General features: G+C 35.8%; 58 protein-coding genes and 6 tRNA genes (1 of these 64 running past the window's edge). 56 read left to right on the top strand and 8 right to left on the bottom strand.

Annotated elements, in window-relative coordinates:
* From grpE to HNR27_RS06935, 33 genes are all read left to right on the top strand, one after another.
* Nucleotides 1-512, top strand: the 3' portion of a protein-coding gene (gene grpE / locus HNR27_RS07095; RefSeq protein WP_429339496.1) for a nucleotide exchange factor GrpE. 43 nt of this gene lie to the left of the window's left edge; only the last 512 of its 555 coding nucleotides appear in the window; its start codon lies beyond the left edge, outside the window; the stop codon is at nucleotides 510-512.
* A 34-nt stretch (nucleotides 513-546) separates the two neighbouring features.
* Entirely contained in the window at nucleotides 547-2373 is a 1827-nt protein-coding gene (gene dnaK / locus HNR27_RS07090) for a molecular chaperone DnaK (protein WP_429339240.1), read from the top strand.
* A 415-nt stretch (nucleotides 2374-2788) separates the two neighbouring features.
* Nucleotides 2789-3916 (top strand): molecular chaperone DnaJ, encoded by a 1128-nt coding sequence (gene dnaJ / locus HNR27_RS07085; RefSeq protein WP_429339239.1) that lies wholly within the window; start codon nucleotides 2789-2791, stop codon nucleotides 3914-3916.
* A gap of 66 nt (nucleotides 3917-3982) precedes the next feature.
* Entirely contained in the window at nucleotides 3983-4921 is a 939-nt protein-coding gene (gene prmA, locus HNR27_RS07080; protein ID WP_429339238.1) for a 50S ribosomal protein L11 methyltransferase, read from the top strand.
* Between the two features lie 9 nt (nucleotides 4922-4930).
* Nucleotides 4931-5701 carry a 16S rRNA (uracil(1498)-N(3))-methyltransferase gene (locus HNR27_RS07075; protein WP_429339237.1) on the top strand — a complete coding sequence of 257 codons (771 nt, stop codon included), beginning with the start codon at nucleotides 4931-4933 and terminating at the stop codon, nucleotides 5699-5701.
* Entirely contained in the window at nucleotides 5689-7044 is a 1356-nt protein-coding gene (gene mtaB, locus HNR27_RS07070; protein WP_212921073.1) for a tRNA (N(6)-L-threonylcarbamoyladenosine(37)-C(2))-methylthiotransferase MtaB, read from the top strand. Before HNR27_RS07075 ends, mtaB begins: the two co-directional genes overlap by 13 nt.
* Nucleotides 7045-7371: 327 nt before the next feature.
* Nucleotides 7372-8043, top strand: a complete 672-nt coding sequence (gene deoC / locus HNR27_RS07065) for a deoxyribose-phosphate aldolase (protein ID WP_429339236.1) — start codon at nucleotides 7372-7374, stop codon at nucleotides 8041-8043.
* 122 nt (nucleotides 8044-8165) lie between these two features.
* On the top strand, nucleotides 8166-8342 hold the full coding sequence (gene rpsU, locus HNR27_RS07060) for a 30S ribosomal protein S21 (protein WP_042145999.1): 177 nt from the start codon (nucleotides 8166-8168) through the stop codon (nucleotides 8340-8342).
* 15 nt (nucleotides 8343-8357) lie between these two features.
* Nucleotides 8358-8804: a GatB/YqeY domain-containing protein gene (locus tag HNR27_RS07055; protein ID WP_212921071.1), complete on the top strand. Its 447-nt coding sequence runs from the start codon at nucleotides 8358-8360 to the stop codon at nucleotides 8802-8804.
* A gap of 212 nt (nucleotides 8805-9016) precedes the next feature.
* Nucleotides 9017-10348 carry an NfeD family protein gene (locus HNR27_RS07050; protein ID WP_429339235.1) on the top strand — a complete coding sequence of 444 codons (1332 nt, stop codon included), beginning with the start codon at nucleotides 9017-9019 and terminating at the stop codon, nucleotides 10346-10348.
* A gap of 51 nt (nucleotides 10349-10399) precedes the next feature.
* Nucleotides 10400-11398, top strand: a complete 999-nt coding sequence (floA, locus tag HNR27_RS07045) for a flotillin-like protein FloA (protein WP_212921069.1) — start codon at nucleotides 10400-10402, stop codon at nucleotides 11396-11398.
* Nucleotides 11399-11437: 39 nt separating this feature from the next.
* Nucleotides 11438-12037 (top strand): hypothetical protein, encoded by a 600-nt coding sequence (locus tag HNR27_RS07040; RefSeq protein WP_429339234.1) that lies wholly within the window; start codon nucleotides 11438-11440, stop codon nucleotides 12035-12037.
* 98 nt (nucleotides 12038-12135) lie between these two features.
* Nucleotides 12136-12417 (top strand): sporulation protein YqfC, encoded by a 282-nt coding sequence (gene yqfC, locus HNR27_RS07035; RefSeq protein WP_212921067.1) that lies wholly within the window; start codon nucleotides 12136-12138, stop codon nucleotides 12415-12417.
* A 72-nt stretch (nucleotides 12418-12489) separates the two neighbouring features.
* Nucleotides 12490-13716 (top strand): sporulation protein YqfD, encoded by a 1227-nt coding sequence (gene yqfD / locus HNR27_RS07030; protein WP_429339233.1) that lies wholly within the window; start codon nucleotides 12490-12492, stop codon nucleotides 13714-13716.
* A 2-nt stretch (nucleotides 13717-13718) separates the two neighbouring features.
* Entirely contained in the window at nucleotides 13719-14681 is a 963-nt protein-coding gene (locus tag HNR27_RS07025) for a PhoH family protein (protein ID WP_212921065.1), read from the top strand.
* A 75-nt stretch (nucleotides 14682-14756) separates the two neighbouring features.
* A complete protein-coding gene (locus tag HNR27_RS07020; protein WP_429339232.1) occupies nucleotides 14757-16889 on the top strand; it encodes an HD family phosphohydrolase in 2133 nt (710 codons plus the stop codon).
* The gene (gene ybeY, locus HNR27_RS07015; RefSeq protein ID WP_429339231.1) at nucleotides 16890-17354 is read left to right on the top strand and encodes an rRNA maturation RNase YbeY; all 465 of its coding nucleotides are present in this window, start codon (nucleotides 16890-16892) and stop codon (nucleotides 17352-17354) included.
* Nucleotides 17344-17697 carry a diacylglycerol kinase family protein gene (locus HNR27_RS07010; protein ID WP_212921062.1) on the top strand — a complete coding sequence of 118 codons (354 nt, stop codon included), beginning with the start codon at nucleotides 17344-17346 and terminating at the stop codon, nucleotides 17695-17697. The genes ybeY and HNR27_RS07010 overlap by 11 nt, the downstream gene beginning before the upstream one ends.
* A gap of 218 nt (nucleotides 17698-17915) precedes the next feature.
* Nucleotides 17916-18818 carry a GTPase Era gene (era, locus tag HNR27_RS07005; protein WP_212921061.1) on the top strand — a complete coding sequence of 301 codons (903 nt, stop codon included), beginning with the start codon at nucleotides 17916-17918 and terminating at the stop codon, nucleotides 18816-18818.
* Nucleotides 18819-18973: 155 nt separating this feature from the next.
* Nucleotides 18974-19126, top strand: a complete 153-nt coding sequence (locus HNR27_RS07000) for a YqzL family protein (RefSeq protein ID WP_212921060.1) — start codon at nucleotides 18974-18976, stop codon at nucleotides 19124-19126.
* A 25-nt stretch (nucleotides 19127-19151) separates the two neighbouring features.
* On the top strand, nucleotides 19152-19895 hold the full coding sequence (recO, locus tag HNR27_RS06995) for a DNA repair protein RecO (RefSeq protein ID WP_429339230.1): 744 nt from the start codon (nucleotides 19152-19154) through the stop codon (nucleotides 19893-19895).
* Between the two features lie 465 nt (nucleotides 19896-20360).
* Nucleotides 20361-21239 carry a glycine--tRNA ligase subunit alpha gene (gene glyQ / locus HNR27_RS06990; protein WP_212921058.1) on the top strand — a complete coding sequence of 293 codons (879 nt, stop codon included), beginning with the start codon at nucleotides 20361-20363 and terminating at the stop codon, nucleotides 21237-21239.
* Nucleotides 21239-23323, top strand: a complete 2085-nt coding sequence (gene glyS, locus HNR27_RS06985) for a glycine--tRNA ligase subunit beta (RefSeq protein WP_429339229.1) — start codon at nucleotides 21239-21241, stop codon at nucleotides 23321-23323. Before glyQ ends, glyS begins: the two co-directional genes overlap by 1 nt.
* A 274-nt stretch (nucleotides 23324-23597) precedes the next feature.
* Nucleotides 23598-24227, top strand: a complete 630-nt coding sequence (gene ccpN, locus HNR27_RS06980; RefSeq protein WP_212921056.1) for a transcriptional regulator CcpN — start codon at nucleotides 23598-23600, stop codon at nucleotides 24225-24227.
* Nucleotides 24228-24247: 20 nt separating this feature from the next.
* Nucleotides 24248-25048 (top strand): pyruvate, water dikinase regulatory protein, encoded by an 801-nt coding sequence (locus HNR27_RS06975; protein ID WP_244853557.1) that lies wholly within the window; start codon nucleotides 24248-24250, stop codon nucleotides 25046-25048.
* Nucleotides 25049-25605: 557 nt separating this feature from the next.
* A complete protein-coding gene (gene dnaG, locus HNR27_RS06970; protein ID WP_429339228.1) occupies nucleotides 25606-27414 on the top strand; it encodes a DNA primase in 1809 nt (602 codons plus the stop codon).
* A 28-nt stretch (nucleotides 27415-27442) separates the two neighbouring features.
* Nucleotides 27443-28564, top strand: coding sequence for an RNA polymerase sigma factor RpoD (gene rpoD, locus HNR27_RS06965; protein ID WP_212921053.1), 1122 nt, complete (start codon nucleotides 27443-27445; stop codon nucleotides 28562-28564).
* 80 nt (nucleotides 28565-28644) lie between these two features.
* Nucleotides 28645-29199: a hypothetical protein gene (locus HNR27_RS06960; RefSeq protein WP_429339227.1), complete on the top strand. Its 555-nt coding sequence runs from the start codon at nucleotides 28645-28647 to the stop codon at nucleotides 29197-29199.
* A gap of 72 nt (nucleotides 29200-29271) precedes the next feature.
* On the top strand, nucleotides 29272-29646 hold the full coding sequence (cccA, locus tag HNR27_RS06955; RefSeq protein ID WP_212921051.1) for a cytochrome c550: 375 nt from the start codon (nucleotides 29272-29274) through the stop codon (nucleotides 29644-29646).
* Between the two features lie 268 nt (nucleotides 29647-29914).
* Nucleotides 29915-30631, top strand: a complete 717-nt coding sequence (locus HNR27_RS06950; RefSeq protein WP_212921050.1) for a tRNA (adenine(22)-N(1))-methyltransferase — start codon at nucleotides 29915-29917, stop codon at nucleotides 30629-30631.
* Nucleotides 30609-31739, top strand: coding sequence for a Nif3-like dinuclear metal center hexameric protein (locus HNR27_RS06945; RefSeq protein ID WP_429339226.1), 1131 nt, complete (start codon nucleotides 30609-30611; stop codon nucleotides 31737-31739). The genes HNR27_RS06950 and HNR27_RS06945 overlap by 23 nt, the downstream gene beginning before the upstream one ends.
* 42 nt (nucleotides 31740-31781) lie before the next feature.
* The gene (locus tag HNR27_RS06940) at nucleotides 31782-33095 is read left to right on the top strand and encodes a DEAD/DEAH box helicase (protein WP_429339225.1); all 1314 of its coding nucleotides are present in this window, start codon (nucleotides 31782-31784) and stop codon (nucleotides 33093-33095) included.
* 17 nt (nucleotides 33096-33112) lie between these two features.
* Entirely contained in the window at nucleotides 33113-34006 is an 894-nt protein-coding gene (locus HNR27_RS06935) for a deoxyribonuclease IV (RefSeq protein WP_429339224.1), read from the top strand.
* A 410-nt stretch (nucleotides 34007-34416) separates the two neighbouring features.
* On the opposite strand, the gene HNR27_RS06930 is transcribed toward HNR27_RS06935, so the two are convergent.
* Entirely contained in the window at nucleotides 34417-34710 is a 294-nt protein-coding gene (locus tag HNR27_RS06930; protein WP_212921046.1) for a DUF2624 domain-containing protein, read from the bottom strand.
* 171 nt (nucleotides 34711-34881) lie between these two features.
* Between HNR27_RS06930 and HNR27_RS06925 the strand changes: the two genes are divergently transcribed.
* Nucleotides 34882-35241, top strand: coding sequence for a hypothetical protein (locus HNR27_RS06925; RefSeq protein WP_212921045.1), 360 nt, complete (start codon nucleotides 34882-34884; stop codon nucleotides 35239-35241).
* 48 nt (nucleotides 35242-35289) lie between these two features.
* Here HNR27_RS06925 and HNR27_RS06920 read toward each other — a convergent pair whose 3' ends face one another.
* Nucleotides 35290-35607, bottom strand: coding sequence for a hypothetical protein (locus HNR27_RS06920; RefSeq protein ID WP_429339223.1), 318 nt, complete (start codon nucleotides 35605-35607; stop codon nucleotides 35290-35292).
* Nucleotides 35608-35687: 80 nt separating this feature from the next.
* Here HNR27_RS06920 and HNR27_RS06915 point away from each other — a divergent pair, with 80 nt between their 5' ends.
* From HNR27_RS06915 to HNR27_RS06900, 4 genes are all read left to right on the top strand, one after another.
* Entirely contained in the window at nucleotides 35688-36323 is a 636-nt protein-coding gene (locus HNR27_RS06915) for an NfeD family protein (RefSeq protein WP_429339222.1), read from the top strand.
* A 186-nt stretch (nucleotides 36324-36509) separates the two neighbouring features.
* Nucleotides 36510-38138: a Na/Pi cotransporter family protein gene (locus tag HNR27_RS06910; RefSeq protein ID WP_429339221.1), complete on the top strand. Its 1629-nt coding sequence runs from the start codon at nucleotides 36510-36512 to the stop codon at nucleotides 38136-38138.
* 125 nt (nucleotides 38139-38263) lie between these two features.
* Nucleotides 38264-38719, top strand: a complete 456-nt coding sequence (locus HNR27_RS06905; RefSeq protein ID WP_429339220.1) for an 8-oxo-dGTP diphosphatase — start codon at nucleotides 38264-38266, stop codon at nucleotides 38717-38719.
* 65 nt (nucleotides 38720-38784) lie between these two features.
* A complete protein-coding gene (locus tag HNR27_RS06900; protein WP_429339219.1) occupies nucleotides 38785-39732 on the top strand; it encodes a phosphotransferase enzyme family protein in 948 nt (315 codons plus the stop codon).
* A gap of 208 nt (nucleotides 39733-39940) precedes the next feature.
* On the opposite strand, the gene HNR27_RS06895 is transcribed toward HNR27_RS06900, so the two are convergent.
* The gene (locus tag HNR27_RS06895) at nucleotides 39941-40819 is read right to left on the bottom strand and encodes a DMT family transporter (RefSeq protein WP_429339218.1); all 879 of its coding nucleotides are present in this window, start codon (nucleotides 40817-40819) and stop codon (nucleotides 39941-39943) included.
* Nucleotides 40820-41033: 214 nt separating this feature from the next.
* Here HNR27_RS06895 and ant(6) point away from each other — a divergent pair, with 214 nt between their 5' ends.
* From ant(6) to HNR27_RS06825, 14 genes are all read left to right on the top strand, one after another.
* Nucleotides 41034-41897 (top strand): aminoglycoside 6-adenylyltransferase, encoded by an 864-nt coding sequence (gene ant(6), locus HNR27_RS06890; protein ID WP_429339217.1) that lies wholly within the window; start codon nucleotides 41034-41036, stop codon nucleotides 41895-41897.
* A 10-nt stretch (nucleotides 41898-41907) separates the two neighbouring features.
* Nucleotides 41908-42426, top strand: a complete 519-nt coding sequence (locus HNR27_RS06885) for a GNAT family N-acetyltransferase (protein ID WP_429339216.1) — start codon at nucleotides 41908-41910, stop codon at nucleotides 42424-42426.
* A gap of 370 nt (nucleotides 42427-42796) precedes the next feature.
* Entirely contained in the window at nucleotides 42797-43345 is a 549-nt protein-coding gene (locus HNR27_RS06880; protein ID WP_429339215.1) for a hypothetical protein, read from the top strand.
* A 106-nt stretch (nucleotides 43346-43451) separates the two neighbouring features.
* Nucleotides 43452-43721 carry a hypothetical protein gene (locus tag HNR27_RS06875; RefSeq protein WP_429339214.1) on the top strand — a complete coding sequence of 90 codons (270 nt, stop codon included), beginning with the start codon at nucleotides 43452-43454 and terminating at the stop codon, nucleotides 43719-43721.
* 75 nt (nucleotides 43722-43796) lie between these two features.
* On the top strand, nucleotides 43797-43931 hold the full coding sequence (locus HNR27_RS06870) for a hypothetical protein (RefSeq protein WP_429339213.1): 135 nt from the start codon (nucleotides 43797-43799) through the stop codon (nucleotides 43929-43931).
* A 336-nt stretch (nucleotides 43932-44267) separates the two neighbouring features.
* Nucleotides 44268-44342 (top strand) — tRNA-Asn (locus HNR27_RS06865).
* A gap of 10 nt (nucleotides 44343-44352) precedes the next feature.
* Nucleotides 44353-44429, top strand: a tRNA-Met gene (locus HNR27_RS06860).
* A 26-nt stretch (nucleotides 44430-44455) separates the two neighbouring features.
* Nucleotides 44456-44531, top strand: a tRNA-His gene (locus HNR27_RS06855).
* A 6-nt stretch (nucleotides 44532-44537) separates the two neighbouring features.
* Nucleotides 44538-44614: transfer RNA gene (locus tag HNR27_RS06850), tRNA-Ile, on the top strand.
* Nucleotides 44615-44623: 9 nt separating this feature from the next.
* Nucleotides 44624-44716, top strand: a tRNA-Ser gene (locus tag HNR27_RS06845).
* A 27-nt stretch (nucleotides 44717-44743) separates the two neighbouring features.
* A tRNA-Phe gene (locus tag HNR27_RS06840) sits at nucleotides 44744-44819 on the top strand.
* A 936-nt stretch (nucleotides 44820-45755) separates the two neighbouring features.
* Nucleotides 45756-46367 (top strand): superoxide dismutase, encoded by a 612-nt coding sequence (locus HNR27_RS06835; protein ID WP_429339212.1) that lies wholly within the window; start codon nucleotides 45756-45758, stop codon nucleotides 46365-46367.
* A 125-nt stretch (nucleotides 46368-46492) separates the two neighbouring features.
* Nucleotides 46493-47767, top strand: coding sequence for an MFS transporter (locus tag HNR27_RS06830; protein WP_212921033.1), 1275 nt, complete (start codon nucleotides 46493-46495; stop codon nucleotides 47765-47767).
* Nucleotides 47768-47831: 64 nt separating this feature from the next.
* On the top strand, nucleotides 47832-49994 hold the full coding sequence (locus HNR27_RS06825; protein ID WP_429339211.1) for a peptidoglycan D,D-transpeptidase FtsI family protein: 2163 nt from the start codon (nucleotides 47832-47834) through the stop codon (nucleotides 49992-49994).
* Nucleotides 49995-50133: 139 nt separating this feature from the next.
* On the opposite strand, the gene pssA is transcribed toward HNR27_RS06825, so the two are convergent.
* Nucleotides 50134-50667, bottom strand: coding sequence for a CDP-diacylglycerol--serine O-phosphatidyltransferase (gene pssA / locus HNR27_RS06820; RefSeq protein WP_429339210.1), 534 nt, complete (start codon nucleotides 50665-50667; stop codon nucleotides 50134-50136).
* An 88-nt stretch (nucleotides 50668-50755) separates the two neighbouring features.
* On the opposite strand from pssA, the gene HNR27_RS06815 reads away from it, so the two are divergent.
* Entirely contained in the window at nucleotides 50756-51535 is a 780-nt protein-coding gene (locus HNR27_RS06815) for a phosphatidylserine decarboxylase (protein WP_212921030.1), read from the top strand.
* A gap of 3 nt (nucleotides 51536-51538) precedes the next feature.
* Here HNR27_RS06815 and HNR27_RS06810 read toward each other — a convergent pair whose 3' ends face one another.
* On the bottom strand, nucleotides 51539-52141 hold the full coding sequence (locus HNR27_RS06810; RefSeq protein WP_212921029.1) for a DedA family protein: 603 nt from the start codon (nucleotides 52139-52141) through the stop codon (nucleotides 51539-51541).
* A 249-nt stretch (nucleotides 52142-52390) separates the two neighbouring features.
* On the opposite strand from HNR27_RS06810, the gene phoU reads away from it, so the two are divergent.
* Nucleotides 52391-53050: a phosphate signaling complex protein PhoU gene (phoU, locus tag HNR27_RS06805; protein ID WP_212921028.1), complete on the top strand. Its 660-nt coding sequence runs from the start codon at nucleotides 52391-52393 to the stop codon at nucleotides 53048-53050.
* Between the two features lie 67 nt (nucleotides 53051-53117).
* On the opposite strand, the gene HNR27_RS06800 is transcribed toward phoU, so the two are convergent.
* From HNR27_RS06800 to HNR27_RS06790, 3 genes are all read right to left on the bottom strand, one after another.
* Entirely contained in the window at nucleotides 53118-53702 is a 585-nt protein-coding gene (locus tag HNR27_RS06800) for a hypothetical protein (RefSeq protein ID WP_429339209.1), read from the bottom strand.
* A 23-nt stretch (nucleotides 53703-53725) separates the two neighbouring features.
* Complete coding sequence (locus HNR27_RS06795) at nucleotides 53726-53953, bottom strand: hypothetical protein (protein ID WP_212921026.1); 228 nt, start codon at nucleotides 53951-53953, stop codon at nucleotides 53726-53728.
* 415 nt (nucleotides 53954-54368) lie between these two features.
* A complete protein-coding gene (locus HNR27_RS06790) occupies nucleotides 54369-55343 on the bottom strand; it encodes a M20/M25/M40 family metallo-hydrolase (protein ID WP_212921025.1) in 975 nt (324 codons plus the stop codon).
* Nucleotides 55344-55861: 518 nt separating this feature from the next.
* On the opposite strand from HNR27_RS06790, the gene HNR27_RS06785 reads away from it, so the two are divergent.
* Together HNR27_RS06785 and HNR27_RS06780 are read left to right on the top strand one after the other, a co-directional pair.
* Nucleotides 55862-56965, top strand: a complete 1104-nt coding sequence (locus HNR27_RS06785; RefSeq protein WP_429339208.1) for a type I restriction endonuclease — start codon at nucleotides 55862-55864, stop codon at nucleotides 56963-56965.
* Nucleotides 56966-57423: 458 nt separating this feature from the next.
* Nucleotides 57424-57671: ATP-binding cassette domain-containing protein (locus HNR27_RS06780; protein WP_429339207.1), on the top strand; the 248-nt coding region annotated here is incomplete at its 3' end.

Raw genomic sequence — 57671 nt, 5'->3', positions numbered from 1 at the left:
AGGAAGCAACAGATACATCCGATGCTCCTGTAGAAGAATCTCCAGAAGAAGAGATGAATGATCTCGTTCAAGAGATAGAAAATTTGAAGCAGGAAAAGGAAGAATTGTATCAACGATTTCTAAGAACACAAGCAGAATTTGATAATTTTAAGAAACGCTCACAAAAAGAAAAGGAAGCAGATCGGAAATACAAGGCACAGGATCTTGTGACTGAATTATTACCTGCTATTGATAACTTTGAGCGAGCGTTACAGGTTGAAGTAACTGACGAAAATAAAAATCTACTAGATGGGATTTCGATGGTATACAGACAATTGGTAGATGCTCTAAAATCACAGGGCGTAGAAATCATTGAAGCGGTTGGAAAGGAATTTGATCCAAATATTCATCAAGCAGTCATGCAGGTGGAGGATGATAATTTTGAATCCAATATCGTAGTAGAGGATTTACAAAAAGGCTATCTCATAAAAGATCGCGTAATCCGACCAGCAATGGTCAAGGTTAATAAATAAACGCTTTTTGTATGTATCAAGGAGGAAATAGACTATGGGTAAAATTATCGGAATTGACTTAGGAACTACAAACTCATGTGTTGCAGTGATGGAAGGTGGGGAAGCAGTAGTCATCCCTAACCCGGAAGGAAACCGAACTACTCCATCAGCTGTAGCATTTAAAAATGGTGAACGTCAAGTAGGGGAAGTTGCAAAGCGTCAAGCAATAACAAACCCTAATACGATACTTTCCATTAAACGTCATATGGGAACTGATTATAAGGAAAGAGTGGAAGATAAAGACTATACACCACAAGAACTCTCAGCTATTATTCTTCAATACTTAAAATCATATGCAGAAGATTATATTGGAGAAAAAGTAGATAAAGCTGTTATTACTGTTCCAGCATATTTCAACGATGCTCAGCGTCAAGCAACTAAAGATGCAGGTAGAATTGCTGGCCTTGAGGTAGAACGTATAATCAATGAACCAACAGCTGCAGCATTAGCATACGGTATTGAAAAAGCAGATCAAGACCAAACAATTTTAGTATATGACCTCGGTGGTGGTACGTTTGACGTATCAATCCTTGATATTGGTGAAGGTACATTTGAAGTTATTGCTACTGCTGGTGACAATAAGCTTGGTGGCGATGATTTTGATGATGTAATCATGAATTACTTAGTACAAGAGTTCAAAAAAGAAAATGGTATTGATCTTTCTAAGGATAAAATGGCAATGCAACGTCTAAAAGATGCTGCTGAGAAAGCAAAGAAAGACTTATCAGGGGTATCTCAAACACAAATTTCTCTTCCATTTATTACTGCTGGAGAAGCAGGACCTTTACATTTGGAAATGAGTTTATCTCGTGCGAAATTTGAAGAGCTATCAGCAGAATTAGTAGAACGTACTATGATTCCTACTCGTAAAGCATTACGTGATGCTGATTTAACTGCTAACGATATCGACAAAGTACTACTTGTTGGTGGTTCAACTCGAATTCCAGCAGTTCAAGAAGCAATTAAACGTGAGATTGGAAAAGAACCATCAAAAGGAGTTAACCCTGATGAAGTTGTAGCATTAGGTGCTGCCATCCAAGGTGGAGTTCTCCAAGGGGATGTTAAAGATGTTGTATTACTAGACGTTACACCACTTTCATTAGGTATTGAAACAATGGGCGGTGTATTTACAAAACTAATTGAACGTAATACAACTATACCAACAAGTCATTCACAAATCTTCTCAACGGCAGCTGATAACCAAACAGCTGTAGACATTCATGTGCTTCAAGGGGAACGCGAAATGGCTGCGGATAATAAAACGCTTGGTCGTTTCCAATTAACAGATATTCCGCCAGCACCAAGGGGAATTCCGCAAATCGAAGTTAGCTTTGATATTGATGCGAATGGTATTGTAAATGTTCGTGCAAAAGATATGGGAACAAATAAAGAACAATCTATTACTATTAAGTCATCCTCAGGTTTATCTGATGAAGAAGTAGACCGTATGGTTCGAGAAGCAGAGGAAAATGCTGAAGCAGATAAGAAGCGTCGAGAAGAAGTTGATTTACGTAATGAATCTGATCAATTGATTTTCACGACCGAAAAAACATTGAAAGACCTTGCTGATAAAGTTTCTGAAGATGAAAAGAAGAAGGCTGAAGCTGCAAAAGACGAATTGAAGAAAGCACTAGAATCCAATGATATTGAGCAGATTAGAGTGAAAAAAGAAGCATTATCTGAGCAAGTTCAACAATTGTCTGTGAAGCTTTATGAGCAAATGGCACAACAAAATCAAGCAGCAGAAGATCAACCAAATCAAAAGGCTTCTGATGACGTAGTAGATGCGGACTATCAAGAAGTAGACGATGATAATAAATAATTTTATATGAAAAGTGAAAAAGTCAAAGTCAGGACCTTCTTGGCTTTGGCTTTTTTTCTCGAGAATATTTTATAGTTTGTTAAATAGTTGATGAGTGGTCTCTAGCGATTTGAATATATGTGAACTCATGCGGGAATATTGATAGATAATTTTTGGCGATATTTGTAGTCTCAAACGTGGAAACCCCGTTGAGTGTAATCCAGCGATGCTAAGTGCCACTCGAAAATAGAATTATAATGAGACTATCCTGCTTGTGACTAAGTGTTTAGAGGACAGGAGAACAAATAGTTAACGGGAAACGAGATAGAGCCTCAGGGCATAACCTATAGCAACAAAAGCTTGACCATTTGCCATCATAATATTATTAATGTTATGATTACCTTTATGTGAAAGTGATTCGGGAGAGTGATTTATAGTGGCAAAACGTGACTATTATGAAGTTTTAGGCCTGGAAAAAAGTGCCTCAAAAGAAGAAATTAAAAAAGCTTACCGTAAGCTTGCAAGACAATATCACCCAGATGTAAATAAAGAGGCGGATGCTGCAGATAAATTTAAAGAAGTGAAAGAAGCATACGAAACCCTGTCAAATGATCAAAAACGTGCTCAATATGATCAATTCGGTCATGCGGGCATGAATGGTGGCCAAGGCTTTGGTGGATTTGGTGGTTCTGCAGATTTTGGAGGATTCGGTGATATATTTGACATGTTCTTTGGTGGTGGCGGACGTAGAAGAGACCCGAATGCACCACAGCAAGGAGCAGACTTACAATATACAATGATTTTAGATTTTGAAGAAGCAATTTTTGGAAAGGAAACCGATATTTCCGTACCAAAAGAAGAGAAATGTGATACTTGTCATGGCTCAGGTGCTAAACCGGGAACCAAAGCGGAAACCTGTTCCCATTGTCATGGTTCTGGTCAACTAAACACCGAGCAGAATACGCCTTTTGGGCGAGTAGTCAATCGTCGAGTATGTCATTATTGCAATGGAACTGGTAAGATTATTCCTGAAAAATGTGCAACATGTGGCGGGAAAGGAACTGTCAAAAAGAATAAAAAAATCCATATTAATATTCCTGCTGGTATTGATGATGGTCAACAAATCCGCATAGCAGGCAAGGGTGAGCCAGGTAAAAACGGTGGACCTGCCGGTGACTTGTACGTGGTTATCCAAGTTAGAAACCATGATTTCTTTACTCGCGAAGGTGACAACATTTTCTGTGAGCTTCCATTAACCTTTGCTCAAGCTGCGCTAGGAGATGAAGTAGAAGTTCCGACAGTACATGGTAAAGTAAAACTTAAGATTCCTGCTGGTACACAAACAGGAAAGACTTTTCGTTTAAAAGGAAAAGGTGCTCCTAATGTAAGAGGCTATGGCCAAGGTGATCAACATATTAAAGTTAGAATTGTTACGCCAACAAACCTAACTGAACGACAAAAGGATATTTTAAGAGAATTTAATGAAATTGCCGGAAATGAAGCAACAGAAGAACAAGAGGATTCACTATTTAAACGTTTCAAAAAGGCTTTTAAAGGGGAATAAGGGTGTTACTTATAACACCCCCCATACATAAAAATATGAAAATTATAAGAAATGAGCGTGATTCATTTGAAGTGGTCAGAAATCTGTATACACACAACGAATGAAGCAATAGAACCTATTTCTAATATTCTGCATGAATCGGGTGCAAATGGTGTTGTAATCGAAAACCCATTAGATTTAAGTATGGAAAGAGAATCGGTATTTGGAGAAATTTTTGAACTAAGTATTGAAGATTATCCGCCAGAAGGGGTTTATGTGAAAGCATATTTGCCATCTAATAGTTTTTTACATGAAACTGTTGAGGAAATTAAGCAAGAAATAACTAATTTAAGCAGTTTTGGTATTGACCTTGGTTCCAATTCCGTTACTATTAATGAGGTAGATGAAGAAAACTGGGCAACGGCATGGAAAAAATACTATAAGCCTGCAAAAATAACAGATAAGATTACTATTACGCCAAGCTGGGAAGAATATACACCGAAATCTAGTGAGGAAGTTATTATTGAATTAGATCCTGGAATGGCATTTGGAACAGGAACTCATCCTACTACGATTCTGAGCATACAAGCATTAGAAAAATACATTCGAAAAAATGATCTAGTGATTGATGTTGGGTGTGGTTCTGGGGTTCTAAGTATAGCTGCAGCACTTCTAGGAGCGAATGAAGTATATGCCTATGATTTAGACGAGGTAGCTGTAAATAGTACTGAATTAAATACTAAGCTGAATAAGGTTGATCAAGTTGTTCATACGAAGCAAAACAACTTATTAAATGGTGTAAATAGACAAGCGAATGTAATTGTTTCCAATATATTAGCTGAAATAATCGTTAAATTTACAAAAGATGCCAAAGAAAATTTAGTACCTGGTGGTTATTTTATTACCTCTGGAATCATTCAAGCAAAAAAGCAAATGGTCATCGATGATTTAGAAAACCAAGGATTTAACATAGTGGAAATAAATGAGCTGGAAGACTGGGTGTCAATTATTGCCCAAAAAAAGTAGGTGCTACATATGCAAAGGTATTTTATTCCGAACGCAAACTGGCAAAATAATACAATAAGCATAGAGGGCGATGATGCCCATCATATTATACGAGTTATGCGGATGCAAGCTGGGGATAAGATAATTTGTAATAAGCTTGATGCAAGTGCTGCAATTTGCGAAATAACAGAGTTAAATACGGACCGTGTGACTGCAGAGGTTTTGGAATGGCTAGAGTCTATTACGGAATTGCCAGTTAATGTGACAATTGCTCAAGGGTTGCCAAAAGGTGATAAGATAGAGCTAGTCCTGCAGAAGGGAACAGAACTAGGAGCATATGCATTTATTCCTTTTCAGGCTGAGCGATCTGTAGTAAAATGGGATGCTAGAAAAACCGATAAGAAATTAATTCGCTTTTCAAAAATTGTAAAAGAAGCTAGTGAACAAAGCCATCGCAATCGAATTCCAGAAATAAAACAAGCCATGAATTTATCACAGCTAATCCAAGAGGGTCAACGATACGATATAAAATTGTTTGCATATGAAGAAGAGGCAAAAACGAATGAATTTCATTCATTTAGCTCGGTTATCAATCAGGTGAAAAATGATGATCATATTCTGATTTGTATCGGTCCTGAGGGTGGATTTTCACAGGAGGAAGTTACATCACTCAAGCAACATGACTTTATCCCTGTTCGGCTAGGACCAAGAATCCTACGAACGGAAACAGCAGCATTATATGCACTATCAAGTATATCCTATCATTTAGAAGAATTGGGGGGCACATCATGCCAACAGTAGCTTTTCATACATTAGGTTGTAAAGTAAATCATTATGAAACAGAAGGAATCTGGCGGATGTTTATGGAACAAGGCTATGAACGCGTAGACTTTGATCATGATTCTGATGTCTATGTTATAAATACATGTACCGTTACAAACTCTGGTGATAAAAAAAGCAGACAGGTTATCCGTCGAGCTATACGTAATAACCCAGAGGCTATTGTCTGTGTAACAGGATGTTATGCACAGACCTCACCAGGTGAAATTCTAGAAATCCCAGGTGTTGATGTTGTGGTTGGAACACAAGACCGTAAGAATATGATTCAGTACATTGAAGAGCACAAGAAAACAAGAGAACCAATTAATGGTGTTTCCAACATCATGAAAAACCGCGTATTTGAAGAAATGGATGTTCCGGAATTTTCCGATAGAACCCGTGCTTCCTTAAAGATACAAGAAGGCTGCAATAACTTCTGTACTTTCTGTATTATTCCTTGGTCTAGAGGCCTTCTTCGTTCTAGGGATCCAGAGAGTGTATTAACACAAGCACAGAAATTAGTTGATGCTGGATACAAAGAAATTGTTCTTACTGGAATTCATACTGCTGGATATGGTGAGGACTTAAATGATTATAATTTTGCTATGCTTCTACGTGACTTAGAATCAAAGGTAGATGGACTTGAGCGTATTCGAATTTCTTCGATTGAGGCAAGTCAAATTACAGATGAAGTAATTGAGGTATTGGATCAATCTGAAAAAATCGTCCGTCATCTGCATATTCCATTACAATCTGGTTCTGATTCTGTTCTAGCTCGTATGAGAAGAAAGTACTCTACAAGCTTCTACTATCAAAAGGTTGAAAAAATCCGTAAAGCACTACCAGATTTAGCAATTACATCTGATGTAATTGTTGGCTTCCCAGGTGAAACAGAGGAAGAGTTTATGGAAACATACAACTTTATTAAAAAAGTTGGCTATTCAGAGCTTCACGTTTTCCCATTCTCTAGAAGAACTGGAACTCCAGCAGCAAGGATGGAAGATCAAGTAGATGAAGATGTTAAGAATGAACGTGTGCAACGACTAATCGATTTAAACGATGAGTTAGCAAGACAGTATGCAGCACGATATGAAAATGAAGTACTTGAAGTGATTCCAGAAGAACGTGTACTAGATAAAGATAACCCAAATATGTTAGTTGGTTATACAGACAACTACTTGAAGGTTCAGTTTGAAGGTACACACGATATGATCGGTAAAATCGTACGTGTTAAGCTAACAAAGACTGGTTATCCATATAATGAAGGAACATTTGTTAGAATTATGGATTATGCAACTCATGGAAGAATGAAGGCAAATGCATAACTAGATAACTAGCATATGGCAAAGGGATGAGATATGTCCCTTTGCTTTTTTGTTTTAAGAAAACGAAGATCTGTTAATTTATATTAAAGCACTGTTTCCTAATTGAAGCTTGTGTGTGCAGAAAATAACAAAACCATACTAGCTTTCTTGGAGTATGCCCGAAGAAAAACTATGCACTTTAATCAAGCATCATTATCTTACTGCTCGGAACTTCTGTGCTGCTATGAGTAATTAGACAAAAATTTCATAGTCCTAAATTAGCATTTTCTACTTGAAAATGCTATGATACGAAAAGAGGTACGTACATCTTACGAAAGGAAGTAAAAAATGATTAAAGACATAGCGAAATATATTGATCACACTTTATTAAAACCTGACGCTACTAAGGAAAGCATTTTGGAGATTGTTAATGAGGCAAAGCAATATGAATTTGCTTCTGTTTGTGTCAATCCCCACTGGGTTTCATTATGCTACAGTGAATTAAAGGATACTCCTGTTAAGGTGTGTACGGTGATTGGTTTTCCATTAGGAGCAACATCAACAGCGACCAAAGTTTTTGAAACAAAACAGGCAATTGTTGACGGGGCAACAGAGGTAGATATGGTTATTAACATTGGCGAATTAAAGTCCGATAATGATGAGTTTGTTAAGCAGGACATACAGGCAGTGGTTGATGCAGCAAAAGGACAAGCATTAACAAAGGTGATTATAGAAACCTCACTTTTAACTGAGGATGAAAAAGTAAGGGCATGTAAATTAGCGAAAGAAGCAGGTGCTGATTTTGTAAAGACTTCCACTGGATTTTCGGGTGGTGGAGCAACAGTGGAGGATATTGCTTTAATGCGCAAAACCGTTGGACCTGAAATGGGAGTTAAAGCTTCGGGAGGCGTAAGAGGCGTTGAGTCAGCTGAGGCAATGATAAACGCTGGTGCAACACGTATTGGTGCTAGCTCTGGTATTGCAATTGTAAACGGCAGTCAAGGTTCATCGGACTATTGAAATAAAAAAGAAAAAAATAATCAGTTGACCGATGATAGTTGAATATATTATAATTACAAAAGGCATATGGCACTCATATGCCTTTATAATCTGTTTTTTGCTTCGGAGGGAGGGAAATTAGCATGTCAAATACAACTCGCGTTCGTAAAAACGAGTCTCTTGAAGATGCTCTTCGTCGCTTTAAACGTAGTGTAGCTAAAAGTGGAACACTACAAGAATATCGTAAGCGTGAACACTATGAAAAACCTAGCGTTCGTCGTAAAAAGAAATCTGAAGCTGCTAGAAAGCGTAAATTCTAAAGTAGGTGCTAGAAGATGTCATTATTATCACGGTTAAACAACGATATGAAGCAAGCAATGAAGAATAAAGACAAAGAAAGACTTAGTGTTATTCGCATGGTAAAAGCTTCAATACAGAACGAATCGATAAAACTTGGTAAAAGTGAATTATCCGAAGACGAAGATTTGACAATTTTATCAAGAGAGTTAAAACAAAGAAAAGATTCCCTCCAAGAATTTAAATCAGCTGGACGCGATGATCTTGTTGAAAAACTTGAAATGGAAATCAAAATTATTCAAGAATATATGCCAGAACAGCTTTCTGATGAGGAGCTTAAGGCAATTGTTTTAGAGACGATTCAAGAAACTGGTGCATCTTCAAAAAAAGAAATGGGTAAAGTAATGAGTCAAGTTATGCCAAAGGTAAAAGGTAAAGCAGACGGCTCAAAAATTAATAAATTAGTTCAAGAGCTATTGAATTAAATTATTCCCGACCAACCCTTGCGATTTCGCAAGGGTTTTTTAGTTTATCCGTGCAAAAAAAATTTATTCTTCTCTTTGGACTTGTCGCTTAATTCCCTATCTTGCTAGCGTATTCTATGATACTATTTATTTATAGAGTTTATTAATGAAAATTTATGAAACCTAAAACCAATATTAATCGTATAAATAACAGAATAAAGGGGGTGTATATATTGCCGAGGAAACGTTTGACAATTTATTTTCTGTTCTTCATGGTAGTTCTGTCTTTATTACTGAATCAAGGAAATATTTTCGTCCATGCAGATACGGAAGGTGGAGGGAAATTAGTTTATGTTATACCAATTGAACATAATGTCGAACGTGGTTTAGAGGCCTTCTTAGCTCGTACAACGAAAGAAGCAATAGAAGACGGAGCAGACCATATTATTTTTGAAATTAATACACCGGGCGGTAGTGTAGAAGCTGCTGATAATATTGGAACCCTAATCGCTGATTTAGAAGTACCAACTACTTCATTTGTTATTAGTCAGGCATTATCTGCCGGATCGTATATTGCTTTACATACGGATACTATTTATATGACGCCAAGGGCAACCATGGGTGCTAGCGGGATTATTAATAGTGATGGCACTGCAGCTGATAAGAAGGCTCAATCAGCATGGCTAAAAGCGATGACGAGTGCTGCAGAAGCTGGCGGCAGGGACCCACTTTATGCACGAGCTATGGCTGATTCCAGTATCGATCTACCAGATCTAAATGCACCTAAGGGTGAATTTCTAACCTTAACCCCGAAAGAGGCAGTTCAGGTTGGCTATGCAGAGGGAATCGTTGATGATCGAACCGAACTTCTTTATGAACTTGGACTTTCTAATGCAAGGGTTGTAGAGAATAAAGTTTCGTTTGCAGAAGGACTTGCTAGATTTATCACGAATCCAATTGTTGTTCCTATTCTTTTATCCCTAGCTAGCTTAGGTTTAATTGTGGAACTTTACTCACCAGGATTTGGTGTCCCGGGAACGATTGGCCTTATATCATTAGTATTATTTTTCTACGGGCATGTTGTAGCTGGCTTAGCTGGTATGGAAGCTATCATTTTACTACTAATAGGTGTTGCAATGATTATTGCAGAGTTCTTTGTTCCAGGTGGTATATTGGGCATTCTCGGTGTAGGTGCGATCATCGGATCGTTATTTATGTCAGGGGCCAATATATCAGAAATGGTAATGAGTGTTGCTATCGCCTTTTTAGTAGCAATTATTGCTACTGTAATATTATTTAGAAGAATAGGCCTAGATAAAGGTGTTTTCCGTCACGTTATTTTACGAGAAAGGACTACCACCGAATTAGGCTATGTTTCGAACCAAAATCGTTTAGACCTTATCGGAATGGAAGGAATTAGTGCTACAGCATTAAGACCTTCGGGAGTAGCCGTTATTGGTGAAGAAAGAGTCGATGTTGTTTCAGACGGGAGTTTCATTCCAATTAATCGACCAATAAAGGTCGTTAAGGTTGAAGGGGTTCGAGTAGTTGTAAGAGAATTATAAGGTTATTTATTAACCTATAAGAATAAAAACATTATTAGGAGGACAAATATTATGGATCAAGCAACAGCATCATTGATTATGCCGGTAATTCTAATAGCAGTTATTTTAATTGCCGTTGCAATCTTATTTACTTTTATTCCAGTAACTTTGTGGATTAGTGCATTAGCTGCAGGCGTACGCGTTGGCATCTTACAATTAGTAGGTATGCGTTTACGTCGTGTTGTACCAAGCAGAGTTATTAATCCATTAATCAAAGCACATAAAGCAGGTCTAGATGTGAAAACAAATCAATTAGAAAGCCACTACTTGGCTGGAGGTAATGTGGACCGGGTAGTAAATGCCTTAATCGCTGCCCACCGTGCTAATATTGAACTATCCTTTGAACGTGCTGCAGCAATTGACCTTGCTGGTCGTGATGTATTAGAAGCAGTGCAAATGAGTGTAAACCCAGAAGTGATTGAAACACCATTTATTGCTGGTATTGCGATGGATGGTATTGAAGTTAAAGCAAAAGCTAGAATTACCGTAAGAGCTAATATTGACCGACTTGTTGGGGGTGCTGGTGAAGAAACCATCATCGCTCGTGTTGGGGAAGGTGTTGTAAGTACAATTGGTAGTTCTGAAACACATGCAAAAGTATTAGAAAATCCAGATATGATTTCACACACTGTACTAGCTAAAGGATTAGATGCAGGTACTGCTTTCGAAATTCTGTCGATTGATATTGCAGACGTAGATATCGGTAAAAACATTGGTGCTATTTTACAAACAGACCAAGCGGAGGCAGATAAAAAGATTGCCCAAGCTAAAGCCGAAGAGCGTCGTGCTATGGCAGTAGCTCAAGAACAAGAAATGGTTGCGCGTGTACAAGAAATGCGTGCTAAGGTTGTTGAGGCAGAAGCAGATGTACCACTTGCACTTGCTGAAGCTTTACGTTCCGGTAAGTTAGGTGTCATGGACTACTTAAATTATGAAAATATAAATGCAGATACAGACATGCGTGATTCTATCGGAAGACTTTCAAAAGAAAACAATGAAGATAATAAGTAAAAATAATCTGGTCTACCATACCTTGAAGGGGGGAAACACATGGAAGATTTAATTGAATTTTTAATGGGTAATATTGTTGTTGTTGCTATTATTGTGATGGGAATTATCAGAGTATTAACAGGTGCAAATAAAAGCCAACAAAACAAACAGCAACCAACAAGACAACAGAATCCAACACAACCAGCAAGACAAGCACCAGTGCCTTCCCCTTCAGAAGGTCAACATAAGCCAAAACAAACGGTTTATCAATCCTCTGGTGAGAAAGTTTATGTTGAAAAAGAACAGATAGAAGAGGAACCGAGATCCACCGTATATACGACTTCTACAACTAATATTTACATGGAAGAGCAAAACCAAATGGAACAATTAAAAAATCGCATGAATATTAGTGATGATGTCTCACTTGCTGAAATTAATCAAATGGATATTTCATTAGGAACTGAAATACAGGATGAGATTAAGCATAGTGCATCTTCATCAGGTAATAAAAATAAAATGCAATTTAAAAAAGATGTAAGATCAGGGCTTAATCGAGAAGGCTTAATTAATGGAATCATTATGTCAGAGGTTCTAGGATCACCACGTGCTCGAAAACCTTATCGCAGTGTGGTTTCAGAAAGAAAGAAGCAGTCATCCTAAACTAAAAAACCCAAAAGCATATCATAATGCTTTTGGGTTTTTTGGTTCTTATCTTATGTTATTTTTCATAAATATGTATGTGAGGGGGGGCTCTTTTTGTGAGTAAACTACAACAACGATTACGACCCTGGCTAGTTAAGTATCTTTCCTTGCCTTCCGATGTTGTCATGGAATTACCTAGAATGACGATAATTGGCCAGTTACATGTATATATTGAAAACCATAAAGGCCTTTCTGTCTTTACAGATAATGAATTACGATTAAAGACTACAAAGGGATATATTCAAATAAAAGGCTCATCATTTGTGCTAAAAATGATGCTCCCTGAAGAAATTTTATTAGAGGGTAAAATTACGGAGGTTAAATTCATTCCCGCGTAGAATGAAATGACCTCCTACAAGTCATCATGATAAATCATAAATCCTGATCATATTACTAACCAGGAGGATGAGATGAAGCAAATACAAGGGTCATTTATTAGGGGATTTGTAACAATTGTTGTATCCGGACACATGCCAGAAATGTTCTTTCAGGAATGTGTTCGTAGGGGCATAACTGTTTGGAATATTAAGAGAGAAAACAAAAAAACCTGTAGTGGAAACGTAAAATTATCCGATTTACGCGAGGTCAAACGAATTAGACGTGAATTTCAGTATAAAATTTCGTTTCGTGAACGAAAAGGTTTTCCGTTTTTATTTTCTCGTTTTTTTAGAAGAAAAGAATTTGTACTCTCGTTTATTGCTAGTATATTTTTCATTTTATTCATGTCGAATATTATTTGGAAGGTTGAAATTACTGGCGAGCTTCCAAAGGAAATTGAAGAAAAGATATCCAAACAACTAAATAAATATGGTGTTCACCCTGGAGCATGGATTTTTACATTAGATCCTCCTGGAAAGATTCAGCAAAAGTTGACCGAGGATATACCAGAGTTATTATGGGTTGGTGTTCATCAGAAAGGGACAACATATCATTTAGAGGGCGTAGAAAAGATTGTCGTAAAAGAGGACAAGGTAGAGGGTCCGAGGAATATTGTGGCAGCTAAGAAAGGTGTTATTAAACGAATGTACGTCTCTAAAGGTCTACCAATAGTTTCTATTAATGATTATGTGGAGCCTGGTAAGGTATTAGTTTCAGGAATATTGAATGAAGTAGATAATAGTGCAGGAAACGAAGATGGGAAGGATAAAAAGAAGCCTGTTAAAGTTGCAGCCGAGGGTGAAATTATTGCTAGTACGTGGTATGAGGTCGATGTTACCATTCCTCTTAAGAAAAATTATGAACTTCTTACAGGAAAAAAAGAAAAGAAGTATTTTTTGGGATTCAATAATTTTACTTTTCCAGTTTGGGGCTTTGGTAAACCTGAATTTGAAGCAATACATTATGATTCTAATCAAACACCGATTAAGTTCTTAAAATGGGAACTACCTATATTCATTAAAGAGACAACCTTAAGCGAAAAACAATACCACGAAATTGTACGGACACATGAGGAAGCTGTGGAAGCAGGTATCAAACAAGCCAAGGAGGAGCTACAGCTTCAATTGGGACCAGAGGCGAAGATAGTATCGGAAAAAATTTTGCATGAATCGGTAGAGAATGGTAAAGTAAAACTATACTTATATATGACAGTTGAAGAAAATATTGCTAAAGCACAACCCATCACTCAAGGAGATTGATTATGCCAGAAAATTTAAACGCTATTGATATTGAACTAACTAATCCAGAAGAAGCGCTTGAGCTTTTTGGAAACAATGACAGATACTTAAAACATATGGAGGATAAACTAAATGTCTCAATCGTGACACGTGGAGAGAAAGTTAGTGTCTCTGGAACGGATGTTGATATAGCGGTCGTACAGGATGTACTGTTAACACTTCTCCAGGTTGTCAGAAAAGGAATTACCATTTCAGAACGAGATATTGTCTATGCAATTGAGCTAGCTAAGGATGGTAAAATAAATCAATTTGAAACCTTATTCGAAGATGTAATCACGAAGAATGTTAAAGGAAAATCCATTCGAGTAAAAACGCTTGGCCAAAAAAGCTATGTTGCAGCTATTAAAGCAAATGATTTAGTCTTCGGTATAGGGCCAGCAGGTACTGGTAAGACTTATTTAGCTGTTGTCATGGCAGTTCAAGCACTTAAGAATGGTTATGTAAAGCGAATTATATTAACAAGACCAGCTGTAGAAGCTGGTGAAAGTTTAGGTTTTTTACCAGGGGATTTAAAGGAAAAGGTTGATCCATATTTAAGACCGTTATACGATGCGTTAAATGATATTTTGGGTGCTGAGCATACTCTACGGTTAATGGAAAGAGAGACAATTGAAATCGCACCACTTGCCTATATGCGTGGTAGAACATTAGATGACGCGTTTGTTATATTAGATGAAGCACAAAATACGACACCTGAACAAATGAAGATGTTCTTAACGCGCTTGGGATTTGGATCTAAAATGGTTATCACAGGGGATCTTACACAAATCGATTTACCTAAAGGAATTAAGTCGGGTTTACAAGTAGTGGATAAATTACTTGCAAATATTAAAGGTATTTCCTTTATACATCTTACCCAAACAGATGTTGTGAGACACCCATTAGTTCAAAAAATAATTGATGCATATGAAAAGCAGCAATCATGAGATAACATAAGACCCAAGGGGAGGGTCTTATTTCTTTATTTTTACAATCAGAACAACATGGTGGAGGGGTGAAAAATGAATATGTTTAAAAACTTATTTGATTCTTTACTTAATGTTCGAACAAAGTGGATACGAATATTCATACCTGTGTTAGGTTTAGCTGTATATTTCTTTTTTCTAACCTTTAATAATGTCCATACTGAAACATATGATATTGAGCCACTAACAAATGCACGAGAGACAATACGGTCTCCAATTACGATAGAGAATAAACAAGAAACTTTAAGAAAGACAAGAGAAGCGTCTGAATCCGTAGAAGATCGATTTGATATTTCTGAGGATGTTGCGGAAGAACAAATTGGATATGTGGAAGAGATTTTTACAGCAATTAACAAACTGGAAACTGAGACGCAAGAGCTAGCGAAGTCTTCTGATGGACCAGTAAAGTTATCAAACCAGGAAAAGGTTTTACGACTAAAGGAACTATTATCTAATTCTATCACTGAAAAGGTTGATGACAGTGTATTCTTGCGTTTAATCGATGTTCCTGCAGTCGAACGTAAACGAGGAATGGATATTTTTATCTCGTACTTAAAGGATGAATACCATATTGGCGTTCGCACAAAAAATAAAACTAGTGCCATTGAAAATGTAAAAGAAAATATCAAGTATTCACCACTAGATAATAATATGATTGATGCACTGACAGAATTAAGCGAATTTGCTATTGTTGAAAACTCGTTTTATGATCAAGAGAAAACTGCAGAGGCACGCAATCAAGCGGTCAGTAATGTTGAACCAGTCATGATTAATGCTGGAGAAGTAATCGTTAGAGAAGGAGAAGCGATTACAAATGAAGTGTATGAGAAACTTCAGCTTGTCGGCTTATTAAATGAGGACCGAAATGTATTTCCGGTAATAGGACTTGGATTATTTATACTACTAATTTGCTCGATTATTGGTTTTGAAATGAATCGGATCGATAATCAAAAAAGACTGGATAAAGGCAAGATCGCTTCCATTATTTTAATAAGTTTTTTTGTTGTTTCTATCATGAAGGTTATCAGTATTTTTACAACGCAGGCTAACCAGCTTTTCTTTATTGTTCCAATAGCGACTGGTGTCCTATTAGTAAAACAATTAATTACGGATCGTTTGGCGATTGTCTTGTCCATATTATATGCATTATTAGGTGGAATTATCTTTAATGGTCAAATACCAGGTTCTTTAAATATCGAAGCAGTCATTTATTTCTTATTCTCTCAATTTGGTGCGAACATCTTCTTAATGAATGTAAAGGATCGTCTCGCTATAGTTCGTTCTGGAATAGGCATGACTATTGTTAATATTATTGCTATATTACTATTTGTATTCTTGTCCTTTGAAAAATATTCATTGGGTGATGTAATTATATTGGGTGGCTTTGGTATTGCTTCTGCATTTTTATCAGCAGTATTAACGATAGGCTTACTACCATTCTTTGAGACTGGGCTTGGTATATTATCTGATATTAAATTACTGCAGCTCTCGAGTCCGAATCAACCATTACTAAAGAAAATTCTTACGGAAGCACCAGGAACGTATCATCATTCTATCATGGTTGCAAATTTGAGTGAAACAGCCTGTGATGCAATTGGTGCAAATGGGTTATTGGCGCGTGTGGCAGCGTATTATCACGACATTGGAAAAACAGTAAGACCCCATTATTTTATTGAAAACCAATTGTCTATTAAAAACCCACATGATGTCATCTCACCGATACAAAGTGCAGAAATCATTATTAGGCATCCCTATGATGGTGCTGAACTATTAAAGAAAAACCGCATGCCAAAGGAAATCATTGATGTTGCCATGCAGCATCATGGTACAACATTACTCAAGTATTTTTATTATAAAGAGAAAGAAAATAATAAGGATGCCCGTGAAGAAGATTTTCGTTATCCAGGTCCAAAACCACAAACGAAGGAAACTGCGATAATTTCAATTTGTGACTCGGTCGAAGCGGCTGTCCGTTCGTTGAAGGAACCAACGGAAGAGAAAATAGAAGAAATAGTTTCTAGTATAGTTAATGATCGATTAATGGATGGTCAGCTGGATGATTGTCCACTTACATTTAAAGAAATTAAAATTATCCATCAAACGATTTGTGAAACATTAAAAGGAATCTTTCACTCAAGAATTCAGTATCCAACAAAGGAGGCAAATTAAGTGCAAATAGATTTTCAAGATAATACGAATACTGTTACAGAAAATCATCTTGAACTAGTTCAAGGCATATTAAAGCTAGCAGCAAAGAAAGAAAATATATCTGATGATGCTGAGGTCTCTGTTACTTTTGTTACGAATGAAGAAATTAAGGAAATTAATCGAGACTATCGAAATTTAGATAAACCAACAGATGTTATCTCATTTGCCCTTGAAGAATCCGTGGAAGGGGAAATGGCAATTATCGGTGAAGATCTTCCAGTAGTCTTAGGAGATATTATCATATCTGTAGAACGAGCAGAGGAACAAGCAAAGGATTATAATCATTCATTTGAAAGAGAATTAGGCTTTTTAGCAGTTCATGGATTTTTACATTTGCTAGGGTATGACCACATGACAAAAGAGGATGAGAAAATCATGTTTGGTAAGCAAGAAGAGATTTTAGGGGAGTACAATCTTGGCAGATAAAAAGAAATCCATTGGATTTACTTATGCATTTAGCGGTTTAAAGGAAGTTTTTAAATCAGAACGTAATTTTCGATTCCATATTATTTCAGCCATTCTAGTTATTATTGCTGGATTCTTATTAGGATTTGGTCTCATAGAATGGATGATAGCGATAACTGTCATTGGATTGGTAATGACCGCAGAAATTTTGAACACAGCAATAGAGGAAATTATTAACTATCTCAGGCCAGAGATACATCCAGCAGCAAAAAAAATTAAAGATTTGGCAGCTGCTGGAGTATTTATCGCTGCTGTAACTGCATTTGTTGTAGGTTTATTATTATTTTTGCCGAAATTATTTTAATCACCGCAAAAGCGGTGTTTTTTTATGTTTTTTTGCATATAATAGAGTGCTTTATCGATTGTCGAATAAAAATTGTTAAGCATGCTCATTTTTTATCGAAGCATTAAATCTTTTCAAAGGTTTTGTCGATAGCATGAAACCTGAAAGATTTTATAGTATAATAGACCAAACAAAGAACGATTCTATATTAAAAAAGCTATACTTCTTGGAGGAACTACATGGAAACAAATTACAAATCAGGTTTCATCGCTATAATTGGAAGACCAAATGTTGGTAAATCAACCTTTATGAACAAAGTCATTGGACAAAAAATTGCTATAATGAGTGACAAGCCACAAACAACAAGAAACAAAATACAAGGTGTCTTAACTCAATCTGATGCACAATTCGTATTTATTGATACGCCGGGAATACATAAGCCAAAACACCGTCTTGGTGATTTTATGGTAAAAATAGCTGAGAATACTTTAAATGAAGTTGACGCAGTACTCTTCATGATCAATGCAGAAGAAGGTTATGGTAGAGGTGATCAATTTATTATTGACCGACTTCAACGTGTCAACAGTCCAGTCTTCTTAGTAGTCAATAAGATAGACCTTGTACATCCAGATAAACTACTACCGTTAATAGAGCTATATCGTGAAAAGTATGATTTTGAAGAAATTATTCCAATATCTGCCCTTGAGGGGAATAATATAAATCGACTTTTGGACGTTTTAAAAGGGTATCTGCCAGAAGGACCACAATTCTATCCGGCAGACCAAGTAACTGACCATCCGGAAAGATTTATTATTAGTGAACTAATTCGGGAAAAAGTATTGCATCTTACAAGAGAAGAGATTCCGCATTCCATAGCGGTAGTTATTGAAAATATTGAAAAAAGAGAATCCAACGCTATTTTCATTCAGGCTGTCATTGTGACGGAACGAAAATCGCAAAAAGGAATATTGATAGGTAAACAAGGTAGTATGCTAAAAAATGTTGGTAAAAACGCCCGAAAGGATATTGAAGCACTACTGGGATCAAAGGTTTATTTAGAGCTTTGGGTTAAGGTTCAGAAGGACTGGCGAAATAAACAAAGCCAGCTATATGAATATGGGTTCCGTGATGACGAATATTAAAGTTGGAAAAAATTATAACTAATGATTCATGACTGTATGGAAAGGCTAAACATACTGGATCATTGAAAGATGTCCAGAAATACATGCAAGTAAACTTTGTTCTAACTTCAAAAAGATACTTCAAAAGAGAAGTACAAAGAAAGGTGTGTTTTCTTGTGATCGACTTTGTATGGAAATTATTTAGTCAAACAGGAAATATTGAGACCTATTTACTTATGAAAGAGTTAGAAAATGATTATAATGAGCTACCAGACGAGGGAAGCTCTGCTGCAAATCTGGATAATTTACCGGTGGACACTAACTTATAGCATGCAATAAAGAAGGGGAATCTGTATGCTAGAAAAAATTGATGGATTAATTATAAAAACGAGAGAATATGGTGAAACACATAAGATAGTCACGATATTTAGTAAAAGACTTGGTAAATTCTCGGCAATTGCTAGGGGAGCAAAAAAACCAAAGAGTAGAATGGCTGCTGTTACGCAGCCGTTCATTTATGGTCAATTTTTTGTCTATGTCAGTAAAGATTTAAGCAATATCCAACAAGGAGAGATTATAAACTCTTTTCGTGCAATAAGGGAAGATATTGTGAAGACTGCCTATGCGGCTTATTTGATGGAATTGACTGACAAGCTTCTAGATGACAAGACACCAAACGGGGAGATTTTTGACCAATTAATGCAAACCTTTGAGTGGATTAGTGAAGAAGCTGATGTTGAGATTCCCATAATGATGTATGAAATAAAGCTATATCGTGCAGGTGGATTTGCTCCTATAGTTGATCGATGTACGAATTGTGGTAGTAAGAATGGTCCATTCTCTTTTTCGTTTGTGGAAGGTGGGATTTTATGCCCGAACTGCACAGCTGTAGATTCAGATGCTGTTCCATTGCCACAACCTGTTGTAAAGCTTCTCTATATTTTTTCTACATATGGACTCGAGCGTGTTGGCACAATTTCAGTTAAAAAAGAAAATCGTGACCTAATCCGAAAAATATTGGACACGTATTATGACCGTTACGGCGGATATTTTTTGAAATCTAGAAAATTCCTGAATCAGTTGGATAAGCTACAATAGCTTAGCATAAATATTGACAATATAGGCCTTAGTAAAGTAATATGATATATATTTCATATACGATGTGACGAAAGAGAAGAGTACGTACTGATTATCTTTTTTAAGCGAGTCCAGGAGGGTGAAAGCTGGATAATAGAGCAGTAGGGAAGGCACTCTGGAGCATCACCAACATACAAGTGGCTTTATTTTTGTAATAGAGCAAATAGGGTGGAACCGCGGAAATGTAACCCGTCCCTATGTCTATGAATTGATTTGTAGACATAGGGACGGGTTTTTTAACTTTCTGAAAAATTTCCACCAATAAAAAGGTCTTATGATTGTTTAGTTATTTGGATAAGTGGACACTTACTTATCGAGTTAGAGATCATGTTCTCAAGGTAACATCTTCCCAAATATCGCTCATTCATGGATAAAAGGGTGCATAGTTCTCAATTAAAGTAAAAATAAAATGGAGGGAAATAAAGTATGAATATACAAAACATGATTTTAACCTTACAAAAGTATTGGTCTGAACAAAACTGTATTTTAATGCAAGCTTACGATGTCGAAAAGGGTGCAGGAACAATGTCCCCTATGACATTACTAAGAAGTCTTGGTCCAGAACCGTGGCGAGTCGCTTATGTAGAGCCATCGAGAAGACCTGCAGATGGTAGATACGGAGAGAATCCAAACAGGCTATATCAACACCATCAGTTCCAGGTTGTCATTAAGCCCTCTCCTGATAATATTCAAGAGCTTTACTTAGAGTCTCTCAAGGCCTTGGGAATTAATCCTTTAGAACATGATATTCGTTTTGTTGAGGATAACTGGGAAAACCCAACACTAGGAGCTGCAGGACTAGGCTGGGAAGTATGGTTAGACGGTATGGAGATTACGCAATTCACCTACTTCCAACAAATCGGAGGACTTGAAGCAAATCCAGTAGCTGTCGAATTAACATATGGGATTGAACGACTAGCCTCTTATATTCAAGACAAAGAAAATGTTTTTGAATTAGAGTGGACAGATGGATTTACGGTGCATGATATTTTTAAACAACCAGAATATGAGCATTCCAAGTATACATTTGAAGAATCTAATGTGGAAATGTTATTTGAATTATTTGCCAAGTATGAAACCGAGGCTAAAAAAACGATGGATAAAGGATTAATTTTCCCGGCATATGATTATGTCTTGAAATGTTCACACACCTTTAATCTTTTAGATGCAAGGGGAGTAATCTCTGTAACAGAAAGAACAGGCTATATTGCAAGAATCCGTAATTTAGCAAGAAGTATTGCTAAATCCTATGTGGCTGAAAGAGAAAAACTAGGCTTTCCAATGCTAAAAAAGGAGGCTAAATAATGGCTAAGAATGTACTTTTTGAAATAGGATTAGAAGAGTTACCGGCACGATTTATTGATGATGCAGAACTTCAATTGGCAGAGAAAACAAAAAATTGGTTAGAAGAACTCCGTATTAATTATGCTTCGATTGAAACATTCTCTTCACCTAGAAGACTAACCGTTTTAATCCACGATATTGCTGAAAATCAAGCAACGATTGAAGAGGAAGCAAAAGGTCCGGCGATTAAAATTGCTCAGGACGAGAATGGCAATTGGACAAAGGCTGCTATTGGTTTTACAAAAGGTCAAGGAAAAACAGTTGATGACATATATACAAAGGAAATCAAAGGAGTTACGTATATCTTTGTCAATAAAGTAATCGAGGGTAAGCCTACAGAATCACTTCTACCTGGATTTGACGAAATTATTACATCGATTCAATTTACAAAAAATATGCGTTGGGGAGAGCAGACATTACGCTATGCAAGACCTATTCGCTGGATCGTAGCACTTTATGGTAATCAAGTTATTCCTTTTGAGATTGCAGGAGTAACAACTGGAAATATTTCTTATGGACATCGTTTTTTGGGAAGCGAACTGACAATAGAAAATCCGTTAGATTATAAAGCACAATTACGGAAAAGTTACGTGATTGTCGACCATCAGGAACGCGAAAAGATGATTATTGATGGTATTAAATTAATTGAGGAAAAGAATGGCTATCAAGTTCCAATCGATCCAGAATTATTGGATGAGGTCCGTAATTTAGTAGAATATCCAACCGCTTTCTTAGGGGCATACGAAGAGGAGTTCTTAGCCCTTCCTGAAGAAGTGCTGATTACATCGATGAAGGAGCATCAACGATATTTTCCAGTAAAATCAGGAGATGGGAAGCTGCTTCCTTACTTTGTAGCGGTTAGAAATGGTGATGCCCATGCGATTGAAACCGTAAGAAAAGGAAATGAGAAAGTATTACGGGCAAGGCTATCAGATGCGCAATTCTTCTTTGAAGAGGATCAAAAGAATTCAATTGAATTTTATATTAATAAATTATCGAATGTGGTTTTCCAAGAAAAACTAGGTACGATACGTGATAAAGTAAACCGAGTGGTTCGTTTATCGAAAGAAATTGCGGAAAAATTAGCAACTGATTCCAATACTACGGTATTGGTGGCTCGAGCTGCTGAATTGAGCAAATTCGATTTAATGACGAATATGGTTAATGAATTTACTGAATTACAGGGTGTTATGGGCGAAAAATATGCAAGAATTTTTGGCGAGGATGAAGCAGTTGCTGTTGCAATTAGAGAACATTATATGCCAACTAGTGCTAATGGAGAGATTCCTGGAACGTTGGTAGGTTCCATCGTAAGTGTAGCTGATAAGCTAGATACGATTGTAGGCTGTATTGGAGTTGGTTTACGACCTACTGGTTCTCAAGATCCATATGGACTACGGAGACAAGCAATAGGTGTTCTACGAATATTAACGGAAAGAAAATGGGATATTTCCGTTGCTGATTTATTTGGAATTGCGATTGAACTATATAGAAATTTAAATCTTGAACACTTTAACACAGAGACTGTAGTTGATGATTTACGTGGCTTTATCCAGCAGCGAGTTGCTTTTGTTCTTAAGGAAAGCGGTATAGAGCAAGATATCATACAGGCTGTAACTAGCGGTGAAATAGGTGTTATTGCAACTATTTTGAAAAAGGCAAGTATTTTATCTGCAAAACGTAATGAGGAATCCTTCAAACCTGTTCAAGAAGCACTAGGAAGAGTTCTAAACTTAGCTGAAAAAACGGAGGAGATAGAGGTTCAGCCTCAGTATTTTGAAACGGATTCTGAAAAGGAATTATTTGCTGTTTATGAAAAAGTTGCATCTAATTATAGGATGCTTATTGAAAAAGGGGATCTTGAAGGTGCATTTCATGAATTAGAAACATTAACAGATCCTATTCATGAATTCTTTGATCATAATATGGTCATGGCAGATGATGAAAAATTAAAGAATAATCGTTTAGCATTACTGAACCGAATAGCTCTGGTACTAAACAGCTTTGCAGATTTGAATGCTATTGAGTGGAAGCAGCATTTTTAATTCAATTGAAAGAATTGATGGGTCATTAATGGCTATAAGGTTATCAGTTATTTTCAACAATCTTTTGAAATGTTGCTATACTAATTTCCATTTCCTGTGTAAATAGGCTATAATTTTGGTTAATAGTATGTCTATTTTTAATAGATGTCTAGCTTTGGGCGGTAGTGAATAATGATAGAGTCTCGAATAGGGCAAATCCTACTCAAGAATTACTCATCTTTCTATTCGACTAGTAGGTGCCTGATGCTTTTCTAAATTGTTGGGTGGTGAAATCGTGGAGTTATCCAATCGACAAGAAAAAATAATAGAAATTGTAAAAAATAATGGACCTATTACAGGTGAGCATATTGCAGATAAATTAAACCTGACAAGGGCAACATTAAGACCAGATCTTGCTATCCTTACAATGGCGGGTTTTTTGGATGCTAGACCACGTGTAGGCTATTTTTACACCGGAAAAACAGGCTCTGAATTGTTAACAGAGAAGATCAAAAAGTTCAAAGTATACGAATATCAATCCGTGCCAATTGTAGTAAATGAAAGTGCATCCGTGTATGATGCTATTTCTACGATGTTCTTAGAGGATGTTGGCACACTCTTTATTGTAGATAAAAACTCATGCTTAACAGGAGTAGTGTCACGTAAGGATTTGCTACGGGCAGCAATTGGAAAACAGGATTTAAACACTGTTCCCGTTCATATTATTATGACAAGAATGCCGAATATTACAGTATGCAGAAAGGAAGACCTTCTTATTGATGTTGCCAACAAGTTGATTTCGAAACAAATAGATGGTCTTCCAGTTGTTAAAGATACTGCACAAGGCTTAGAAGTAGTTGGTAGGGTTACAAAAACCACCATTACCAAAGTTTTTGTAGAACTAATTTCAGATAATCATATCTAACCTTAGGGGGATGGATGCCTGTGAATCGTAAAAAATCAGTTTTTATTTTATCGGATTCAGTTGGCGAAACAGCCGAATTGGTCATTAAAGCGGGATTAAGTCAATTCAGTAATGATTATGAAATTCTACGTATACCATACGTGGAAGACATCAAGACAATTGATGAAACCTTAAATCTAGCAAAAGAAGAAAATGGTATTATTGGCTTTACACTAGTTGATCCAAGTTTTCGAGATTATTTACAAAAAAAAGCAACTAGTTTACATATCGAAGCAATCGATATTATGGGGCCGATGTTACAAGCGATGGAAAGGGCTTTTGGAAAAAAGCCAAGAATGGAGCCGGGCTTGGTCCATAAATTAGATGAGGATTATTTTAAGAAAGTAGAAGCAATTGAGTTTGCTGTTAAGTATGATGATGGTCGTGATCCAAGAGGGATTGGTAGAGCTGATATTATACTTATTGGCGTATCAAGAACGTCAAAAACGCCACTATCACAGTTTTTGGCACATAAACGCTATAAGGTTGCGAACATTCCGATTGTCCCTGAAGTAGAGCCACCTGAAGAATTATTTTTAGTAGACCCGAAGAAATGTATCGGTCTGAAAATCGAGCCTGAAAAGTTAAACGATATTCGGAAAGAGCGACTAAAAGCATTAGGTCTTGGGGATCAAGCTTCCTATGCTAATATAGAAAGAATTCAAGAAGAGTTGGATTACTTTCATAAAGTAATGGAAAGAATCGGCTGCAGAGTAATTGATGTTTCTAATAAGGCAGTAGAGGAAACAGCGAACCAAATATTACGATTAATAAATGAATAAAAATACGTTAGGAGCATGACTCGTTGAACGCGCCACTATCTACTTAACAGGTTGCAGAAGTTCAGAGGAGAATGCTCCTATCTTTGTGGGTTTCTTCGTTAGAATAAGCTTTTGGCTACACCAAAGAAAGAAATCGCAAAAAAAAAAATCATAAAGGTATAGTATTTTTTTATAAAATGTATTATAATAATTTTTTGTGTAAAAATAGATGATATTGTATAGAATAGTACAGTATGTGTGAAGTATAGATATTCAGAAAAATAAAACATTCATTTTTAAGAAGGAATCTGAAATTTTTTGTAGAATAGTATTAATAGACTAATTTTATATGTTTAATTTATACATAAATAGTCTAGTTATAAGGTATAAGGATTTTTGATTATACAAGACTTAATTTATGATTACTTCTTATCCTTCTAATAATGTTTTACATGCATAGAAGGAATTTTTTTCGACCAATATAAAAAACTTGTCGAAATTTGAAGGATTTTATGCATAGCTTATCGAAATTACAGTAATACAGTAATCTTTATTACTTTATAAGCATGGTGGTAAATATGGCAAATCAAATACCGGAGGAATTAATTGAACAGGTTCGCACATCAAATGATATCGTTGATGTTATTGGCGAATACGTACAGTTAAAGAAACAAGGTAGAAATTATTTTGGACTATGCCCGTTCCACGGGGAAAAGACGGCCTCTTTTTCCGTAACACAGGAAAAACAGATTTTTCATTGCTTTGGATGTGGAAAAGGTGGAAATGTAGTAACATTTCTGATGGAGATGGAGAACTTCTCCTTTTTTGAAGCTATTAAGTATTTAGCAGAAAGAGCTAATATCGATTTGCCAGTTGATGCGACGAGTAGAGAATCTCCGATTTCAAGTGAAAACCAACAAATACTTTCTGCACATGAGTGGTTAACAAAACTATTTCATCATTTGATCCGATTTACAAAGGATGGTAAAGCTGGCTATCAATATCTCCAAGAGAGGGGTATTACTGATGAAACGATTGATACGTTTCAACTTGGCTTTGCTCCGAATACAAAGAATTTTACTGCAACCTTTTTAGAGAAAAAAGGCTTTCATCAGCAGATGCTTGTAAAATTTGGCCTTTTAAGTAGAAGTAGTGAAGATGGATCAATATCTGACCGATTTAGGGGAAGGGTTATCTTCCCAATTCGCAACCACTTAGGAAAAACAATCGCATTTGGGGCTAGGGCACTTCAAGGCGGTGAACCAAAATACTTAAATAGCCCAGAAACAGAGCTATTCCAAAAGGGGAAAATCCTTTACAACTTTGACCTAGCGAAGAAACATATTCGAAAATCGAATGAAGTTGTATTATTTGAAGGATATTTTGATGTCATCTCTGCTTATCAATCAGGAGTTCAAAATGCTGTAGCAACAATGGGAACAGCATTAACAGAAATACAGGCAAAATTGCTTAAGCGCTATGTAGATACTGTCATCATATGTTATGACGGTGATAAAGCTGGAATCGAAGCAACTTATCGAGCGGCACAGCTACTGGAACAAGTCGGTTGCCTAGTGAAAATTGCTAGTATCAAGGATGGACTAGATCCAGATAGCTTTATTAAGGAATATGGTGGGGATGCATTTAAACGAGAAGTTCTTGAGGCTAGTCAAACCTTTATGAGCTTCTATATGCAATATAAGAAGAAGGACTTTAATTTAAGTCTTGAAGGCGACCGAATTCAATATGTAACTGAAATCTTACAGGAATTAGCCAAAATTGAAAGCCCGGTTGAGCGAGAATTTTATATTAAGGAACTAAGTAATGAATATAATATTACAGTTGAATCATTACAGCATGAAATAAACCAGTATCGGCAAAAAACGGGTATCCAAAAGGATAAGCGGGAAAAAGACAGATATACTAATAATGTACAAAAGTCAAGTAAATTACTTCCAGCATTCCATAATGCGGAGAGAAAGCTATTATCCTATATGCTTCAAAACCAGTCTATTGCAGAAAGGGTACAAGAAGAAATAGGTGCCTCCTTCAATATTGACGAGCATAAGATTATCGCAACCTATTTATATGCTTTTTATGAAGAAGGTAATACCGAGGATGTTAGCATATTTATTGAGCGTTTAGTTGACGAGAAAATTAGAAAATTAGTTATTGAATTGGCGCTAGATGATGCCCAATCAGATATCAGTGATAAAGCAGTCAGTGACTACATCCGAATTATTCAAAATGAAAGTAGTACTGGGGTAAATTTAAAACAGCTTAAAGCCGAGCAGAGATTAGCCGAACAACAGAAAGACCCAATAAAGGCAGCTCAAATTGCTCTAAAAATTATAGAGTTACAAAGACAAGTTAAACACTTAAATTGATTGAAGTAGTTAGGAAGGAGGGGGACTCATGGCTGACAACAAACCTTCACAAACAAAAGAAAATGAGCCAGAGTTAACATTAGAAAAAGCTAAAGAACAGCTGATTGAAATTGGAAAAAAACGAGGTGTTCTTGCTTACGAAGAGATTGCGGATCGCTTATCTAATTTTGAAATTGAACCGGATCAAATGGATGAATTTTATGAACATTTAGGTGATCAAGGTATAGATGTGATAGGTGAATCAGATGATGACCCTAAAATGAAGGAAATTGAAAGTGAAGAGGAATTTGATGTTAATGACTTAAGTGTACCTTTAGGCATTAAGATTAATGACCCTGTAAGGATGTACTTAAAGGAAATTGGTAGGGTAGATCTGTTATCTGCTTCTGAAGAGATTGAACTAGCTACACGCATTGAGCAAGGTGACGAAGAGGCTAAAAAGAGACTTGCAGAAGCAAACCTTCGCTTAGTAGTTAGTATTGCCAAGCGCTATGTTGGTAGGGGAATGCTATTCCTTGATCTTATCCAAGAAGGAAACATGGGACTAATTAAAGCGGTTGAAAAGTTTGACTATCGTAAAGGTTTTAAATTTAGTACGTATGCAACCTGGTGGATTCGTCAAGCGATTACAAGAGCGATTGCAGATCAGGCAAGAACAATCCGTATTCCTGTTCATATGGTTGAAACCATTAATAAACTTATTCGCGTGCAAAGACAATTGCTTCAGGATTTAGGTCGGGAACCAACACCAGAAGAAATTGGTGAAGAAATGGATTTAACACCAGATAAGGTTCGCGAAATATTAAAGATTGCACAGGAGCCAGTCTCGTTGGAAACTCCTATTGGTGAAGAAGATGATTCCCATTTAGGTGACTTCATTGAAGACCAGGAAGCTATTTCTCCCTCCGATCATGCAGCATATGAGTTATTAAAAGAACAGCTAGAAGACGTTCTAGATACCTTAACCGATCGAGAAGAAAATGTGCTTCGACTACGCTTCGGTCTAGATGACGGGCGTACAAGAACATTGGAAGAAGTAGGTAAAGTATTTGGCGTTACTCGTGAGAGAATCCGTCAAATTGAGGCGAAAGCACTTCGAAAGCTAAGACACCCTAGTCGTAGTAAACGGTTAAAAGACTTTTTAGATTAATAATTGGTTGGTCATTGGCCGAGAGAGGAGGGCAATGACTTTCCTTCTTTTATCTTTTTATCTGCAGTGGGGTGATAAGAATGGCAGATGAACGGATAGCTACCATCGTGAAAGAAATTAAATACTGGAAGGAACATAAATTACTTCCGGAAGTACAATGTGATTTTTTACTGGCCCTATATACACAAGGGGAGGAAGAATCTACACTGCTTAAAAAGAAATCAAAAGGAATGCTTTTACTGTATCTCCAGATAATTTTACTTGTTATGATGGTACCGTTTTCATTTCTTGTAGTTTATTTTACTCAATATAATTTTATTTTGCAACTGAGTATTTTACTTCTTTCTATTGGGTATGCAATTTGGGTATATAGCCATAATTATAAGAAGAAAAGTCAATTAATGCATATCGCACTAATTTTACTCTTAGTTCAACTATTTATTGCGACTGTCTTAATTGCTAACTTATTAAAGTTTAATCAATATATAATTATTGCAATTACGATACTGAATTTTGTTGGGTGGTTTTTCTTAGGTCAAAAATTGCGTAACAAATATTTGATATATACTGGCATTTTGGCTATGGTTATCACTTTGTTCGTAAACTTTTCACATCTTTTTTCTTTTAACTATTAAGATTTTAATATAGAATAGATATAGCTATGAGGAATACTAAGTATTCCGGGGATACATAAGGAGGAAATACTGATGAAACGAAACCCAGTAATCCCATACGCAATAATTGCTATTATTGGGATACTAGCTGTAATTATTATCTCAGCAGTAGGTATTGGCCAAAGGGATCAGATTGCGTCAGGTGGTGAAGAACAAGAACAAACCGATGGAGCACCTATGGAAGATCCAGAAGAAATCCTTAATGCTGCAAGCTGCTTGGCTTGTCATGGACAGGATCTCTCTGGTGCGGCAGGTCCAGCACTTAATAAAATTGGGGCAGAGTTATCCTTAGATGAAATTCAAGATATAATCACCAATGGAACTGATGGTGGTATGCCTGCACAAAAGGGAAAACTATCTGATGATGAGATTTCCATTATTGCGAAGTATTTAAGTGAGAAAAAATAAATAGCTAAAAAGTAAGCTTTCTGTCCACAATCAGAAAGCTTTTCTTTTATTGAATCGCATTGTTTAACGGGGATTTTATCCTTGTTATTAAAAAGTCGATACGTAAAGTAATGGTAAGCTGTCTGTAATCGTCCGATTTTTTCTGGCCTATAGGCTGTAGGTCAAAAAGGCATGTATCAGGACGTCTCGAATTTAGCCATTGTTCTTTCTTCAGTGGGGAAACCATAACCCTATTGATTGAAGTTTTACTTAATTGCGGAGGTTAGTTATGACGGAAGATGTTAAACTGTCAGAGCGTTTAATAACGGTAGCTTCTTTCTTGCCAATAGGAGCTAATTTTGCTGATATAGGCTCAGATCATGCATATTTACCGTGCTATGTATGTATGAATGATGAAACAGCACGGGCAATAGCAGGAGATGTAAGGGTAGGTCCATTATCTAGTGCAAGGGAAACGGTTTCTAAGTACAATTTGACTCATGTCGTTGATGTACGTCTTGGAGATGGTCTTCAAGTATTAAAGGAAAATGAAGTCGAGCAAGTTGTCATTGCTGGTATGGGTGGTTCCCTTATTCGAACAATTTTAGAACAAGGTCAGGATAAACTGGGTAGGGTTGAACTTATAATCGCTCAACCTAATGTGGATGAAAAAAATGTACGTAAATGGTATATGGAAAACGATTATCAGATACAAGATGAAGTCATACTAGAGGAGAATGGACATATTTACGAAATCATAGTTGGTAAGAAATCAACTAATTTAAAACCGTTAACAGATAGAGAAATCTTTTTTGGACCTATATTATTAAAGGAAAGATTACCTCTATTTTATAAAAAGTGGCAGATTGAGAAGGACAAATTATCTCGAGTGCTTAAACAAATGGGCCAAGCAAAAACAAAGGATCATACTAAAATGGCCAAATTTAAGATACAATTGGAATGGATAGAGGAGGTGCTAGAGGATGCAAAAAACAATCACCAATAAGGATATTTTTAAGCTTATTGAGAGCTGGGCACCTAAAAACTATGCCTATGACTGGGACAACATTGGATTACAGGTCGGTTCTTATAACAAGCCAGTGAAGAAAATAATGATTACATTGGATGTGTTAGAGCCAGTTGTGGACGAAGCGATTGCCAACGGGGTTGATTTAATCATTGCCCACCACCCTCTATTATTTAAACCATTAAAGCTATTAAATATTGATCACTGGCGTGGAAGAATTATTAAAAAGCTCATTCAACATGATATTAGTGTTTATGCAGCACACACCAATTTGGATGTTGCAGAGGGTGGTGTTAATGATATGTTGTCTGATTTATTGGGGTTAGTGGATAAAGAGATCCTAACCGATGTAAATCAAGAATCACTATTTAAAATTGCTGTTTTTACACCCGAAACCCATGTAGAGAATGTAGTAGATGCTATTAGTAAAGAAGGAGCAGGGCATATTGGGAAATATAGTCATTGTACCTTTCAATCAAATGGCACCGGAACCTTCATGCCTCTTGAAGGGACAACCCCATTCATTGGTCAGCAAAATCAACTAGAGAGAGTCAAGGAAACGAAGATTGAAACCATTGTTCCAGAATCAATCCTTCATCAAGTCATCGAATCTATGATTGCTGCTCATCCATATGAAGAAGTAGCATATGATGTTTATCCGTTACAAAATCCTGGTAAAAAATACGGAATAGGAAGAGTTGGGTCTTTACCGGAAGCATTAACTTTACGAGATTTTGCTGAAAAGGTGAAAGGTGCCTATAACATGAGTCATGTACGAGTTATAGGTGAATTAACCAAGAAGGTTAAAAGAGTTGCAGTTCTCGGTGGAAGTGGAGAAAAATATCTCTATCCAGCTGTGCAAAAGAAAGCCGATGTATATATTACAGGTGATATGACCTTTCACCAGGCACAAGAAGCTCTGGAAATGGGGCTAGCGGTAATTGATGCAGGACATTACATCGAGCATGTCATGAAGGCTGGTACCAAAACCTATTTAGATAGAAAGCTTAGGGAAATGGGTTCGATATCCCAAGAAATAGAGATTAGACTTTCCGAAGTTAATACGGATCCATTTCAGTATCAATAAGACTACAAAGGTTCTTACGGCAAGTATTAAAGGAGAAATTTCATGAATAATTCATTTGGAAATATGATGTTACATCCGCTTATGTTAGATGTGATTAAGAAATTAGAATTTCAAAAACCAACGGAAATACAACAAAAAGTTATCCCTTCTGTTTTGAAGGGGAAAAGTGTAATTGGACAATCACAAACAGGCTCAGGGAAGACTCATGCATTCTTGCTCCCGTTGTTTAACCAATTAGATGAAAATTTGCATGAGGTTCAATATGTTATTACCGCACCAACTCGTGAGTTAGCTACCCAGCTATACAATGAAGTAAAGAAAATCATAAAGCTTGCAGATAAAGAACAGGTATGGAAGGCAAAGCTATTAGTTGGTGGAACAGACAAACAAAAAATGATGGAAAAATTAAAGGAACCGCCACATTTCATTGTTGGTACACCTGGACGGATACTAGATTTAGTGAAAAATGAAGCGTTGTCCATTTTTTCATCAAAAGCCTTTGTTATTGATGAGGCAGATTTAATGTTAGACCTCGGCTTTATTGATGATGTAGATCAATTACTTGTTCGATGTAAGCCAGAAATTCAGTTAATGGTATTTTCTGCAACTATTCCCCAGCGTTTAGAGCATTTCTTTAAGAAGTATCTTGAAAATCCATTACATGTGAAGATTGCTAATGAGCTTTCTCCTGAATCGATGGAGCATCGGCTTATTGCAGTTAAACATAGAGATGAGGCATCGATTATCTACGAGATATCACAAGCCATTAATCCATATTTAGCTATTATCTTTACCAATGGAAAAGAAAATGCAAATTCATTACATGCTGATTTATTAGAGAAAGGATTAAATGTTGGGCTGATTCATGGTGGTCTTACCCCACGAGAAAGAAAGCGGGCATTAAAGGAAATTCAGGACTTACGTTATCAATATATTGTTGCAACTGATTTGGCATCTAGGGGAATTGATATCAAAGGTGTTAGTCATGTGATAAATGCACAGCTTCCTAAGGAAGAAGAGTTTTATATCCACCGAGTTGGTAGAACGGCAAGAGCGGGTATGGAAGGTACTGCAGTAAGCTTATATCGCGAAGAGGACATTAAACTCATAGAAAAATTGGAGCAAAAAGGCTTACAATTTGTTTTTTATGATGTAGGTAATGGTGAATGGAAGGATGCAAAAGCATGGAACGAACGAAACCTTCGTCCAAAGACAACAACAACCATTGAAAAAGAAGCATGGAAACAGGTTAAAAAGCCAAAGCAAGTCAAACCAGGATATAAGAAAAAAATGAAAAAGCAGCAGGAAGCAATTAAGAGAAAGTTAACCAAACAGAGTAGACAGAAAAAAAAGTAATAGGAGAGGTGTAAGGAATGCTTAAAATAGGATCACATGTATCGATGAGTGGGAAGGAAATGCTATTAGCGGCAAGTAAAGAGGCAGTTTCGTATGGTGCCAATACATTTATGATTTATACTGGTGCGCCACAAAATACTAGAAGAAAACCAATCGAAGAACTGAATATTGATGCAGGACTAAAACATATGGCGGATAATGGTATTGTGGATATTGTTGTTCATGCGCCATATATTATCAATATTGGCAACTCTGTAAAATCTGAAACCTTTGAGTTAGGTGTGAATTTCTTAAAGATGGAAATTGAACGAACTGAAGCTATCGGTGCAAAGCAAATTGTACTTCATCCAGGAGCCCATGTTGGTGCTGGTGCAGAAGACGGTATTAAAAAAATTATTCAAGGTCTGAATGAAGTGTTAGAAAAGAATCAACAGGTTCAAATTGCACTGGAAACCATGGCTGGAAAAGGTTCAGAGGTTGGTAGGAAATTTGAAGAAATAGCTCAAATTATTGATGGTGTTACACATAATGATAAGTTATCCGTTTGTTTCGATACATGTCATGTTCATGATGCTGGATATGACATTGTAAATGACTTTGATGGTGTGCTAAATGAATTTGATAAAATCATTGGTGTCGATCGGATTAAGGTTGTTCACGTAAATGATAGTAAGAACAGTTGCGGTGCACAGAAGGACAGACATGAAAATATTGGCTTCGGACATATCGGATTTGATGCATTACATTATATCATCAACCATCCGCAATTAGCAGAATTACCAAAGATACTGGAGACTCCTTATGTAGGTGAAGATAAGAAAAATAAAAAGCCTCCATATAAATTTGAAATTGATATGCTTCGAAATGGTACCTTTGATGCAAATTTAAAAGAACTAATTGAAAATCAATGATTTATATAGGCTGAGACATAATGAAAGTAATCAACTCAAAAAATGAATAGATTTGCTGTTCAGCATAGAAATTCATGTGTTACTTCTAGATAGAGGAAAGACTTTTACTGGGTTCGAGGTAAGGCTTCCGATATTTTTCTCGTCCTTCAGGTGGAAAGGTATCGGTGAGCCTCAAAAGTTCAAAAGGAGGTCGTAATGTTAGGGGCAATACCTCCTATGACCTCCTTGACTTTTCTTCATGACCGACATTCTGTCGATCTGTGGCCTACCAGCCGCTTGGGGGTCAGGCACGTAATCCTTTTTTGAGTAGTGGTTACGTCTTTACTAGAAGTGAAAGTGACAATATTTCTTGAAGCTAGTTTTTTACCGAAGCAGATTATTCGATTAATTGTGGATAAAATCTTTTTGTCTCAGCCTCTTTCATTAAATAGGTCCTCAACGCCATACGATTTAATTAGTTCGTGAAATAGCTGATTAGCCTTTTTAGCTGTTTGTGGATCCGTTATCCGACTTAAATCATTTAGCATTTTATCTCTTTCTTTCTTATCAAAAGGATCAATTCGATTCCCCTGAACATATTTGGAAATTTCCTTCGCTTGTTCAGAGCTTAGGTTAAATCCATATTCCTTTGCATACTTCAAAATATCCTCTGAAGTAATTTGTCTCATTTTTGTTAAAATAATTTGTTTAATAAAAAATGACATGCTAACAACTCCTTCCACTCCACTTTATGCAATTATATAAAAGAACTCAACTTGTTTATAAGAATAACCTGCAAACTACCCTAACTTTTCATATGGAAAAAAGTAGCATTATATAATCCGTCATTCTCCACAAACTATAGATGCACCTCACCAAAAAGAAGGAGGTCAATCATGGACGATAAAAATCGTACAAAAGATGTAGAGAATGCTCCATTACGAGGGGAAGACAGGTATAGGGATGGATATTATTCCAGAAGAGATGAGGAAACAGCAGCTGAGTTAACTGCTGATGATTATCGCAGAAGTGTAGCAGTCGATGATGACACGGAACAAGCTAGTTCTGCTATGGGATGGATTGCCTTAGCGTTATCTATTGCTTCATTCTTCTGGGCACCAATCCTTTTAGGTGGAGCAGGTATTATTGTTGGGTTTATTGCGAGAAACCGAAATGCCAACACGCTAGGTAACATCGCTATTGCAGCAGGTGCTATATCCATTTTGATAACACTGTTCATATTACCCTTTGTTTAGATAGGGAGACTGGTCTTAATAGCCAGTCTCTTTCTTTTTGGATTCAAGCTAGTATTTAGGGAAGAAGTAAAAATGGTTTATTATTAATCGCTCTGGATCACTATTTGGATTTAGAGAGGAAAAATCATTCAGGACTTTTTCGATATCTAAATCAGAACTTTCCGGATTTAGTCGTTCGACAACAGTAAGTACTGTATCGCCAGGTCCTAATTTCACCTTTACAGCCTCAAATGACACCACATTTAATTTTTCTGTTGGAGCTGGAACAAGCTTATTTTTAGAGGAGAGATCCGTCCCGTAATATATGTCTTTATATATACTGACCATAAATAGTATAATGAGAATGGTAATAATTAATTTTTTCATGTATTATTCCTCCAATAATGAAACTATTTTGAACGATTAATCGTATAAAGAGACAGAACATGTTGAAAGGGAGAAAGGGAATGGATATATTTTCTCAAGATTGGATTGCTTTAGTCATAACAGGATTAGCTACATTATTTTTAGTTGGGGAAGTATTAGTGAATATGCGGGGTATCTTTGCCATTTTAGGTATTGGTTTTATTACCGTTTATTTTTCAGTATATTTGGAAACGAACTCCCTTATTCTTATGCTTGTCATTTATTTTGTCGGAATCCTATTAATTATTATTGATGGAAAAGTATTGAATGATGGTACACTAGCAACAATTGGAACAGTGAGTATGCTCGCAGCAGTTGCACTGCCTGCACCAAATTTTGCTGCAGGGCTGTATGCAGTATTAGGTGTTTTACTTGGTGCTGGGGGATCGCTACTATTCTTAAAGGTTTTTAAGCGTCGTGAAATGTGGAATAAAATTACACTGAAGGATCAGTTAACGAGTGAAGCAGGATACAACTCAATGAATGAGGAATATAAAGAATTATTAAATCAAACTGCAATTACCTTAAACGATATGCGACCAGTTGGTACAATTCGCGTTGGCATGAAAGATTATAGTGCGGTATCGAATGGCCAATGGATTGAAAAAGGTACTGAAGTAAAAATTACTCAGGTTGATGGTACTAAAATATTGGTGGAGCCAAAAAATAATTCTTAGACAATTTGTCTACGAATTATTTTTTTGTCTACATTTGTTAAATAAAGTGTAAATTTGCAGAATATTCTTATGTAAATTTTATGTAAAGATTTTTCATAATTACTTTACAATTAACTTTGTATTTACAATAATAATGAGGATGTCCTATTTATTATAACTTGATACTTATTAAAGGAGCGGCTGTCATTGGGGATAGATATTCAAAATTTAATTTTTGAATTTATCGGTGGATTAGGTATTTTCCTCCTCGGAATAAAATTTATGGGGGATGGACTGCAAAAATCTGCGGGAGACCGATTACGGGATATATTAGATAAATTTACCAGTAATCCATTTCTTGGGGTTTTAGCCGGAATGATTGTTACCATGTTAATCCAAAGTAGTTCAGGAACAACTGTACTAACGGTCGGGCTTGTAAATGCGGGTTTTATGACATTAAGACAAGCAATCGGAGTTATCATGGGTGCAAATATCGGAACAACGATTACTGCATTTATCATTGGTATTGATATTGGAGAGTATGCACTACCAATCATTGCTGTTGGAGCTTTATTAATCTTCTTCTTTAATAATCAGAAGATTACTGCTATTGGTCAAACTGTATTTGGATTCGGAGCGCTATTCTTTGGACTTGAACTAATGAGTAGTGGGATGAAACCTTTGCGAACATTGGAAGCATTCCAGGATTTAACACTTAGTATGAGTGAGCATTCCCTACTAGGAGTTGTAGTCGGAACACTATTCACACTTATAGTACAGAGCTCTAGTGCAACCATCGGTATTCTTCAAGGGTTATATGCAGAAGGTGCGATGGATTTAGATGCAGCATTACCAGTTCTGTTCGGTGATAATATTGGAACAACGATAACAGCTGTTTTAGCCGCATTAGGAGCATCTGTAGCTGCAAGAAGAGCTGCTGGTGTACACGTCATTTTTAATATCGTAGGGACTGCTATTTTCTTAACCTTACTTGTACCATTTACACACTATATTGAATTTTTACAAGGGGCACTGTCACTCGATGAAAAAATGACAATAGCATTTGCTCATGGAAGCTTTAATGTGTTTAATACAATTATACAGTTTCCGTTCATAGGCGGTTTGGCTTGGATTGTCACGAAGATTATCCCTGGACAAGACACGATGATTGAATATAAGCCACAGCATTTAGATCCAATCTTTATTCAGCAATCATCGGCACTTGCATTGGATCAGGCGAAAGCAGAGATTGTTCGTATGGGGGAATACGCCCATCAAGGACTGGAGGAAACAAATAATTATTTAACAACAAACCAAGCAAAGCACTCAGACATGGCTATGCAAATAGAAGGTGCACTGAATAGCTTGGATCGTAGTATAACCGATTATTTAATTGATATTTCGGGTGGCTCATTATCGGAATTCGAGAGTGAAAAGCACACGATATTAATGGATATGGTACGTGATATTGAAAGAATCGGTGATCATTTTGAAAATATTATTGAACTAATTGATTATAAAATTTCGAATAAGGTAGTTATGACTGATCAAGCACAGGAAGACTTAAATAATATGTTTGACCTGACGATGTCAACTGTAAAACAGGCCATTCGTGCTTTAGATAAAGAGGACAGAGAAGAAGCACTTGCTGTAATGCAGAAGGAAGATAAGATTGACAAAATGGAAAGAACCTATCGAAAAAAACATATAATTCGTATGAATGAAGGAATATGTAGTGTATCTGCAGGAATTGTTTTCGTCGATATTATCTCCAATCTAGAACGCATCGGTGACCATGCAGTAAATATTGCACAGGGTGTTTTAGGGGAACATTAAGATGATCACACAGCGAAATTGCTGTGTGATTTTTTATCGTTTTTCATAAATATTTTCATTTAAGCTATCAGAATCTTATGTTAAGGTGAAATAGTACTAAATAGTTTACAATAAGGAAGGTTTTTATGAGCAGAAGTGAAAAAGTGATCATAACAAATATGTGTATGGTCTACGATGATAAGGGTAATGTACTTGTCCAAAATCGTTTAAATCCAAATTGGCCAGGTATTACATTTCCTGGTGGACATGTAAATGATAAGGAATCTTTCTCCGAATCAGTTATTCGAGAGGTGTATGAAGAAACTGGGCTAACCATTGAATCCCCAATACTCTGTGGCATTAAACAATTTCAAACTGCTGAAAATGAACGATATATTGTTTTACTTTATAAAACAAAATTATTTAAAGGTAATTTAAAATCCTCAAGAGAGGGTGAAGTATTTTGGACAAGCAGGGAAAAACTATTTGATTACAAAGTTGCGAATGATTTTGAAAAAATGCTTCAAGTATTCGAAGATGATGAACTGTGTGAGCTGTATTATTACAATAAGGATGAGACTTTACATTCAAAGCTACTCTAGTTGTTTGTCTCCTCGGTTTATATCAACGGCAAACGTTTAGGGATGAAGGATGAAAGAGGAGAAGAATGATAATGGAAAAACAAATACTCGCTTCACTTAATGAATTATACCCTTTACATTTTATTAAGATTGAACCAGTAACAAATGAGATGTTTCAGTGCATTGCAAGAGATGGATATTACTACTTCAGAATGACGAATTACAAAAGCTATGATGAACAATTAGAAGAAGTTAATTATACAAGCTTTTTATCTAAAGAGGGGTTATGTGTATCACCACCAATAGCATCGATAAATGAAAAGGTTGTTGAAACGATAACAGTGAACAACAAAGAGTTTATGGCCGTTTTATATCAATCAGCTCCAGGAATACATCTGCCAAGAAATAGGTGGAATTCCAGTGTACTGAAAGAATTAGGGAGACAAATAGGTAGGTTGCATAAATTTTCTCAGAAATTTGAAGAATTACATCCACTGAAATACATTAACAATTGGTATGATAATGAAGAATATGCTTTTCTAAAATATATACCGGAAGAGGAAGTTGCTATAAGAGATATAGCAGAGCAAACATTGTCAGCAATCAAAAACTTGCCGAAGAATCATTCGAATTATGGATTACTACACGGTGATTTATGCAGAGAAAATATTCTAGTTGATGAAAATGCAAATTTGACAATGATTGATTTCCAAGATTGTGAAAGGCATTTTTATATCTTTGATTTAGCAGTTCCCATATATAGTGCCATAGAATATTCATTCGTTGGTGGAGGTAACATTGTTGAATATGGGGAAACTATTACAAAAGCAATCCTTGATGGTTATCAAGAAGAAAATTCTCTAACCCCAGAAATGATCGATAAGCTTCCACTTTTTATCCGTTTAAAAGAAGTATTTGAATATAGCTTAATGCATATGTACTGGGATAAAGAGAAGCTATCGGAGAACCAAATAAGAATAATGAATCATTTTAGGATGAGACTTGAACAAAACCATACTCTTCTTACCATTTAACAGTTGATACTAAGAAATTTATCAGGAGACATTATAGAAATTGGATTCGATAATAAAAATCTATTGCTTAAATGTATTGAGGAATTCCGAACCTTTTCTTTTGAAGGCAATAGGGGACGTTATTGAAATAAGTAATATTAAATTTCATATTTGTAAAAAAAGCGATAGTCTACTACATTTCGATGAAGTAGACTATCGCTGATTCTTTTTATGTATTTCTTAAGGGATCCTTTCTTAGAAAATTTGGTTTTAGTTCTGCGATTAGAATAGCTGCCATAATTAGTATTGCACCTGTTACCATTCGACCGGTTAAGATTTCATGTAAAAAGATTACCGATAGAATCATACCGAAAAATGATTCCAGTGATAGGATGATAGCGCCCTTTGTGGCGGTAGTATATCGAAAAGCTATATTTTGACAAACATATGCAATGGTCGTGGAAAACACTGCGAGGTATAGAATTGCATATATGGCTTCTTTTTCAAACGTAGTTGGGACATCACCTTGAATAAGGAGGACAACCATGCCAATAATAGAAGCGGTAATGAATTGCACAATCGTTAGCGAAAGTGCATCTTCTTTTTTAACAAAATGATTCGTATAAAAGATATCAAATGCAAAAGCTACCGCACAAGCAAGTGAAAGTGCATCCCCTAAATTAATTGTCATTGATCCTTGAAGGGATAGAAAGCCTATTCCTATAATTGCAATTATCGATCCAAAAATTTCATAGCGATCCACTTTTCGTTTATATATCATATAAGCAATAATTGGAACAATAACTACATTTACTGCAGTTAAAAAGGCATTCTTAGATGGTGTCGTATATTCCAGTCCAACCGTTTGCAAGGCAAAACCGACATATAGGATGGAGCCTAATATTGCTCCTTTCCAGATTACAGACTTTGTAAAAGTTATAATTTTCTTGCCGAATAAAAGTACTAGTATAATGCTCGCTATTACGAAGCGTCCAGCCATGACTTGATAAGCGGTTAAATATTCAAGAGCTATTGCTGTAATAACAAAACCACTTCCCCAAACAATAGCAGTAATAAGGAGCATTCCGTCCCCAATATATTGTTTCATTTCTTCTCTCCTAGAGTTGATGTTAGTTTTTCTCTATTATCATCCGTTTGAAAATATAGATATTCTGATTATAGCGTAAGACGATTAGTTTTGTTTATACTTTTATTTTTTACCATTGAACCTTACTCGTACCTAAATATAGGTGGGAGATACACTTGTAGAGCTGGAATGATTATGTCAGAATATTATGTAGGTAGAATTGGGGGTATTTAAATTGCGTAACGAAAATGAAGTACTCAATCTCTTTAATTTAATTGTAGAAAAAGATGATTTAATCAGATTATCTGTATTGGAAGGCTCTAGAACAAATGAAAATATCCCTAAGGATGACTTTCAAGACTATGATTTAACCTTTTTTGTAACAGATATGGAATTTTATAAGAGGGATGATGATTGGTTAAATAAATTCGGGGAATTGCCTTTTCTACAAAAGCCAGAGGACATGGAGTTGTATCCATCCGAATTAGGAAATTGGTATAGCTACCTTATGTATTTTAAGGATGGTATTAAGATAGATTTAACATTAGTTCCTCTTGAGGAAATCAATCTCTACTTTTCTGAATCTGATGGATTAGTAAAACTTTTAATTGATAAGGATAATCGTATCTCCAATAAGATTGTCACAAGTGATGAGAGATATTGGATTAAAAAACCGTCAGAACGGGAGTTTATTGATTGCTGTAATGAATTTTGGAGCGTATCTACATATGTGGCTAAAGGATTGTATCGTAAAGAAATACTTTATGCTATCGATCACTTTAATCAAATACTTCGCCCAGAGCTTTTACGTATGATGTCATGGGAAATTGGATTAAGGAAGGGATTTAATTTTAGTTTAGGAAAAAATTACAAATTTATCGATCAGCATATTTCCAAAGAGGTTTTTGATAGGTTACTAAGTACTTTTTCATTAGTTGGCTATAAAGAGACATGGCAATCATTTCAGATATGCTGTGATATGTTTCGACAACATTCGAAAAAAGTAGCGTTTGAGTTGGAATTTCATTATCCAGATTATGATGTGGTCATGACAAACTATATACGAAATATATATGGGAAAATAGACCAGAGAGAGTAGGAGATTTTAAATGACAAACCTTTATTTTAGGAAGTTTCATTCGGATGATTTCGATCATTATTTTAGTCTAGTTTCAAATGAATCGGTAATGGCTATGATAACTGAGCGAGCTATACCATTAGAGGAAGCTCACACAAACTATAAGAAAATATTAGAGCTTAATAAAAAACACGAACTATTTGGTACATATAAAGTGTCAACTACCGATAATGTTTTCCTTGGTCTGGGCCGTTTGATTTTAAATGAAGAGAATACTGTTGAAGCGGAATTAGGTTATATGCTTTTACCTGAGTTTTGGGGAAATAGCTATGGTAGCAAAATAGCCGATTATTTTATAGAACAAGCAAGAAATACAGCCTTAACCCGACTAACCGCCATCATTGATCCCAACAATATTCCTTCCAGGAAGATCCTAACGAATAGGGGCTTTATTTCGGAAAAACTATGTGAAATAGACGGTCTACCAGGGGAGATTTTAAGTAAAGCATTAAGTGATTCCATAACAGATAAAGTAAATGGAAACCGTTGAGTAATTATTAATTTGAGGACGGAAAATTATTTTAAGGAAATTTATAGATGGAAATTTGATAAGTGGGTTAAAGATTAGATGCCATTAAGGCATCTAAATTGAGAATAAAAGCAACCACTTCTTCTATTGTAATTATTTGGAATTTTGTGATAAAGTTTAAGGTAGCACTCATGGGAAATTTGTGTAGGAAATTATTAATGATTAAAGTTCCTTAGTCTTGTGGTTACTTTCTATGATGGTTGAGGGAGGTTCCCCTAGATAACAGAGATTTATATTTTCAGTTCTATTATTCTAGCTTTAGCTTTTCATAGCGATAACACTATAATCAATATAAATGATCATTCTTGTGATTGAATGGAGTTGGAAGTCAATGCGCAATCTTTGTCAGTTATCCTTACTCATTTTGTTTTTTATACTAGTTGGATGCTCCAATTCAACAGGATACAAAAATGAGGATGTAGTAGCAATAGTTAGGGGAGAAGAAATTACAATTGGTGATTTACGCTTTCTATATCCTGATGAAAAAATAATGGATGCGATTGAGGGTACAGTGAAGGCAGTATTGGTTATACAAGAAGCTAGAAAATTGAAAATCGATGTCGCGGAGGAAGTTCAGGAGATAATTGAGGAGCATCCTACCTATCCCGCTGAAGAAGATGCTTCTCCAGTAGCAGAGATGATTCGTAATTTTGCTGATTCACAAGCTAAAAAGCTTGGAATGGAGCCTGAGGATTATTATAAGAAATATATTGAAGCGACTTCAGAGGGTATGGCCTATATGAATGCTTATGTACAAGAAATAGTAGGTGAATTTCAAGGAGATATTGATGACATCGATGAATATAACGAACAGGGAAACAAAGTATTAAATGAACTAGTGGCGAAATACAAAGATGAAATTAAAATCTTTATCAAATAATATTGCTGTTATTTGGAAAGAAAGATCAGTTCAAAGAAAAAATATTTAACATGTGGTTATTTAGAGACCATCTAGGTGAAGCATGGAGAGAAAAGGGGGAGGCTTGATGAGGAAAATTTGGATTATACCTTTAATCATATTAGTGGTCATAGTAGCTACTGTTGTAGTTTTTGATAGAGGAAAAACTATTCATTCAATAGAAAAATGTAAGGAAACTAAATTCCCTTGCATCTATGCTGTCGTTGGAAAAGAAAAGGTAAAGGTTATAAATGGAACAAGCACTTTTGATCTAGAGGATGGTACAACTATAGCGATGGGGGATGTATTTCCAGATGATATAGACAATATGCTTGATACATTAAAGATCAAGAAGTAAGATCTAGTAACACTTGATTTCCTCAACCAAAATCCTAATCATATAACTGTTTTCCAATTGAAGGATTATGAAAGATTGGATAAAGTTGATATTGATTTGAATACGTATACGTTTACTGCGCCAACCAAATCTGGAACATTTATGTATGAAATATATGGCGCATATGAAAATGCTGTTGTCCATCATTATTTAAAGATTAAGGTGCGATAAGGATTTCATGGATTAGAAACAAATTTTTGCAAATTATTGTTGAAAAAAAATTAGAAAGATGCTATATTATTTATTGTCGTTTTAATACATATCTTGTAAAAGTTAATTGTTGACATGTACTTCGAATTATGTTAAATTATATTTTGTGCCACTGAAATAGGTGGTCATAAAAGTGAAAATAATCTATCTTAATTCCACAGTAGTTCAGCGGTAAAGTAGGACTCTAGCATTGTGTAAGATTGTTGACGTGTGAGGGTGCTCATCAATCAGTAGTACGATGAGAAATCACTACTTTCTACTGAATTAAAACTGTTTAGGTACTGTGATAAATAATATTCCACAGTAGCTCAGTGGTAGAGCAATCGGCTGTTAACCGATCGGTCGTAGGTTCGAATCCTACCTGTGGAGCCAATTACAAAATGGCGGCGTAGCTCAGCTGGCGAGAGCGTACGGTTCATACCCGTGAGGTCGTGGGTTCGATCCCCTCCGCCGCTACCATTTTCTATCATAGTAATAACATCTTGGCGGTCGTGGCGAAGTGGTTAACGCACCGGATTGTGGCTCCGGCACTCGTGGGTTCGATTCCCACCGATCGCCCCATATTAAGGACCCTTAGCTCAGTTGGTTAGAGCTATCGGCTCATAACCGATCGGTCGCAGGTTCGAGTCCTGCAGGGTCCACCATTTAAACTCGGAGGTATACCCAAGTCTGGCTGAAGGGATCGGTCTTGAAAACCGACAGGCGGGTCAAACCGCGCGGGGGTTCGAATCCCTCTACCTCCTCCATACATATTTTTTAAAAAAAATCAATAAGGCTCGGTAGCTCAGTCGGTAGAGCAATGGACTGAAAATCCATGTGTCGGCGGTTCGATTCCGTCCCGAGCCACCATTTTGTACAAGCTAAGGCTTGTTTTTTTGTGTTTTGGTTTAAAATGTTTTTATTCCTGTTTAATCATTCGGTTCTATTATATTGAAGAAGCAAATAAAGTCACTAATATTGTTTAATAGAGGACTTAAGAAGCAGTGAGGTCCCTAAAAATGTCTAATAAACTCCTTCTAATAGACTTTAAAAGCCAAAAATCACTAATAATGTCTAATAGGCAGGTTCTAATAGACTAAAAAAGTCAAAAATCACTAATAGTGTCTAATAGGCAGCTTCTAATAGACTAAAAAAGTCAAAAATCACTAATAGTGTCTAATAGGCAGGTTCTAATAGACTAAAAAAGTCAAAAATCACTAATAGTGTCTAATAGACAGGTTCTAATAGACTGAAAAAGCCAAAAATCACTAATAATGTCTAATAGACAGGTTCTAATAGCCTGAAAAAGCCAAAAATCACTAATAGTGTCTAATAGACAGGTTCTAATAGACTGAAAAAGCCAGAAATCACTAATAGTGTCTAATAGACAGGTACTATTAGACTGTAAAAGCCAAAAATCACTAATAGTGTCTAATAGACAAGTTCTAATAGACTGAAAAAGCAGTAAAGCCACTAACAGTGTCTAATTGCAATATGCTAATAAACCAACCAACCACGCAATAATTTCAATAACACTGTCCAACAGATCCTTCCTAATAAACAAACTCCCCACTATTTAGCCTCAAATTGTCTAAATAAAATTTTATTAAAATAAATCTTTATAGCAACAAAGCCCATGCTTCTATAATCCAATACCATTGCATCATTTCTCCTTCCAAAGTTCACTGTAATCGTTGCCAATGCCTATTGGGCATATAATTTGCAAGAACTGGAAAGCTCTGATAATCTTGCTTGTAGAGGATATTATATCCTTATACTCAAATTATTAATAAGGAGGAACTTGTTATGGCAAAATTTGAATTACCTGAATTACCTTATGCATATGATGCATTAGAGCCAACAATTGATAAAGAAACAATGAATATCCACCATACAAAGCATCATAATACTTATGTAACTAACTTGAATGCTGCTCTTGAAGGACAATCAGATCTACAAGGTAAATCTCTTGAAGACCTAATTAGTAATCTTGACGCAGTACCTGAAAGTATTCGTACAGCAGTACGTAATAATGGTGGTGGCCATGCTAACCATAGCCTATTCTGGAAAGTCTTATCTCCAAATGGTGGGGGAGAACCTACTGGTGAATTAGCTGATAAAATCAATGCTAAATTTGGCAGCTTTGACAAGTTCAAGGAAGAATTCGAAAATGCTGCAAAATCCCGTTTCGGTTCTGGCTGGGCTTGGCTAGTACTAAATAATGGTGAAGTAGAAGTAACTAGCACACCAAACCAAGATTCTCCTTTAATGGAAGGTAAAACTCCTTTATTAGGTCTTGATGTTTGGGAGCATGCTTACTACTTAAATTATCAAAACAAGCGTCCTGATTATGTTTCTGCATTCTGGAATGTAGTTAACTGGGATGAAGTTACAAAGAATTACGAAGCAGCAAAATAATGTCGTTTTGATTCATATAATGCTCTAGGGCTTGGCTATTTATAGTCAGGCCCTTTTTCTCTTTCTTTTTGAATATCTGAAAATGAATTGATTACACTAATGAAAGAGAAAAGGAGCATTACAATATGAATAAAACGTTGCAATATGTTTTGGGAAAGACAGAAATCAATCGAGATTTAGTTCTTTTGTTGATTATAGGTGGGTTGTATTCATTAGGCATATATTTATCTAATACATTTGTAAATATTTATTTATGGAAACAAGCAGCCGGCAACTATTATACGATTGCGGTATATAATTTAGCTACCTCTGTTTTCCAACCAATTACGTTTATCGTTGCGGGAAAAATTGCTAAAAAGGTAGACCGAGTCATCGTTTTAAGGTTGGGGGTAATATTTTTATCAATCTTTTTTTTATGTGTTTTAATGATTGGAGAAAAATCTGCCCATTTTAATTTTATGTTAGGTAGCTTACTTGGTATCGGTTATGGCTTTTATTGGCTGGCATTTAATGTGTTAACCTTTGAAATTACAGAGCCAGAAACAAGAGATTTTTTTAATGGGTTTTTAGGGGTATTACAGTCATTTGGAGGGATGATCGGCCCGTTTACAGCTGGCTATATTATTTCAAAAATGGATGCGAATATTGGTTATAGTACAATTTTCACTTCATCTTTTGTCCTATTTATTTGTGCAGTAATATGTAGCTTTTTCTTAAAGAGAAGGCCAGCAGAGGGGGTATACTTATTTAGACGAGTCGTTCAGGAAAGAAAGAACAACCGTAATTGGAATCGAATTTTAAATGCACATTTATTTCAAGGATTGCGTGAAGGTATTTTCATGTTCGTCATAACGATCTGGGTATATATTGTCACCCAAAGTGAGTTATCCCTTGGAACATTTAACTTAGCTTTTTCTGGCTTTTCCTTCATTTTTTATTTTTTGGCCACTAAATTTATTAAACCATCGAAACGTAAGAAAGCAATATTAATTGGAAGTCTTATGCTTTATCTCTCCTTATTTATTATTTTATTTCATGCGAGCTATGCAACTTTAATTGTGTACGGTATCATCATTGGAATTGCATACCCGATTATGAATGTACCATATTTCTCCATGACCTATGATGTTATCGGAAAAGCTTGGAAAGCTGCTGATCTTAGAATAGAATATATTGTTGTTCGGGAATTGTATTCAAACATTGGTAGAGTTGTTTCTATTCTCGCTTTTATTCTTGGAATAACATTGTTTAATGAGGGAAAAATCATCCCACTCCTGCTTGTGTTTTTTGGGGCCATGCATTTAGGTATTTATTTATTCGTACGTAATATATTCCTTACTGGAACGAATAAAAAAGAAATATTGATAAAAGACCGAGTTACCGACGAAAAAAATCGATAATAAGTAAGAAAAGATGCTATAATAAATAAATAGATTACCTAATAACAAGTTATGGGGGAGAGTAATGAAGAAGGTCCAAAATAAGAAGAAAAAAGCACAACTTCCCTTCCGTTTAAATATATTATTTTTTATCGTGTTTTTATTATTTGCTGTACTAATCATACAGCTTGGTATTGTTCAAATATTGAATGGGGAAGCTTTTCAAACAGAAATTGAAAAAACGACAAAGGATATAACAAAAATTCCAGTACCACGTGGAGAAATATATGACCGCAATTACAATGTCATTGCGAAGAATAAACCAATGTATGCTATTACATACACGCCCCCAAAGGGTGTTCAAGCAAAAGACAGGTTAGAAGTGGCTCAAAAACTTGCGGAATATATTGACATGTTTAAAAAAGATCCTGAGGAAAAGAAAAAGCAACTCAAAAAAATTACGGAACGGGATAAAAAAGAATATTGGTATTTGTTGAATGAAAAGGAAGCTCTAAAAAAATTGCCACTTGAAGAGGCAAAAGAGATGGATAACTCAGAGCAATATAATGAGATTCTAGAACGGATTACTAAAGAAGAATATGATCAGATTACTGAGCAAGATAAAGAAATTATCCTCATTAAAAAAGAACTTGATCGAGCATATTCTCTAACACCACAAATCGTAAAAAGTGAAGAGGTAACTCCTGAGGAATATGCTAGAGTCGCAGAGCATCTAGCAGAACTACCTGGAATTAATGCAACGACTGACTGGGTTCGTGAATATCCGTATGATGTCACATTCCGTAATATCATTGGTAAGATTACGACTGAAAAAGCAGGTCTGCCTGCTGAAAATATCGACTACTATCTTGCAAAAGGGTATAGCAGAAATGACCGAGTTGGTGATACGGGATTAGAGAAAGAATATGAAGACTTCCTAAGAGGACGAAAAGAGCAGGTCCAATACACGATGAGTAATAGTGGAGTTATTTTGGATTCTGATGTTGTTGTTCCTGGTGAAAGTGGAAAAGATGTAATCCTAACGGTAGATATGGAATTTCAAGATAAGGTGGATGAAGTTTTACGCCAGGAGCTTAAAAATGCCGTAAAGAATGGCGCTGAAAGACATTTACGTGACGCACTTGCTGTTGTTATGAATCCAAATACGGGAGAAGTACTCGCTGTATCCGGACAGAGCTTTACAGATGCGAAACAGAACGAGATTATGGATACTTCTTATAAGGTGCTACATGAAGCACATCGTCCAGGTTCTGCTGTTAAAGGGGCAACCATCTTATCTGGATATGAGTCTGGTATAATCACTCCTGGACATACAGAATTTGATACCCCAATGAAAATTGCAGGAACACCTACGAAGGGATCATGGAAGGACTTAGGTTATGTTAATGATTTAGACGCGCTTCGAATGTCATCTAACGTTTACATGTTCTATATTGCATTGAAAATGGGTGGGGAATACAATTATCAATTTGAGAAGAAAGTTCGCTTTAATCCAGCAGCATTTACACAGATGCGAAATTACTTCAAGCAATTTGGTCTTGGCGTAGAAACGGGAATAGATTTTCCATATGAATCAACTGGTTATGTTGGTCCGAAACCAGGTGCTGGTTTATTAATGGACTATGCCATTGGCCAGTATGATACGTTTACTGCGATGCAGCTTGCCCAATATGTTTCCACAATCGCTAATGGTGGATATCGTGTTCAGCCACATTTCTTAAAAGAGGTTCGCAATCCATCCACTGGGCTTGAAGACTTTGGTACTGTCTATAAAACTGCGAATACACAGGTTTTAAATAAAATAGTAATGGATGATAAGTATATTAAACGGGTACAAGAAGGCTTCCGCCAAGTATTCCAAGAGCCAGGCGGAACAGCCTATAACTATTTTAGAGGTACCAACTTCAAAGTAGCAGGTAAAACAGGAACAGCGCAGAATGAGGTTTACAATGATAAAGGAAAACTTGTAGCAAAAACTGTTAATCTAACAATGGTTGCATATGCACCATATGATAATCCGGAAATTGCAGTAGCAGTTATCGTGCCAAATCTAGATGAGACTTCAAGTTCGCCTATTAACCATAACATCACACGCGGAATCTTAGATGCTTACTTCTCTTTGAAGGAAGATAGAGCAAAGGATGATATGAAGCAAGATGAGGATAAACAAACGAATCAAGTGGACCAGGAAGAACAAGATTCTCAAAATGACCAAGAAAATGAATAAGAAAAATACCCTAATTTCGAATCATTCGATTTTAGGGTATTTTCATAAAACCTATGGTTCAGTCACTGAATTAAAAACTATAAATGAGGAAGTTTTTCGTAAAAACGACCTCTTCATATTGAATTTTACTACATTGATATTACATTTTCTGAATACGTATGTTACTCACCATTAAAACAGCTAATATAGATGTAAGAATAATATAAAACATTATAGGTAGATGATTCGAAAAGAGGACTGAAAATGCCATCAAAAAGCCAGCAACAGTAATAGGTATACCGTAAAAGGCACCATCGAATTCTTTTACATTGTACCTGGCTAATCGGATTGCTCCGCATAAAATATAAATCACGATGAGCGATAAGCCTACCCCAGGTAATTTATTCAAAATTGTCATATAGACTAGTAGACCAGGTGCTACTCCAAATGAAACAAGGTCACTTAAGGAATCAAGCTCTTTACCAAAATCAGATTCAATATTTAATTTACGTGCTACCATACCATCAAATCTATCAAAAAAAACTGCTAGAAAAATGAATAATAGACTCAAATGAAATGAGCCCTTTGCCATAAGTATAATAGATATAATTCCGAACTCTAAATTCATTAATGTAATAATATTTGCTAATTGTGACTTTATTTTCGTATAATAAAAATTCTTTACTAGAAACAAAAATGATACACCTCCTCAAAAAATTATACAACTAAACATGATGAAAGCCAACCGTACATTTGAAATTATTGACAAAGGAAATGAGAAGATGAAGAAAATACTTTTAAAATATTTTGTTGAATTGACTGGAAATCCTATTAGTTCCAACCTTTTGAAGACTATAGCAAAATCGAAGCTAAGCAAGCCTCTAGTGAGACCATTTGCACGCATATACGACATCAATCAAGAAGAAATGGAATACCCTCTTTACCATTATCAATCATTAAATGATTTTTTTACACGGCGATTAAAAAACACTTCTCGAATGACAGACACTTCGCCACATACACTTGTTTCCCCAGTCGATGGCATATTAAGTGATGCGGGAAATGTGGCTAAGGATCGAACATTCCAAATTAAGGGTCATACCTATAAGTTGGATGAGATATTTGGAAGTGAAAGTAAAGCAGAAGTGTATAATGGCGGTTTTTTCTACATATTCTACCTGTCTCCAGCTCATTATCACCATTTTCATTATCCAATCGATGGCTCACTACTTTCTCGTTATGCACTTGGTGAAAAATCCTACCCAGTAAATAACCTTGGTTTACGATATGGAGACAGGCCTTTTGCTACGAATTATCGGATTGTATCAGAGCTTTCTACTGACTATGGTAGATTAGCCATGGTTAAGGTGGGAGCATTAAATATAAATAGCATTGTGTTAGCTAATTCCCAGAATCATTTTAAAAAAGGGGAAGAACTAGGTTACTTCACTTTCGGATCAACAGTGATAGTCTTTTTAGAGAGAAATGATGATTTTCAGCCATTATCTAATATAGATAGCCAAGTACTTGTCGGTCAGGCTATTGGTAAATGGATGATTTAATAATCATGTACTGCTCTTCATCCGTTTAAAAAAGAAGTAATACAATATTGCTATGATTGCTCCAATACCTAGAATAATCAGCATTATTTTAGTGTATCTACTAATAAAGGAAAATATGATTTCCCAATGACTCCCTAAGCGGTTTCCTAGTGTTACGAAAACCAGTACCCAAACAACCGCACCACTATAAGCAAATAATGCAAAGGGCCTGTACTTATATCCCGTAATCCCTGCTAAATATGCTGCAACATGCCGGACACCAGGAATAAAATAACAAGCAAAAAGCATGTACGCCCCATGCTTATGGAAAAGCAGTTTCGTTCGTTTAACTGCTTTTTCTTTTATGAAAAATTTTGGGCCATATTTTCTGATAAAGGGTTCCCCAAGTTTAATTCCTAGTATGTAACTTATTGTAATACCTACAATGGAACCAGCAACTCCAAACAAAACAGTTAATAAGTAACTCATTTTCCCAGTGGATGTTATATAACCGAGATAGGTCATGAGTACTTCGTCTGGAATTGGAAGTCCAATGACTCCTAATGTTAATAAGAAAAAAATAGCTATGTATCCATACTGGCTGATTAAGTCATTCCACATATCCATAGTTGTGTATCTCGCTTTCATTAGAGGTTGAAGAATTAAGAGGGGACTGTGAAAAAGATGTACTTGTATCTACGTCCTAAAAACTAAATAAGCTAAGTCCACATGATTCTTATTATACTACTAGAAAAATTCAGTACAAATTTAAAGGCTAATACCTGTGTATTTACAGTTTATTTACAAGAATTTCATATTCCCTTCACATTAGCCCGATATGATAGGGGTACCGGCATATAGAGGGGAGATGGGATAGTGGTAAGTCGAGAGCAGTTCCATACGGAAATGGAAGCATTAAATACAAGCGTTGTTCGTATGGCAAAACTAACGGAAAGGGCCTTACGTAAATCGATTGATGCATTATTTAACCATGACACAGAATTAGCACGTACGGTTATTCGTGATGATAAGTCGATTGATAAGGAGGAAGGCATGATTAATGATAAAGCGATTCTCCTTATTGCAAAACAGCAGCCAGTAGCGACAGATTTGCGGCGGTTAATCATTGCCTTACGGGTGGTTACAGATATTGAAAGAATGGGTGATAATGCTAAAAATATCGCTAAAGCAACCATTCGTTTGGGTGAAGAATATCAGGCAGAGATTCCGCATGAGTTAAAGTCGATGCGAGATATAACCCTAGTTATGCTAGAAACAGCTATTAGCGCTTTTCAAAATGAGGATATTACGTTTGCGCAAAAGCTTGCAGAGATGGATGATAAGGTAGATTCATTATATAAACAGGTCGTAACAGAGCTATTAGCTGAAACGGCAACATTCCCTGAGCAGGTTCAGTATGTCATGCAAATAGCATATATTGCGAGGTATTTGGAACGATTTGCTGATCATATAACAAATATAGGTGAGAGTATATTGTTTTTGGTGAAAGGCGAAATTGTCGATTTGAATGATTAAAAAAAGAGGTGATCTCAGGTCCAACTCCTTCGGTAAAGGAAGTTGGTACCCTTGAGATTACCTCTTTTTATCTTGTTAATGCTTTTGCAACTTGCTCATAGCTCATATCACTTGTGAGCTTAAATTCTCCAAGCTGGATACGAACCGCATACCCTTCTTTTTCTAAGAAGTCGATGAACTTATCGGCATTATCAACAATACCATTAGCTGCTAACTCCTTGGCAATTGTAGAAGAAGGCATTCCCGATTCAATTTTTAATGTGAAAGTTTTTGCTTTTTCCTGTTCTTGCTTCTGTTCTTGATTAGCATCTTTCTTAGTATCTTCTGTTTTTGATGTAGAAGGAGGAGTGGTTTGCTTTTTAGAATCTGCTTTAGTATTTTCATCCTGCTTTTCTTTATTCTCTGCCTTTTCATCCTTAGTAGCTACATTTTGTCCTGCGGTCTCCTTCGAAGCATCCTTATTCATGGAAAGGGAGATATACTCTGATTCTGAGACAACGCGATAGCCTTTATCCTTTAATTGACTGACAACATCATCCATAGGCATTTCGGATATATCTTTAACCTTGTTACTATCGAAATAATTCACGATAAGCATAATGATACCAGCTGTAAATAGGCCAACCGCAAATGCACGAATTGATTGTTTCATAATTTCACCTATCTTTAGTTATTTTAATTCTCTAATGTATCATGGAATGTATCACTGAATTTATAGTCTTCTTGTAGTAATTCTTCCTCTAAAACGTTAACTTTTTTCTTAAGCTGATATGTTTCTTGCATTGTTGAGATAGACAACTGCTCTAAATCACTCTCTATTTTTTCAAAGCGATCATTTACGAAGAATGATAGAATGAATAATGCAATTGCAATCACTACAATCGTTAATCCCGCAACAATCATAATTTAACCTCCATTTCTATGTACAATAATAGTTATATCATACATTTTTTTTGTTGACTATTGGAAAATCAAGGACCCAATGCCCTAGATTCATAAATGGCCCACTTAAAAATAGTAATCTATTCTATTATACATTGCAAATTTTGACAGGCAAGGTTCTTAGTTCCTAGAGGATTATGTTCTATTACAAAATCTACTAGAATAGGTAGGATTTTAATTTTTGGAGTGCATAGGATTATACTATTATAAATTTGATGTAGGTGATTTATTTTTCATCAATAGAAATATAGTGAAGGAGGTTTAAAATGAATGTATTTCCTATAATTTTAAAAGACTATGGAGAGTCGTTAAATGAAGGAAGATTCAAAAGGCTTAAAAAGAAGCACAGAATAAATTCTGTGCTTCAAAAGGGAGATTACAATTCTGGTTCCTCATAATAATAATCGACCGGAACTGGTGCTACTCTTGATCTTTCAAGTGCTGGTGTATCTTTTCTAGCGATTTGAAACGTAGCGGCACCAATAATATTTGCAACATCTTTCAATTTTTCCTTACTAATATGGGCCAAAACATCATCTTCCGTATGATACCAAGGCTCAAGTGGTGTATGAATGAATAAGGCTGCAGGGATTCCTAGGTTGTGGAAAGGAACATGGTCACTTCGTCCAAGCTCACTGTAAGGAATGAGTTCACTTACACGTGATCCAGCCGCAGCACCAAGATCTGTTACCGCATTCTTCTTCCCATCAGCAGTGAACATAACTAGATCCCCAGCATCTGCACTTCCAACCATATCTAATTGGAACATGGCAACAGTACGTTCAATTTCATCAGCAGTCATCGCCTCGGCATATTTCCTAGAACCCCAAAGTCCGTATTCCTCCGCACCAAAAGCAACAAATTTAATCGTCGTATCTGTTGGTGTGTTTGCATAAACGCGTGCTAATTCCAGTAATGCTCCAGTACCTGAAGCATCATCATTCGCGCCTGGACCATGAGGAACCGAATCATGATGAGAGCCAATAATAATTTGCTGTCCTGTATTATGGTTTTTCATTGGTTTTTTGACAGCTTCCACATTATAGGCAGTCACATCAGAGCCGCGATAGGTAAATGTAAATTCATACACATTAACATCCTCATATCCGAAGCTTTCGAACTGATCAACGAGATACTCTACAGTTGCCAGTTCACCCTCCGTACCAGCACCACGAGGCCCAATTTCCTCAGATAAATACGCTACATGCTGATAAATATTCTCCGCGCTTATTCGCTTGATAATTTTGTTGTCAAATGCGTGACCCGATCCACCACTTGAAGCAGCTAATATCGGTGATGCGACAATCATGAGAAGAATGAAAAACAAGCTAGTAGACTTTATATTCTTCATACAAACCACATCCTTTCATGTATTTGATTCCATATATTCTCGTTAAAAAGCTAGAATCCTGCTAGATGGGTGCAAAATGAGAGGAAGGTTGTGTGTTGGTTGAAGCGGCTTGGTACTTAAGTATTAAAGGTAGAAAGGAATGATAGGACATCATAGAGAAGCAATAATGATAGAAAAGTCATTGGTCATGTTGTACAAAATGAATGGATATCTGATGAGTGGGATTATGAAAAGAGGGGAAGTGTTTTCTTTCGGTCTAAACCTGAGGGCCATCAGGAATATAATTGTTTTGAGAAGGGGATATAAGTAACTTAGCAATTATTAAGTTGCAAACTTCAACTACATTTCAGAAAGGAAATTTAGCTTGCAATTACCTAAGGAGAAATCAGATAAAATAAATAGGTGTAGAAAAAAGTTACACAGCGACTATAGATAGAATAATAAATATTCTGATATTTTATAACATTTAATTAATATATTTGCTATAATATTAGATAAATATGTAAGGAGTGATAGATGTGGAGGAATTCAAGCAGCAAATAATAGGACTTGGAAATAGAATAGGAAGAATAAAAGAAAATATACAGACTGAAGAAGCAACTAAAACGGCTTTAATTATGCCACTGATCCAAATACTGGGATATGATGTTTTTAATCCTGAGGAATTAGTTCCAGAGTATGTTGCGGATGTTGGAATTAAAAAAGGCGAAAAAATAGATTACGCAATCTTAAAAGGAAATGAACCTGTAATATTAATTGAAGCTAAAAGTGTTAAGGAAGAGTTATTAAAACATGATTCCCAACTCTTCAGATATTTTGGTACTACTAAAGCCAAATTTGCAATTTTAACGAATGGAATAGAATACAAATTTTTTACTGACCTAGAAGAACAAAATAGGATGGATCAAAAACCCTTCTTTATAATTAATATGGTTGATTTAAAGGATGGTGACCTTGTTGAACTTGCAAAATTTAGAAAAAGTGTTTTTGATGTCGACAATGTTTTAAATACTGCTTCAGAGTTGAAATATTCTAGTGAAATTAAAAAATTTTTGTTTTCACAGATGGAGAGTCCCTCAGAAGATTTTATTAGAGTTGTTTTAACTGATATATTTCAGGGAGTTAAAACCAAAAAGGTGATTGATAATTTTAGAGAGCTAATCAAAAACTCATTTAATCAGTTTATAAGTGAGAAAGTTAATGAAAAGTTACAAAAAGCACTTAATTCTTCATCAAGTAATAATGATAATGTATCCATTACAGATTCTGCTGAAAGTAAGATTGAGGAGAGTACAGTAGATTCAAAAGATAGCAAAGTAGAGATTCATACTACAGAAGAAGAATTAGAAGGGTATGTAATTGTTAAGTTAATTCTCAAAGAAGAGTTAGATTCATCTAGAGTGTTTTATAGAGATAATAGAAGTTACTTTAATGTTTTATTAGATGATAATATTCGAAAATGGATTTGTAGATTAGGCTTCAACGGACCAAAGAAGTATATTCAACTAAACGATGAATCAAAAACTACTTATCATATTGAAACAGTAGATGACATAATGAAATATAAAAAGGAATTAATCGAGATTGCTAAACAGTTTGAACCGTTTGTAGTTAAAAAGTAGGGCAAAAAAACGGATATAATACTTCTTTATTGTATACTAAATGCCTTGCCATTAATGCTATAAAAAAACGTAGGCCAAGCCAAAGGTTTCAAAGTTCTTTCCATGTTGAAAACACTAAGAAAATAAAGAAAAAATTATCGTTTCCAACCAAAATATAGTAAATGGTAGTTAACTTGTCGCTGGATAACAAGAGATAGCACACACTAAATTGAATTGTAAGCTTCATTAAATATTAATAACGAAAATTCTAAAACAAGTATTTATGTTAAGTGACTTTAACATAAATATAAAGAAGATTACATGAGAGAAAATGTGTTTGAAATAATACAATTTACTGGCTGTAAGGTAGGAAGTGTACTTGTAAAGAATACGGGCCTAAACAAAAGCAATAATTTAGAATAATTAGTAAAATAGTTTCTTCCTAAAGCGCCAACATCCGTATTTAAGGAGAAATAGCTATGATCTTGATTGATAAGGTGAATATTTCGTACAAACCAAATACTGTGATTTTAGAGAATGCTTCTATAAAAATTGAAAAAGGTTCATGGATTTCGATTGTCGGTCCATCCGGTTCTGGAAAAACATCCTTTTTAAAATTATTAGGTGGGTTATTGTGGCCTGATTCTGGTAACGTACTCATAGACAACCATAATCTCTATCAAATGACCGCTAATGAACGTCACACGTTTATACGAGAGAAAGTCGG

The organism is Ornithinibacillus bavariensis (genome assembly GCF_050433565.1).
GTDB classification, from domain to species: domain Bacteria; phylum Bacillota; class Bacilli; order Bacillales; family Amphibacillaceae; genus Ornithinibacillus; species Ornithinibacillus bavariensis.
The sequence above is the reverse complement of the archived record's forward strand: the minus strand, read 5'-3'. Positions and strand labels throughout refer to the sequence as shown.

Bases quoted from the DNA above. Each gene is read 5' to 3' on its own strand.
- HNR27_RS07025 (WP_212921065.1), top strand. From the start codon at position 13,719: ATGCCAGAAAATTTAAACGCTATTGATATTGAACTAACTAATCCAGAA.
- HNR27_RS06880 (WP_429339215.1), top strand. From the start codon at position 42,797: ATGCGCAATCTTTGTCAGTTATCCTTACTCATTTTGTTTTTTATACTA.
- cccA (WP_212921051.1), top strand. From the start codon at position 29,272: ATGAAACGAAACCCAGTAATCCCATACGCAATAATTGCTATTATTGGG.
- HNR27_RS06830 (WP_212921033.1), top strand. From the start codon at position 46,493: ATGAATAAAACGTTGCAATATGTTTTGGGAAAGACAGAAATCAATCGA.
- HNR27_RS06815 (WP_212921030.1), top strand. From the start codon at position 50,756: ATGAAGAAAATACTTTTAAAATATTTTGTTGAATTGACTGGAAATCCT.
- mtaB (WP_212921073.1), top strand. From the start codon at position 5,689: ATGCCAACAGTAGCTTTTCATACATTAGGTTGTAAAGTAAATCATTAT.
- HNR27_RS06795 (WP_212921026.1), bottom strand. From the start codon at position 53,953: ATGATTGTTGCGGGATTAACGATTGTAGTGATTGCAATTGCATTATTC.
- HNR27_RS06925 (WP_212921045.1), top strand. From the start codon at position 34,882: ATGGACGATAAAAATCGTACAAAAGATGTAGAGAATGCTCCATTACGA.
- HNR27_RS06895 (WP_429339218.1), bottom strand. From the start codon at position 40,819: ATGAAACAATATATTGGGGACGGAATGCTCCTTATTACTGCTATTGTT.
- glyS (WP_429339229.1), top strand. From the start codon at position 21,239: ATGGCTAAGAATGTACTTTTTGAAATAGGATTAGAAGAGTTACCGGCA.
- yqfD (WP_429339233.1), top strand. From the start codon at position 12,490: ATGAAGCAAATACAAGGGTCATTTATTAGGGGATTTGTAACAATTGTT.
- HNR27_RS06900 (WP_429339219.1), top strand. From the start codon at position 38,785: ATGATAATGGAAAAACAAATACTCGCTTCACTTAATGAATTATACCCT.
- HNR27_RS06905 (WP_429339220.1), top strand. From the start codon at position 38,264: ATGAGCAGAAGTGAAAAAGTGATCATAACAAATATGTGTATGGTCTAC.
- HNR27_RS06960 (WP_429339227.1), top strand. From the start codon at position 28,645: ATGGCAGATGAACGGATAGCTACCATCGTGAAAGAAATTAAATACTGG.
- era (WP_212921061.1), top strand. From the start codon at position 17,916: ATGGAAACAAATTACAAATCAGGTTTCATCGCTATAATTGGAAGACCA.
- HNR27_RS06875 (WP_429339214.1), top strand. From the start codon at position 43,452: ATGAGGAAAATTTGGATTATACCTTTAATCATATTAGTGGTCATAGTA.
- deoC (WP_429339236.1), top strand. From the start codon at position 7,372: ATGATTAAAGACATAGCGAAATATATTGATCACACTTTATTAAAACCT.
- recO (WP_429339230.1), top strand. From the start codon at position 19,152: ATGCTAGAAAAAATTGATGGATTAATTATAAAAACGAGAGAATATGGT.
- HNR27_RS06825 (WP_429339211.1), top strand. From the start codon at position 47,832: ATGAAGAAGGTCCAAAATAAGAAGAAAAAAGCACAACTTCCCTTCCGT.
- HNR27_RS06800 (WP_429339209.1), bottom strand. From the start codon at position 53,702: ATGAAACAATCAATTCGTGCATTTGCGGTTGGCCTATTTACAGCTGGT.
- glyQ (WP_212921058.1), top strand. From the start codon at position 20,361: ATGAATATACAAAACATGATTTTAACCTTACAAAAGTATTGGTCTGAA.
- HNR27_RS06885 (WP_429339216.1), top strand. From the start codon at position 41,908: ATGACAAACCTTTATTTTAGGAAGTTTCATTCGGATGATTTCGATCAT.
- HNR27_RS06935 (WP_429339224.1), top strand. From the start codon at position 33,113: ATGCTTAAAATAGGATCACATGTATCGATGAGTGGGAAGGAAATGCTA.
- HNR27_RS06950 (WP_212921050.1), top strand. From the start codon at position 29,915: ATGACGGAAGATGTTAAACTGTCAGAGCGTTTAATAACGGTAGCTTCT.
- HNR27_RS07075 (WP_429339237.1), top strand. From the start codon at position 4,931: ATGCAAAGGTATTTTATTCCGAACGCAAACTGGCAAAATAATACAATA.
- rpsU (WP_042145999.1), top strand. From the start codon at position 8,166: ATGTCAAATACAACTCGCGTTCGTAAAAACGAGTCTCTTGAAGATGCT.
- HNR27_RS06940 (WP_429339225.1), top strand. From the start codon at position 31,782: ATGAATAATTCATTTGGAAATATGATGTTACATCCGCTTATGTTAGAT.
- rpoD (WP_212921053.1), top strand. From the start codon at position 27,443: ATGGCTGACAACAAACCTTCACAAACAAAAGAAAATGAGCCAGAGTTA.
- HNR27_RS06810 (WP_212921029.1), bottom strand. From the start codon at position 52,141: ATGGATATGTGGAATGACTTAATCAGCCAGTATGGATACATAGCTATT.
- floA (WP_212921069.1), top strand. From the start codon at position 10,400: ATGGATCAAGCAACAGCATCATTGATTATGCCGGTAATTCTAATAGCA.
- HNR27_RS07040 (WP_429339234.1), top strand. From the start codon at position 11,438: ATGGAAGATTTAATTGAATTTTTAATGGGTAATATTGTTGTTGTTGCT.
- HNR27_RS06920 (WP_429339223.1), bottom strand. From the start codon at position 35,607: ATGAAAAAATTAATTATTACCATTCTCATTATACTATTTATGGTCAGT.
- dnaK (WP_429339240.1), top strand. From the start codon at position 547: ATGGGTAAAATTATCGGAATTGACTTAGGAACTACAAACTCATGTGTT.
- HNR27_RS06930 (WP_212921046.1), bottom strand. From the start codon at position 34,710: ATGTCATTTTTTATTAAACAAATTATTTTAACAAAAATGAGACAAATT.
- HNR27_RS06945 (WP_429339226.1), top strand. From the start codon at position 30,609: ATGCAAAAAACAATCACCAATAAGGATATTTTTAAGCTTATTGAGAGC.
- HNR27_RS07055 (WP_212921071.1), top strand. From the start codon at position 8,358: ATGTCATTATTATCACGGTTAAACAACGATATGAAGCAAGCAATGAAG.
- HNR27_RS07020 (WP_429339232.1), top strand. From the start codon at position 14,757: ATGAATATGTTTAAAAACTTATTTGATTCTTTACTTAATGTTCGAACA.
- HNR27_RS06835 (WP_429339212.1), top strand. From the start codon at position 45,756: ATGGCAAAATTTGAATTACCTGAATTACCTTATGCATATGATGCATTA.
- HNR27_RS06915 (WP_429339222.1), top strand. From the start codon at position 35,688: ATGGATATATTTTCTCAAGATTGGATTGCTTTAGTCATAACAGGATTA.
- HNR27_RS06790 (WP_212921025.1), bottom strand. From the start codon at position 55,343: ATGAAGAATATAAAGTCTACTAGCTTGTTTTTCATTCTTCTCATGATT.
- dnaG (WP_429339228.1), top strand. From the start codon at position 25,606: ATGGCAAATCAAATACCGGAGGAATTAATTGAACAGGTTCGCACATCA.